The sequence below is a fragment of the Rhodococcus sp. OK302 genome (genome assembly GCF_002245895.1).
Classification (GTDB): domain Bacteria; phylum Actinomycetota; class Actinomycetes; order Mycobacteriales; family Mycobacteriaceae; genus Rhodococcus_F.
The window spans coordinates 5607844-5664529 of the sequence record NZ_NPJZ01000001.1 but is presented as its reverse complement, the minus strand read 5'-3'; the positions used below and the strand labels follow the sequence as shown (position 1 = coordinate 5664529).

Here is a 56686-nt window from a genome sequence, read left to right as displayed (position 1 = left end):
TTCACGGTGTTGTCCTGCAGACGCTTCTGGTCGTCCGGTGATGCGTTGAAGAGCCAGTTGTCGCCGAAGTTGTACGGCATCAGGTCGGGCGGGACAACTCCGGTGAGGCGGTTCATGAGGAAGAACGGCGTTCCGAGCACCGAACCCGACGGCTCCATGAAACTCACTTGCGGTACGGGGACCTCGCTGCGCTCACCGATGATTCGCATGGTGTCGTACTGGTCCTGGAGGGAGTAGTTCTCGAAGACCGGGACATCCTGCGCGCTCGGTGCTGCTCGGGCAACGTAGGAGGCGCTGTGCGGCCGGCCGTCTTCCTGCCAGGTTGCGTCGAATGTGATTGTCTCCGAAGACATCCCATTGGCATCGATTCGGGGGTGCAAGGTGACGGAAGGGTTTGCGCCATCCGGGAGCTTGGTGGCAAGCCATCCTTCGAGAGCGGCAGGCATGCCGGTGGTGTCCAGGGTGGTGCGCTGCAACTTCATGTCATCGGGTGGCTGATTGTCCGTCACGTTTCCTCCAGATCGCCCTTTGCAGTACCGGGTTCGTCCACAATCGGGGCTGAACCGGCAATTGTCAATGAACCCTCTCGAAGAATCTGATTCGGCCCGCGGACCGATCCGCCGTGGTAAAAGACGTGCCGATGGACGAGGCCAGTGCTACGGCATCACTCCGGGCGGATCCGCGCGATTGCCTTGACCTCCACGAGGATTCCGGGTTTTCCGAGTGCAGCGACTCCAACAGCAGTCCACGCCGGACGCGCACCATCCTGGAAACGGGCTTTCGACTCCATGAACTCCTGCATGTGCTGCGGGTAATCGATGTGAAAGCTGACCAGTTCCACAAGATCCTGCGGCGACGCATTGTGCTCGGCGAGCAATCCACCGATTGCCGCGAACGTGAGGTCGTACTGGCGGTTCGGATCTGTCGGCACCGAACCGTCGGCTTCGAGGCCGGTCTGTCCGGATATGAAGAGCAGGTCACCGCTGAGAAAGGCGTCGGAGTACCCGTACTCTTCTTCCCACTTCTTGCCCACTGACATTCGTCCTCCTCGATTCGACTTCCGGTCAGCGTCGACTGCCGCCGGCTCGCCCAGAACCTACAGGAATTAAACGGGACGATCGCCCGCATTAAGAGGTTCGACTTAAAGGGGCCGTAGCGTACCGGCTCCACGTGCAATATTCCGCTGACTGGGCATCAGGACCCCGCTGGGCGGCACTTGGCCTAGCGTCCTATGTCGATAAACCACGTGAAGGGATTTTGCTCAATGGCTAAGAATTTGGCACCCGCCGCGACACGCGCACACGACATCGCGGTCGATCTGCTGGTAATCGGGTCCGGTACCGGCATGTCTGCCGCCCTGGCCGCGAACGAGCTTGGCTTGTCCACGCTGATTGTGGAGAAGACGCAGTATGTGGGCGGTTCGACGGCACGATCCGGTGGGGCGTTCTGGATGCCCGCCAACCCTGTTCTGGCAGATGCCGGAGCGGGCGACACCATCGAGCGCGCAAAGACGTATGTGCGTGCGGTGGTTGGTGATTCGGCACCGGCCGAGCGTGGCGAGGCGTTTGTCGACCACGGCGCAGCCACCGTCGACATGCTTTACCGCACGACGCCCATGAAGTTCTTCTGGGCCGAGGGTTACTCCGACTACCACCCCGAACTGCCGGGCGGTAGCGCTGCCGGTCGCACCTGCGAGTGCCGGCCGTTCGACGCGTCCGTGCTGGGAGCTGAACGCGGTCGCCTGCGCCCCGGTTTGATGGAAGCCAGTCTGCCGATGCCGGTAACCGGTGCGGACTACAAGTGGATGAACCTGATGGCGAAGAAGCCGTTCAAGGCTTTTCCTCGCATCTTCCGTCGTTTGTCACAGGGCGTTTTCGGTAAGTACGTCCTCAAGCGCGAATACATTGCCGGTGGTCAGGCGCTCGCAGCTGGCCTCTTTGCCGGCGTGGTGCAGGCAAATATCCCGGTGTGGACGGAAACGTCGTTGGTTCGGCTCGTTACCGAGGGTGACCGTGTCACCGGTGCCGTTGTGATCCAAGACGGACGCGAGGTCACGGTGACGGCTCGGCGCGGCGTCGTGCTGGCTGCCGGCGGCTTCGACCACAACATGGAGTGGCGCCACAAGTACCAGTCGGAGAGTCTCGGTGAGCACGAGAGCCTGGGCGCCGAGGGCAACACCGGCGAGGCGATCGAGGCCGCGCAGGAGTTGGGCGCCGGCATCGGCTTGATGGACCAGTCGTGGTGGTTCCCCGCAGTAGCGAGCATCAAGGGTCGGCCGCCGATGGTGATGCTCGCCGAGCGCGCTCTGCCCGGTTCGTTCATCGTCGACCAGACCGGTCGACGTTTCGTGAACGAGGCCACCGACTACATGTCGTTCGGTCAGGTTGTGCTCGACCGGGAGAAGGCCGGCGACCCGGCCGAGGCGATGTGGTTTGTTTTCGACCAGGAGTACCGCAACAGTTACGTGTTTGCCGGCGGCATCTTCCCACGTCAGCCCCTTCCTCAGGCATTCTTCGACTCCGGCATCGCGCACCAGGCGAGCAGTCCGGCCGAGCTTGCCCGAAAGGTTGGCCTGCCCGAGGACGCGTTTGTCGAAGCCTTCGGCAAGTTCAATGACGCGGCTGCGGCCGGTAGCGACGGCGAGTTCGGTCGAGGCGCAAGCGCGTACGACCGGTACTACGGCGACCCGACCGTATCCCCGAACCCGAACCTGCGGAAGCTCGACAACAAGGCCCTCTACGCGGTGAAGATGACGTTGAGTGACCTCGGCACGTGCGGCGGCGTGCGCGCCGACGAACACGCTCGGGTTCTCCGTGAAGACGGCAGCGCCATCGATGGGCTGTACGCGATCGGCAATACCGCCGCGAATGCGTTCGGCCACTCGTATCCGGGTGCGGGTGCGACGATCGGCCAGGGGCTGGTTTACGGCTACATCGCCGCGCAGCACGCAGCAGAGCGGTAGCTCGATCAAGTAAGCGCTTGACCCAACGGGAGATCAGCGCACGTATTCCGGCGACGGAACGTGCTCTGATCTCCCGTTCTGCATGTCGGCACCGCTCGCCTACACCTTCGGTGTGCTCCCACTGACCGGAATGAGTAATTTGTATTAAGAGTCACATCGTTACCGTGTCGTGAGCGATACAGATATCCACTAGGAGCTTTGAATGCGGACAATGGCGAGACCCACTAGACCTCTAGCGGACCGTGCAGAGAGTCGTTACGAACGGTCTCGACCAGTTTGGCTCATCCTGGCTGTGTTGATCACCGTCGAGGTGATCAGCGCATTCGAGACATCGATGATGTACGCGGCGCTGCCGACATTCGCCGAGATCTTCGACGCCGATACCTCGGCCGTCGGATGGTCCGTGACGGCATTCCTGCTCGTCGCAGCGTCTTCTGCCGCGGTATGCGGGCGACTCGGAGATATGTACGGGCGTGAACGAGTTCTGATGGTGGTTTTGGCCTGTGCCACCGTGGGTTCGATCGTGAGCATGTCCATGGGGACTCTCGAGGGCATCATCATCGGCCGCGCCATTCAGGGTGTTGCGGGCGCGATTCTGCCGCTGTGTATCGGGCTGGCGCGTGAACACCTGCCGGCCAACAAGGTCCCCATGGCAGTCGCCTTGATCGCCGGATCGGCAATTGCAGCGGGCGCGGCGTCGCTGGTCGTCGCCGGTGTGATCATCGACCTGGGCGACTGGCGATACATTTTTGTCGTCACCGCGCTCTACGCCATCCTGTGCATCATCCTGGTCGAAGCGGTACTACCGTGGCGCCGTCGGACCTACACTCGCCAGCCGATTGATTTCGCGGGAGCAGCGGGGCTCGCCGTGTCTGTGGCGTCGATCTTGTTGGGTCTCACGCAAGGAAAATCGTGGGGCTGGGACGATGGTCGCGTACTCGGTCTACTTGTAGTCGGTCTCACGGTCTTTGCCTGGTGGGTGCGGTGGGAGTTGAACTGCTCATCGCCGATCGTCAATCTACGTCTCCTTGCCGAACGCAACATCGCGCTCACCATGCTCAGCACACTCGCTCTCGGGCTCGGTCCTATCGGAGTGGCCTCCATGCTCATTCCGATCATCATGCAATCGCCGACAACCTCGCCGTTCGGACTCGGCCTTTCGCCGACCACCGCCGGCCTTCTGTCGTTTGTCGGTGCCATGGTCGGAATGTTGTTCACACCGCTCGCTGGAAAGCTGGCAGCATCGGTCGGAGCGCGCAGTTCGCTGTTGATCGGAACCGGACTGTTCCTCGTCGCGTGTGCCGGTTTCTTCGTGTTCCATGATTCATTGGTCGGGATGGCAATGCTCGTGGTGGTCGTCTCCATCGCAACAGCCTTCGCGTACACATCGTTGTCGAACCTTCTCGTTGAATTTGTTCCCGAGCACAGCACCAGCGAAACTGTCGGTAGTCAGTCCGTTGTGCGAACTGCCTCCATGGCGGTTGGAACGTCGATCACAACGGTTTTGCTCGCGTCTCTCGTGGTTCCGGGAACGTCGATACCGACAGTTGCCGCGCTCGGTGCCGTCTGCGCGTTGTTGGTGACGACGTGCGTCGTGACGATCATTCTCGCTCTGGGCATCAAGTACGAAAACCGCTGACAAACAGAAGCTTCGACGAACATCGCGATGGGCCGGAGTAGTCTCTCTCGGCCCATCGCGATATCGGTTACTTCTTGACCGCTGGTGCGGGCAGTTCCAGGCCACGCTCGGTCAGAACGGTGCGAAGTCGGTCGGGAAAGTCCGTGATGATTCCGTCGACGCCGAGATCGATCAGTGCGTGCATCGTTGCCGGGTCATCCACGGTCCACGGAATGACCTTGATGTCGCGTGCATGGGCGCTCTCCATCATCGTTGCGGTCGGGTACAGCGTGAAACCGGGATCGGATACCTTGCCGCCCTGCGGAGTTCCTTGAACGGGGGAGTACGCGGACGCACCGAAGGTTGCAACGGCTGCAATGCCGTCACCGCCGAAATCGTCGATATCGATTCCGCCCAGCCAAGGTGAGGCGCCGTCTTTGCCGACCTGCAGGAAATCGCCGTTTGTCAGCGCGACCACGGGAACGCTCGGAGCAAGTTTACGGGTGAGCATGAGTGAACCCCAGTCGAAGCTCTGAATGGTGACGTGCTCCAGCATGCCGGCTGCTCGGATGGTGTCGAGCACGACGGAGACGAATTGCTCGCGTGGAGCAGTTTCGTGTGGTGCTCCGGCTTCAACTTTGGTTTCGATGTTGAGCTTGACACCGGGCGCGTTGTACGACTTCACGAGGTTGAGTACTTCGTTGAGCGTCTGCATCTTGGCGCCCGGAACAGTCTGCTGCTCAGGGTATCCGGCGAGTTGCTGAGTTCCGCAGTCCATCGTCTTGATCTGGTCGAGGTTCAAAGTATTGATGAACTTGCCGACGTAGGGAAACTCCGGGTCGCCGACGGTGGCCGGCGCGGTGTCGAGGCACTTCTTGTTCGAGATCTTGCGGTCGTGTGTGACGACGGCGATGCCGTCTTCAGTGACCTGCGTATCGAGTTCCAGTGTGCTCACACCCATTTCGAGGGCATTGGAGAAGGCTGCCAGGCTGCTTTCGGTGAACAGTCCCAGCCCGCCGCGATGAGCCTGGACATCGAAGGCTGAAACCGGTTGGGGCGCCAGGCTTCCCAGTGGCCCCGACCAGTCCAGGCTACCGGTGGGCGCTGCGGAAGCCGGCGCTGCCAACGCGCTGAAGGGGAGTGCGACAGCGATTGCGGCGCAGGACAGAATTTTGGTCAGTTCCATGGAAGAGAACGTAGAGACGCTCAATGGCCCGATGGGGATAGTTAGGTTTACTAACGGTAAAGATCAGGCAGCCTGGGCGGGTCGCACGACGCCGTTTGCTCGGGCGCTCATCCAGTCTGCCAGTAGCTGGCAACCGGTGAGCCCACTGTTGTCGAGGGGTTCGATCGCGTAGCTGATATGCCGCCCGCCGTGGGGGTTCTGCATCTGAATGCTGCGCCAGTTCAACCGAGTTGGTAGGTATCCGAGCACTTCGAGGAATGCGGTACGGATGCGTCTCAGGTCCGTACGCCACTGCTTCGGACTGAAACGAGTCTTCTGGGCATTCTGGAATGTATTGCTACGGAGCAGTTCCCAGACCTTGCGAAACCAGACCTTGGTTTGAGTGAAGGACATCCAGCGGGTGAGGTCGGCGATGTCACGAATGTAGCTGTCTTCGCTGGCATTACAGATCATGTCCTGAGGATGCCCGATCCACTGAACCGGAATCCACGGCGGAACCCCCGGTCCTACTCCGGCGACTCCGTGTCCTTCGCAACCGGCGAGCACACCGGCCGGTTGTTGCGGATCGGAGATCAATCCCACACCGATGATGTTGCGGCCGTTAAATTTCGGCAGGGCAGCGCGAATGACCGTGCACCCTTGTGAATATCCGATGAGCATGATGGGTCCGCTGATCTTGGCGATCGCAGTCAGCAGCGCTTTCACTCCCAACTCTGTGCTGCGGCGGAAGCTCGAGCCGCCGTCCGCAACCGGACCGTACGACGCGGGGTATCCGACCCACTGGGCCACGAAACGATCGTCGAGCTCATCGGTGACAGCACTCAGCAAACCCACCACACGGGTGCGGTCGTCGCCGGGATGGGATTCGCCGGTGCCACCGACTGCAAGAACAGTTACCTCAGCCATGATTGCCATAGTCCCTGGCGATTCTGAGAGGTCTGCATTGAAAGCCTGAGAGGACGCTGGCAATCCGTACACACTGCGAAATCGTGACATTGCGCGCACGATCAAAGGTATGACGACGGCACATCGCTCTCGGAAGAAGAAGGTCTCCATCGTCGGCGCCGGAAGTGTCGGTACCGCAATCGCGTACGCGTGTCTGATCCGCGGATCGGCGGATGTTCTCGCTCTCTACGACACGAATACCGCCAAGGTGCGGGCCGAAGTTCTCGACCTCAACCACGGCACGCAGTTCACGCCGCCTTGTGTGGTGGACGGCGGCGACGATATCGCGATCACCGCGGGCTCCGACCTGGTGATCGTCACGGCCGGGGCAAAACAGAAACCGGGGCAGTCGCGCCTCGAACTGGCAGCAGTCAACGTGAAGCTCGCGCAAACTCTGACCGAGCAACTGCTCGCAGTGTCTCCCGACGCTGTCATCCTCTTTGTCAGCAACCCGGTCGACGTGGTGACCTTTGCGGCAGTGCACGCCGCGGGTCCGTCGTACGCCGGCCGAATCTTCGGTTCGGGAACAGTGTTGGACACCGCGCGATTGCGTTTTCTGATGGCGTCGAAATTGGGGGTCGCAGTCGAGAATGTGCACGCATTTATCGTCGGGGAGCACGGTGATTCGGAAATTCCGGCGTGGTCCAGCGCAACCATCGGTGGTATTCCGGCCACAGAGTTCGTGGGCCCTTCCGGAAACACTCTCGATTCCGCGGTCCGCGGCGACATAGCGCGGGCCGTCGTGCAGAGCGCGTACGAGATTATCGAGGGCAAGGGCGCGACTAACTTGGCGATCGGGTTGTCGAGTGCGTTCATCGCAGAAGTAGTTCTGCGAGACGAGCAGCGGGTCCTGCCCATTTCGACACTTCAGGATGGAGTACACGGACTGGAAGGAGTATGCCTATCTCTACCGACTCTCGTAGGCGGCACCGGCGCGGGCCGGGTACTCGAGCTGTCTCTGTCCGCGGGGGAGAAGTCGGGACTGCGCGCCTCAGCGGAAACACTACGAGAAGTTCAGAATTCGCTCGGGTTGTAATCTGTCGCGAGTGATTACCGGCATATAGGATCAGTCGATGATTAGCTTTCTGATTCGCGCCGCGATCTTTCTAGGCTCATCGGCCGTCGGTATTCTCGTTGCGTCGTTGATACTTTCAGGCTTCTCTGCGCCCGCATCCGGATTTATCACCGCGGTTGTGATCTTTGCGATTGCGCAGTCCGTGCTGCAACCATTCATCGCGAAAATGGCGAAGCGCCACGCGCCGGCCTTCCTTGGCGGAATCGGTTTGGTGTCGACATTTGTCGCGCTGCTCCTGGCCCAGATTTTCTCTGACCTACAGATCACAGGTACGACAACCTGGATTTCGGCGACAGTCATCGTTTGGCTCGTCACGGCGCTCGCGACCTTGGTTTTGCCGCTGCTGTTCGTTCGCAAGAAAGTGCAAGAGCGGAAGGCATGAGTTCCGATGAGTTTCTTGTCGAACGCAGCGCGGTGGTCAACGCGGATGCGCCCACGATCTTCGGATTGATCAACGATTTCCATCACTGGACGAAGTGGTCACCGTGGGAAGGCCTCGACCCCGACATGAAGCGGACGTACAGCGGTCCGGCCGAGGGTGTCGGCGCGTCATATGCCTGGTCGGGAAACAAGAAGGCAGGTTCCGGATCGATGTCGATCACGGAATCCGTTCCGAACCAGCGTGTGGTGTTGGACCTTTCGTTCCTCAAACCGTTCAAAGCGCAGAACGTCACGACATTCCTGCTGGAACCCCAGGGGGAGAATGTGGCCGTGACGTGGAGAATGACCGGAAAGAAGAACTTCTTCTTCAAGGCCTTCGGGTTCATTTTCAGCATGGACAAAATGGTGGGCAAAGATTTCGAGAAGGGTCTTGCGCAGCTGAAAGCTGTGGCCGAAAAGGGCTGACGCGCCCGGTGGTACCGTCTCCCGGTGTTACGGATGACGCCCACCGATGCCCAAACGTTCTGGATTTCGGAGAAGATCCCCAACGATCAGCTCCTGCTCTATTGCTTCGAGGGGCAATCGGAGTCCATCGAAGACATCAGGCGTTCGCTGCTCGAACGTGCGTCGACCATGCCCGATCTGTGCGTGCGCATTCGTGAAGTTCCCTGGCATCTGGACTACCCCCTGTGGGAACCGATGCCGGTAACGCAAGCGTTGGTGGTGACGCACAAGCTTGCTGAGCCGTCGTGGGATCAGTGCATCAACTCGATCGAGGTGCTGCTCGAGAATCACGTCAATCCGCGGGCGACACCGTGGCTGCTGCATTTGTTCGAAGGTGTGCGCGGCGCACCGCGTTGCGACGGACCGGCATTGATTGCCGTTCTGCAGGTGGCTCATTCATTGGCCGACGGTAAACGGGCCACGGCAATTGCTCGCACACTCTTTTCGCAAGACGGACCGCCACCCGAAATGATCGACACCCGCTCGAGCAGTTCCGCTGAAATACTGACGCGCGCAGCACTGCGGCTTCCCGGGCAGATCTTCAGACTCTTTCGTGACGGCCGCGCCGGACATCAGGCGCAACTGCAATTGGAAGCCGACACACTGGCTGAAGTTGTTGCGCCCCAAGCTCCCAACCGGACCAAGGTTCGATCGAACATCGCTCCGGATCCACACCGACTGGTGCGGATGGTGGTGCGCGACGCGGCAGATTTCCGGGCTGACGGAGTCTCCGTCACGGTAGGAGCCATGACGGCAATCTCCATTGCCATGACCAACTATCTGGCCGCAGCGGACGGTTCTGTTCCACCGGAGTTGGGCGCTGAGGTGACCATAGCGAAGGACGGAAAGCCGAAATCCCGCAACCACTTCCGCAACGCCGGAGTAGGCCTCTTCCCGGAGGTTCCAGACTTGCGTGAGCGCGCCGAACGCATCAAAGAATCGATGGCGGAGCGTCGAGCGCGAGCGGCTCACCCGTCCAGTGCGGCATCAGATCTGGCGATGGAAGCCGTTCCGGGACCGCTCATCCGTTGGGGCGTGCAGCAGTACGATTTCACGGCGATACCCGAAGCGGTAACAGGAAATACCGTCGTTTCGAGCGTGGCACGCGGCGCTGCGGACTTGATGCTCGGCGGCGGCGTTGTGCGATTCACCGCTGGATTCCCGAGTTTGTCGCCGGTCATGTCACTGACCCATGGAGTGCACGGAATCGGAGACACGGTGACGATCAGCATCACCACCAGTCCGTCGTCGATCCCCGATATCGATCTCTACGAAAAGCTGATGCACGACGCGATCGACGAGGTCCGCAGCGCCTTCTCCTGACGGTCTGATCTACTGGCGCCATGGGATTCACGCGTGCGGAGTTGGAGTCGTATCGCGACGCCGAGATCGACGATCTGATCGGTCCTGGCTGCCGATTGTTGTTTGTCGGGATCAATCCAGGGTTGTGGACTGCGGCGACAGGCGCGCATTTTGCGCGGCCGGGTAATCGGTTTTACCCAGCGTTGCTGCGGGCGGGCATTATCGAGCGGGAGATCAATCCCGCCAACGGGATGTCCGACGAAGACAAGCAACATCTGATCGATCGGGGTGTGGGTATCACCAACCTGGCGGTGCGGGCGACGGCGCGGGCGGATGAACTCACTGCCGAAGAATTAGCGGTGGGTGGAGTTCGGGTGCATCAGGTCGTGAAGGAAACCAAGCCGGTAGTGGTTGCTTTTGCCGGGATAACGGCCTATCGAACGGCTTTCGGTGACAAGAAGGCCAAGGCTGGTCGGCAGGACCAGGATTTTGAAGGGGCGGCCTTGTGGATCGTGCCAAATCCCAGTGGACTCAACGCACACGAGACAGTGGATACTCTGGCCGCCAAGTATCGCGCTGCAGCACTCGACGCGGGAATTCTGAAGTGAGATTTACTCGGTTCAGTAAGTGCTTCGCAAACTAGACGCTACAGTGCATCTATGTCATTTCTTTACAACATCTTTGTGTTGATTCATCTACTCGGTATGGCTGCCTTGGTCGGTAGCTATTTCATGGTTCTCAAGGCTCCGTCGATCACCGAGGTCATGGTCTGGGGAGCGCGTCTCCAATTCATCTCCGGCCTGATCATCGTCGGACTGGGTGAAGGCGCGCTGGATAAGAACTACATCCATGCGAAGATCGCAGTGAAGCTTGTCCTTTCACTGATCATCGTTGCCTTGGCCGAGATCACGAGGGCCAAGCAGAAGAAGGGGCAGCCCAACCCGAATCTTGTGCACGCAGTCGGCGGACTGTCCATCGCGACGGTATTCGTGGCAGTTCTCTGGACCTGATAGACGCTGCAATACAAAAGTGCCCCGGCGAATCGGAATTCGCCGGGGCACTTTCATGTTCGATGTCAGAGACCGGGACGCTTACCGATCGTCAGGGTCACTTCACCGGTGTGGGCAAAGAAGTCGTTGCCCTTGTCGTCGACGACGATGAATGCCGGGAAGTCTTCCACGTCGATTTTCCAGACAGCTTCCATGCCCAGTTCGGCGTACTCGAGGACGTCGACCTTCTTGATGCAGTCGAGGGCCAGGCGAGCGGCCGGTCCGCCGATTGATCCGAGGTAGAAACCGCCGTGCGTGTTGCACGCGTCGGTGACCTGCTTGGAGCGGTTTCCCTTGGCCAGCATGATCATCGAGCCACCAGCTGCCTGGAACTGCTCGACGTACGAGTCCATGCGGCCGGCCGTGGTGGGACCGAACGATCCGGAAGCCATACCGTCGGGAGTCTTGGCGGGGCCGGCGTAGTAGACCGGGTGATCCTTGAGGTACTGCGGCATTTCCTCGCCGGCGTCGAGGCGTTCCTTGATCTTGGCGTGCGCGATATCGCGGGCCACGACCAGCGGTCCCGTCAATGCCAGGCGCGTCTTTACCGGGTGCTTGGACAGTTCAGCAAGGATCTCGGCCATCGGCTTGGTCAGATCGATCTTGACCGCAGCGCCCTTGCCGGTCCCGGAGATTCCCTCGGTCTCGGCGTCGAGCTGAGCGTCCGTGACCTCGGGAAGGAAGCGTCCCGGATTGAATTCGAGCTGCTCGAGGAATATGCCTTCGGGCGTGATCTTTGCCTTGGCCTGACGGTCTGCCGAGCAGGACACGGCAATGGCGACGGGCAGCGAAGCTCCGTGGCGGGGGAGACGCACGACGCGGACGTCGTGGCAGAAGTACTTGCCGCCGAACTGTGCGCCGATGCCGATCTTCTGCGTGAGCTCGAAGACCTTCTTCTCGAGTTCGTGATCCCGGAAGCCGCGGCCGGTGATCGCGCCTTCGGTGGGAAGTTCGTCGAGGTAGTGCGCCGACGCGTACTTAGCCGTCTTCATCGCGAATTCAGCCGAGGTTCCGCCGACGACGATTGCCAGGTGGTACGGCGGGCAGGCCGCGGTTCCGAGCGAGCGGATCTTGGCCTCGAGGAACTGCATCATCGAGTCGGGGTTCAGGATCGCTTTGGTTTCCTGATACAGGTAGGACTTGTTGGCGCTGCCGCCACCCTTGGCCATGAACAGGAACTTGTACGAATTCTCATGTCCGGCAGCAGTATCGGCGTAAAGCTCGATCTGCGCGGGCAGGTTGTTGCCGGTGTTCTTCTCGTCCCACATCGTGATGGGGGCGTTCTGCGAGTAACGCAGGTTGAGACGCGTATAGGCGTCGTACACACCGCGGGCGATGGACTGCTCGTCGTCACCGGGAGTGAGGACGTGCTGTCCGCGCTTGCCCATGACGATGGCGGTGCCGGTGTCCTGGCACATCGGAAGCACGCCGGCAGCGGCGATGTTTGCATTCTTCAGAAGATCGAGGGCAACGAACTTGTCGTTGTTGGATGCCTCGGGATCGTCGAGGATGCTCGCCAACTGCGTCAGGTGGTCGGTACGCAGGTAGTGATTGATGTCGTGCAGTGCCGTTTCCGTCAGCAGACGCATCGCTTCGGGCTCAACCTGGAGGAAGGTCCGGCCGTCCGGGCCTTCGACCGTCGACACCCCTTCGGTGGTGAGTAGTCGGTACTCGGTGGTGTCTTCACCGATCGGCAACAGGTCCTCATAGAGGAAGTCGGCCATCATTTCTCCTGAACAAGGGGGCGTGCGAAGGACCCGTTCAGGTTATCGTTGGGGGTTTTCTGTGCCCACGCCGGGCAGGTGCGAACCGGCCCCATGGGGCTCAGATCCCGGGGGTGCCGGTGTGAGTCGGCTGATTTTGGTGATGATCCGGAAGCTACACGATCTTTTGACCGGAACCATTCCGTCAGATTGGCATTTTTGTCGGAATGGTTCCGTTAGAAAGGCTAATTAGCAAAAATTACAATTAACATGTCTAATTTCATTGCCTACCGAACGCCCGTGTGGTTACTGTTATCCACGTTACATGTTCACCGTAAGTGTGACGCAGTCATCAATGCTTCCTGGTGTTTTCCAGGTTGTTTCGGTGGCTGTTCATTGATCTTTCAGAGGAGATTCACATGGGTTCACTGGCATCGATCATGAATTTGGCTATCAAGGGTCTCGGCTCGGTTGGAGCCGGCGATCAGCTTTTCGCCACCTTCCTCGGCTCGGTAGAGACCAACACAGGCAGCTTCAAGATCGCCTGATCTTGCTGACCTGATTCTGGTCCAGCGCCACAATTCTTGATCTCGTCTGACTCAGACGACACAAACTAGGAGTACATATGGGATCCGTCGATATCCTCGGGACAGTCATCGAAGGCGTCAACAAGGCCGGTACCGCAATGTTCGACATGCTGACCAAGCTCAGCGGTGGAACCCCCGACGCCAAGTAAGCCTCAGAGAAACAGAGGGCCCACGCACTATCTGTGCGTGGGCCCTTTGTGATGTCCACGTTTCGGGCCTATGTCCACATTCTGTGTCTTATGATCGCCACGTCCCTCGGTCGCCGGTCCGGCGGGTCCACATCGTCTGCTCTATAAGGAATCCCTTATGCGTGTAACCCGAATTGCCCTAGCCTGCGCCGTTTCGCTGGCGTCGGCGTTATCTCTGCCGGTGATGGCAACAGCCGACGTGGTGGAACCGCCGGCAAAAACGGTGTCCGCCGATGCATCTCCTCGAATCGCTGAGGTCACCCGGATTTCGGATCGTGAGGTTCTTCTCGACGTCGACAGCCCGGCGATGCAGCGAACGATGCAGGTGAAGGTGCTTTTGCCGGCGGACCCCTCGGAACCCCGCGGCACGTTGTATCTGCTCGACGGAAACTCCGGTCAGATCGAGGACAGCAACTGGCTTGATCCGAATAACGGAAATGCTCGGGAGTTTTTCGCGGACAAGAACGTCTTTGTGGTTCTTCCGATCGGTGGAACCGGAACCATGTACACGGACTGGCAGGAAGATCACCCGAAGTTCGGCCGGCTCAAGTGGGAAACCTTCTTGACCAAGGAATTGCCGCCGTTGATCGACGCGAAGTTCAATACCAATGGACGCAACGCAATCGGCGGTATCTCGATGGGTGCCGAGGCAGCTCTCATGCTTGCTCAGCGCGCTCCCGGTCTCTATAGCGCCGTGGCCGGTTACAGCGGGTGCTATACGACGGTCGGCGGTTTCGGCAAGGCTTTGACCGACCTCGTGGTGATCAATGGGATGGCCACGTCGGAGCAGATGTGGGGACCGGTCGACAGCCCGGCGTGGCGTGAACACGACATCTTCGCCAACGCCGACAAGTTGCGTGGGACGAAGGTGTATTTGTCTTCCGGTACCGGTCTTCCCGGGCCGCACGAGACGCTCGAGACCCCTGCGCTCGCTCGAGTAGTCGTCGTCGGCGGTGCCATGGAATTCGGTTCGACACTGTGCACCGACCAAATTTCGCAGGTACTGCGTGACAACGGCGTCGACGTCACCCGAAGCGCGCAACCGGTCGGCATACATGGATGGCCGTACTGGCGTGACGAGCTGGTCCGTTCATGGCCACTGCTCGAGTCGGCTTTGGCAGGCTGAGACCCCGGCGGATCGTCCGATGATTTTCGGCCGCCCGGGCGGTCTATCCCTACGAACACAAACGTAAGGAGTAGCCATGCCCACAATTACGCCGTGCCTGTGGTTCGACACCCAGGCGGAAGAGGCGGCAGAGTTCTACATCTCCGTTTTCGGGAAGGGAAAGATCCTCGGAATCGAGAGATACGGGGAGGGCTCGCCGTCCGGTCTCCCGGCAGGATCCGTGATGACGGTGAGTTTCGAGCTGGACGGGCAGCGGTTCACCGGATTGAACGGTGGACCGATGTTCACCTTCTCGGAGGCCGTCTCGTTCGAGATTCCGTGTGTTGACCAGGCGGAAGTCGACCACTACTGGTTCGCTCTGAGCGAGGGCGGTGAGGAAGGCCCGTGCGGTTGGCTCAAGGACAAATTCGGTTTGTCGTGGCAAGTTGTTCCGAACCGGCTGTTGGAACTGATGCACGATCCCGACCGCGAAAAAGCTCAACGAGCGGTCGACGCGATGATGAAAATGAAGAAGATAGATGTTGCTGAACTCGAGCGAGCGGCCGCTGCCGGCGCCCCCTGATCTTCTCGGATGTCGTGGTCCCGCCGCTGTGAGTGTCGACGCAAAGGGTGGCGGGCACCACTGCAGCGTCGGTACACTGGGCTGAGTGAACTTTCAGCTAACGGGCGCACAGTCGGTGTTTGCCCGGGCTGCCGGATCAGCAGTGGCTACTTACGAGTGGGCTGCGGAAACAGGTGTCGTCCGCGTATGAGTGTTTCAACCGTGCCGAATGTTGCTGCTGTAGGTCTCGATCTTCCTTCTCCGCGCTTTCCGCGTCTGCATGCGTATATCGACATTGCCGTGGTCATTGCTGTGCTGGTGGGAACCAACCTGATCGCGCACTTCACGACGGTGTGGGCGAGTATCGCGACGGTGCCGATCTCGGCTCTTGTGCTCCTGGCGATGAGCAAGCGTCGAGGGTTGGGCTGGGCCGAGTTGGGGCTCTCGCGCAAGCACCTCAGAAGCGGGTCGAAGTACGCGCTCATTGCAGTCGGCTTGGTGCTGACCGTAGTTGCAGTGGGTGCTTTGCTTCCGTTGACCAGGCCTTTCTTTATGGCAGATCGGTATGCGACAGTCTCCGGTGCCATCATCGCGTCGATGATCGTGATTCCGCTCCAGACTGTGATCCCCGAAGAACTCGCTTTCCGTGGCGTTCTCCACGGGACATTGAATCGAGTGAGTGGATTCCGCGGTGTCGCGGCGGCAGGCTCCTTGACGTTCGGTCTGTGGCATATCGCGTCGTCGATGGGGTTGACCAGTGGTAACGCCGGATTGTCGGGCTTTCTGGGGAATGGTGTGGCGGGTCAGATTGCCGGCATTCTGGGCGCCGTTCTGGCGACCGCGGCAGCGGGACTGGTATTCACCTGGTTGCGTCATCGCAGCGGCAGTTTGATTGCACCGATCGCGTTGCACTGGGCACTGAATGGTGCGGGCGCTCTGGCCGCAGCTTTTGTGTGGCACGCAACCATGAACTGATCGAGACAAATCCACCAAGCGCTCGCGGTGCGACTGTGATTTGCTGAATGAGTGACACAGTTGCATCGGGGCCATGTCTTTCATATTTCCGGTAGCCCGACCGTCGACAAGGCGGCCGACGCACTCGTCTCCGTTCCGGACGGGGTACTGGCGTTCGACAACAATGGCGTCGTTGTCTTCTGTGGTGATTACGAGAATTTGCCCGCGCAGTTCCGGCACGGTGAAATGCACGATCACCGGCCGGGGTTCCTGCTCCCCGGATTCGTCGACACTCACATTCATTTTCCGCAGGTATACGCCGGAGACGCGTACGGCGGCGGGCAGTTACTCGAGTGGCTCGACCTCTGTGTTTTCCCGTCCGAATCGCGTTTTGCCGATCCGGAATTTGCCGCTCATGCGGCCGCATCCTTTTGTGAGCGACGGATAGCCACCGGTACCACCGCGGCGATGGTTTTCGGCTCGGCATTTCCTCACGCGCAGGACTCCTTGTTCGCAGAAACTTTGCGACGCGGCCTTCGCGTAGTCAGTGGCCGCGGTATCCAGACGGTGGGGCCGGATTCGGCCGCAGCACTCATCACGTCGGAGGAAGACGCGATCAGCCTGACCCGCACCGAGATCGAACGTTGGCACGGCGCAGACACGGGTGACATCGACACTGCACTCCTGCACGTGGCCGTCGTACCGCGATTTTCCTTGGCGGTCACGACGGAGACCCTGAAGAACCTGGGGGAGTTGTACGACGAGGTTCGGGAACGTGGCGTCTATTTCCACAGTCATCTCAACGAGAACAACAGGCCGGGAACCGGTGAGGTAGCGACCACCCTCGCGCAGTACCGGGTGAACACCTACCTCGACACGTACGACGGCAAGTTCCTGCCGGGCTCACAGCGCGGCGGAAAGTCGTTCCTCGGACCGCGCGCAATTCTGGCGCATTCTGTTCACTGCCAGGACGCCGAGCTGGCCCGAATGGCGGAGACCGGGACGTCGATCGCGCATTGCCCGACGTCGCAGCAGTTTCTCGGCTCGGGCACGATGCCGTGGAAGCGAACCGTCGAAGCCGGCGTCAATATCGCGATAGGTTCTGACTTCGGCGGCGGTGACGAGTGCCTGATCTCGCAGGTTCTCGGCGACGCCTTCAAAGTGCACATTTCCGAGGTCGGTGACGCCGGAATCTCGATGCATCCGGCGGAGTTGCTGTTCACCGGAACGCTAGCCGGGGCTCGCGCGCTGGACATGGAGAGCCGTTTCGGCAATTTCGACGTCGGTAAGGAAGCAGATTTTCTGGTTGTCGATCCGAGTCGCTGGGCACCGCTCGAAGACTTGATCAACCACGGAACTCGCTCGCCGGATCCGGTCCTGGCGCGTGATCAGACCTTGTTCGGCCTGCTGATGGCGATGCGCGAGCCGGCGATCTCCCAGGTCTACGTCCAGGGTCGCAGGATCTCGGACTGACGTGTCGGGTTCCGCGACTGTCGTCACGGCGTATCACCGCCTCGCGAGCGGCAGCGGCGATACGTTCCAGGAGTGGATTACCCGCACTGTCGACGCGGCCAAGGTCGAGGAAGGCTACGTCGGCAGCTCGGTCAGTGACGGTTCCGGACCTGCGGATTGCGGAGTCTCCCATACCTTTACCGGGATCGAGAATCTACATCGGTGGCTTGATTCACCGGAGTATGCACAGGTCGCGGAAGACGGCGCGGCGCGCGGAGTGCTGGCAAAGAGTTCGGATCTTGTTCTGGTGGAAGGAATTCCGCCGCCGCCTGGCATTGGGGTGTATGACCATACGGTTGTCGCCGGGAGGCAAACCGAATTTCTTCGGACTCAGCACCTCTTGATCAACGCGAGTTCCCACTTCTCCGGATACGAGGGCGCGTTGCTGCTGCGGTCGATTCAGGACGCGACTCGGTGGAAATCGGTTCTGCGTTTCCGAACGGAACAGCAACTTGCCGTGTGGATGAGGTCGCCGCAGCGGGCCGAGGTGTTGCCGGAACTACGGGCGGAGTTGGCCGAGGATTTCACCGAGACTGTGCGGTCGACACCGTTCGGCACGATCTTCCGTACCGAGAACGGGCACACTCGCGTGACACCGAACTGGAAGACCGCGATGATCGTTCTTCTGGTTCTCTACCCGACCGTCATGACGTTGTCGCGGTTTCTCGGCCCGGTGCTTGACGACTTCGGCGCACCACCCTGGTTGTCGATGTGGTTGAGTCAGATCGTCAGCGTCGGTGCGATGACGTGGTTCCTGATGCCGGCGGCCACACGATGGTTCGGTCGGTGGTTGGACCCGATCGACGGCGCGAAACGTCGCACCAACATCCGGGGCACCGTTGTTGTTCTGGGTGTCTACGCGGCGACGCTCGCGCTGTTCGCTTCCGTCCGATGGCTGCAGTTCTGGGATTACTTCGACTGAATGCGTCCGCGCCGGAAGTAGGCGATGGGTCCGACGAAGTTGATGGCGATGATCGCAGCCCATTTGGTTTTGCTGCCGTTCACCGACGCTCGATCGCGTCGAGCGAGATCCGCCCAGGCCGAGACGGCGAGGATCGATTGGACGGAGAACATTGCGATGATGACGCGTCGTTGGCGGGATGAAAGCTCACTCCAGGACTTCTTTTTACGGTTCATGACTTCACTTTGCCGCTCACCTTGGCCGGTGGTTGTCGTAACGCGAATCGAAACCATGTGAAATGAGTGTGAATAGCGTCACGGCCGTACCGGTCTGGTTGGTTCCGAGTGGGGTTCTGTGGCCTGGACTGGAGCGTAAAGAACTCGTGAATGCGTGTCGTGGCTGACTGATTGCGCGCAATTCACGGATGTCGACGCCTTCCGTGATCGGTGGCCCGCACGGGCAGGCAAGTTACGTGGTCAGAAAGTAAATTAAGTAAGGCTTGCCAATCTTCCGATGCACCTAATTTGATTGCTGGAAATTCGCCATTGTTGGGAACCGTGTTCGAGTATCGTAAAGAAATGGGCATATTGTCGCAGTTTGGTTACATTGACGGGTTGCTACCTGTGCATATTACGTAGTTCTGGCGAGAGGGAAATGTAACGTACCGGACACATTTGGTGTCGCAGAAGTAACGGAAGGGCTCTACTGTTATCCCCAGCAGCCAGACAGTGGCTCGCCATCACGGACAGTTCATCACTGACAGGAGCAATAACAATGCCTAGTTCTTCGGATATCTCGGACTTCCTCGGTGCCTTCTCTGCTCTGTTCAGCTTCCTCGACTTCATCAGCGGAAGCGTCGAAGGCGTAATGCCCCAGTAGGTCCAGAAGACTTACAGAAAATCCGAAGCAGTGCCCCCGAGTCTCGGACTCGGGGCACTGCTTTGTGTCGGCCAAGGCGGTGGGCCGAGCGGTGCCGCGAAATTTGGGGCTGATGTTAAGCAAGTGTCAGACGGGGCGGTGGGACTGTGATGGAATCGAGTCGAAAAGGTTATTTCGACATTTCGCCCAGATAGGGCGAGCCATGCCGCTGATCGGAGCACTGTGCACATTTCACGAAGGAATCTGTTCAAGTACGCGGCCGCGGGGTCTGCTGCCGTTGGCCTGGCCGCGCTGAGTGGAACCACGTCGGTAGCAAACGCCGGCTCGCTGGGCACGCTTCTCGACTACTCGGCCGGAGTCCCGTCCGCTCACGCGATCCGCGCGGGAGGCTATGCGGGTGCGATCCGCTATGTATCCGACCGTCGTTCGGATGCGAACTGGATGATCGGCAAGCCTGTCCGAGCGGATGAAGTCAATGCGTTGACTGCGGCGGGACTGCAGGTTGTGTCCTGCTACCAGTTAGGAAAGGGCGCTACGGCGGACTGGCGGGAGAAGTACGACGGCGGCCGACGCCATGCCGCGCGTGGGCTCCAGCTGCATCGGGAAGCCGGTGGGCCCGAGGGCGTGCCGATCTACGCGTCCATCGACGACAATCCGAGTCCGTGGGAGACGGCCAACCTGGTGCGGCCGTACCTCGAAGGCTGGGCGTCGGTCATCGGCAATCAGAATCTCGGAATCTACGGCAATACAAAAGTTATCGACGCCATGATCGGCGCCGGCATCGGAACCTGGTTCTGGCAACACAATTGGGGATCGACGGGGGTGCACCCCCGAGCGCATCTACATCAGTTCGAGATCGACAAGCGGCAAGTCGACGGCGTGGGCGTTGATCTGAATGCGATCCTCGCCGTCAACTACGGGCAGTGGTCGATGGCAGGGTCGCCCATTCCCGGAGTGTCGTTCGGATCCGTCCTACCCGCCCTACCTCCGCTACCTCCTCTGCCTCTCGGCTCTATCGGGCTATAGCGCCGAATTTCGCCAACCAGACGCGGGCATCCTCGGGAGGTTGCCCGCGGCTTCGGCGGCCAGGCACCAGGCTTTGGTCATCGAAAGAAAGTTCATCGGGTTGTAAGCGTCTTCTTCACGGGACCACAAGCCGTCGCCCGCGTAGTGCAGGATCGTGATGTTTGCAGCGCCGTGCGTTGAACCGTCGCCCGGATCTTCCATCGGATTATCGATTTCGGCGATGATCCATCCGCGCTCTTCGTCGATCACGTGCCAGTTGGCGGGAAACTCGGTCATGCGCTTTCCCGGAAACTCGGTCATCGTGCGCGTGACCCACTTGCGTACGGCTTCACGGCCGTTGAGGGTTCCGTAGGCATGTTCGACGTAGACGACGTCTTCGGTGAACATGTCGGCAAACGCATTCCAATCACCACTGCGGGTGCATTCGACGACGGTGTTCTGGAACCCCGCGAATGCGCGATCAAGTTCTGAGCGTGTCCAAGCCATGTGTGACTCCTTGGTGGGTCGTTCAAGGGGCAGGCGATCGAATCAAATTAGAACATGTTCTTATTGGTTTGCGTCGGCGATTCGCCCGACTCCGACTGTGCGGTACCGTCGTTGCCGGGTCGGGAACCCCTTACACAGAAGGAATCTATTCATGGATCTGGTCATCAACTTCATTTACACCATGCTGTCCGCGATGCAGACCGGCAGCATCGAAGGTTCCTCGTCGAGCTAGCGCCACCGCGAGGCTGATTCCCTTATGCGGCTTTCCGTTTGGGAATCAGCCACGCGAACAACATGGTGGCGCCCGCGGCGATGATGGAGATCAGGAACGTAGCTTTGAACATGTCGAGTGTCGGGAAAACGCGGTCGTGGACAACAATCGTGGCGCCGGCCAATACAACGCTCACGACAGCGGCGGAACTCGACGTTCCGATCGATCGCATCAGTGAGTTCAACCCGTTGGCAGCAGCTGATTCGGTGATCGGAACCGCTCCCATGATCAGGGCGGGCATGGACGAAAATGTCAGCCCGACGCCGGCACCGATGATCATTCCGGCCAGTACGATCTGCCAGACCGTCGACGTCGCGAAATATGCGACGGCATAACCGAGTCCGACGATGAAGCCCCCCACCGTCAAGGTGATCCGGGGCCCTTTCCACATCGAGAGTCGAGCCGAGACCGGTGAGAGCGCCATCATGACAAGGCCACCCGGTGCGAGCGCCAACCCGGCGGCGACCATGGAAAGACCCATTCCATAGCCAGTTTCCTTGGGAGCCATCAGAAGTTGCGGGAATGACAACGAGTTTCCGTACATCGCAAACCCGACCGATATCGATGCAAGGTTTGTAAACAGGATCTGTTTTCGGGCGGCGATGCGCAGGTTGACCAGTGGCGCATCCAGTCGCAATTCCCAGAGTCCCCAGATAACAAAAATTACTACCGACGCCGCGAGCAGTCCTAGTGTCTTCGGATCACTCCATCCCCAGGTTCCGCCCTTGGTGATGGGGAGAAGTAATGCAATCAGGCCGGCCGCCAGTCCCAGTGCACCGATGAAGTCGAAGCGGCCCGGACGGCGCACCGTGGACTCCGGAATCACGAAGTACACGGACAATATGCAAATGATTCCGAGTATTGCGGATACGACGAACAGGTAGTGCCAATCGGCGCTCTGGGCAATGATTGCGGCGACAGGCAGGCCGATCGCGCCACCGACGCCCAATGTGGCACTCATGACGGCCATGGCGCCGCCCACCTTCTTGGGTGGCAGAACGTCGCGCAGGATGGCAATGCCCAGCGGGATTGCGCCCACGGATGCGCCCTGGAGTACTCGGCCGATCACCAGCACGATGAGGGAGGGCGCCAAAGCGCAGATGACGGAACCGATGACAACCAAGCCGAGGCTGGCCAGGATCATTCGTTTCTTGCCGAACATGTCGCCGAGGCGACCACTGATGGGCGTGATCACGGCGGCGGCGAGGAGCGTCGCGGTGATTGCCCACGAGGTGTCAGATGGGGAGGCATCGAGCAAGGTCGGTAGTTGCGGAATGATCGGGACGACCAACGTTTGCATCAATGCAACGACGATCCCGCAGAGTCCCAGGACGGTCAGGATCAGTCGCGGTTTCACGGTTGGGGCCGGGTCGGCGTGAGTGCCCGCATTCAGTGGATCTGCGTGGACGGACATGTAACTCCCGATGAAATTGCGCGGTGCCTGGCTGTGCGGCAGAAACCGCTCTAGGTGTGCACGCTACACATTATGTGTATCCTGCACAATATGACCGCCGTGCAAGAACCGACGCCTGATCGAAACAGTGAATTGGTCGATATCGAGTACGAACTGACTTTGCTGTCGCGATATCACGCACTGGCTCAACGCGCGGAGCTTCATCTGGACCGTTCCGCTTACCTCTTGCTCGGGCGTCTCGAACTGGACCATCCCAAGAGCCTCAAGGAATTGTCTTGCGCATTCTCCTTGGATATCTCGACCATCAATCGACAGATCGGTGCACTGCGACGCCAAGGGCTGGTTGAGCGCGTCGAAGATCCCGAAGGCGGTCTGGCTCGAAAAGTTCAGCCGACAGCTGCAGGTTTGTCGAAACTCCGTGCGGACCGCGAGCATTCGATTGTCGGCGTCGAAAGGGTGCTGGGGGATTGGTCGCCGGACTCGCGACGCGCGCTCAGCGAGCTTCTGCGGAAATTGAATCAATCGGTCGAAAAACTCGAGGGCCGGGAGTGGCCGCGGCCGAATCCGGCGGATCAGGTCTGAGCGCCCGACAAACTCGAATCAGGTTCGGGCGCAATGACAACGAGCTTCGGATGATCCTCCGGAGATGAATGGTTTCCGCGCCACGACATCAGTGACCACCGCGAAAGTCCGGACAACGCCGAGCCCAAGCTGGCGAATGATCCGGAACTGAGGAATGACGCGGTCGAGCCGATACTTCCGACGGACAGAACCGAGAAGGCACTTCCGATCGAGAGGATCGAGTACGCGCTACCGATCGAGAGAATCGATCCTTCGGAGCGGATCGACAAAATTGATCTACTTCGTGAATGTCCCATGCTGTTCAAATGTGAATGTCCCATTCCTTGGTCTATCACGGCACGGAAGCACACAAAAGAGGCCCGCCGAAATTCGGCGGGCCTCTTCTTGCGTTGCGTGTGTCAGATCAAGCGACCGCGAACATGCCTACGGTCGGCAGGAAACTGCAGGTGATGCGCTCTGCGCCCTCGGGCTGTGTGGTCAGCGAACCGCTGATCACGGACAGTACGCGTCCCGGGCCGGTGTCGGCGATTACCGACAACGTGGCGGGGCCGTCCGGGTTGATACGGGCAGCGTTGGTGAGGTTCTGGGTAGCGCCGCGCTGGTTGTCGATGTTGATCCAGGTGACCGTCATCGGTACCGGCTGGTCGTCGGTAGCCGGAGCGGTTCCGAGGGCCGTGAAGACAAATCCGGCCTGACCGGCGGCAGGTCCCGGAGGCGGCAGGTGTGCCGGGCCGGGAACAGCGAGGGCGGTGCCGACGGAATCGGCGGTCGCGCCGATGCAGCCTTTACCCAATGTCGGGTAGAGGAACTGGGCGATGACGGGTGCGTTCTCGTTCGGGATTTCCGGTCCGCCGCCGCCGCTGCCGTCGAGGAAGGTGATGACCTTCTCGAGGGTGGCCTTGAGTTCAGGCGGAAGTCCTGCGGAATTGAGAATCGCACGGGCCTGGTCGAGCAGTGCGGCCTGCGGGTTGCCGGCGACCTGCATGTTGCCTGCGGCATCCACGGGACCAGCTGCTGCGCCGATGATGGCGGGGGCAAATGATGCCAGGAACTCGATCGGCACACTTCCTGGTGCCGGCGGTGCGGCCGGATCGGCCATCGCCTGTGCCGGCAATGCCAGTCCTGCTACTGCGGCAATTGCGACGGCGGTGAACGCCTTACGCATACCTCGGGTTCGAAGCACTGTTTCCCCATCCATTGGTCATACTGCGCAGATGCCGGGGCACCCACGTTTGACGGCTCGAGGGGTCACTCTATGTACAGAGCCCCCGGGTTGTACAGCTGTTCAGTTTCTGATCAGCTACGGATCCCGCAGGAGTCTATTACATGACTGGCCCCGATATGATTTCTCGGCGACCATACCTGTGGCAGAAGTGATCTATGTGAATGTTGATGCAACCGTTATGTCGGCTTATTCAGTTTCGGGGCTTACAGGCTCACGAAATTCTGAATGAGAGCATCAATTTTCCGAGCAAACCTTACGTCGAGTTCGGTGATACCCCCGGCCGAATGGGTCGACAGTGTGTAGGTGACTTTTCGCCAGCGGACGTCGATATCGGGGTGATGATCGGCGGCCTCGGCGGCGGCGGCGACCTCTTGCAGGAGCGCGATTGCGTCCGGGAAGGTCGAGGATTCGACGGTGCGCGAGATGGCATCTCCGGTGCGGTGCCATTCGGGTAGGTCGTCGAGGGCTGCGAGAATTTCGGAATCGGACATCACGGTGGCCATACTCCATCATGGTGTCATGAGCGACGAGCCTGCAAGGGAGTACGTAGTGGTGGCCGGCGCGATCTTCCGCGACGGCCGACTGCTGCTGGCGCAGCGCGTCCGGCCACCGGAGTTGGCCGGCAAATGGGAACTGCCGGGTGGGAAGGTCGAGGAGTTCGAGTCGCCGCAGGAAGCGCTGGAGCGAGAATTAGCGGAAGAACTGGGCGTCGAGGTTCGGTGTGGATCCCGGATCGGCGTCGATGTTGCACTCGGCCAGGGGCGAGTGTTGCGGGCGTATCGCGTCGACATGCCGGAAGGCGAGCCCGAGGCACTTGATCACGCGCAACTCGCGTGGGTCGACGCGGACAGCTTGGAAACGTTTGATCTGGTAGCGAATGACGAGGCCTGGGTCCCGGATCTGCTCGCCGAATTGCGATCGCTCAGGCAGCCCGAGCCTTCTTGAGGCCCGCTTTGAGTTCCTTCTTGGATGCTCCGGCGCTTTCGAGCTTCTTCATGCGCATGATGACGACGGGGCATTTGATGCACCGGGTCTTCTTGCGGCAGCACTTCTTTTTAGGCTTGAGCTGTGAGACTTTGCTTGCCTTGACTTTACCCATGTGGCGCTGCGGCTTTCCTGTGTCGAGATGGCGGAGAAACCGCACTTCAAACAAGGTTAGCGTACCCTTAAGTGCGAGGTTTGACCAGGCGTAACCCTGGATGAATTCAGGGTGTTGTAAATCACTATCTGCAGGTCGGGGCCGTGATAGACACCGCACTATGCGCGAGTCTGTGCTCAGAGCGAGTAGGATTTACTAGGCCGCGGTGCCTTCTCAAGGCGATTCGTGCACCTACTCGGATCACACATTCGTACAGCGGCCACCAGAGAGAGCCGTGCGTGCGAGTTTCGCGTGGCCGAATCTACTCAGCCGAATTACTCAGCCAGGAGAGCCATCGCGTGACCACCACCAGCTTCCGTAACGTTGCCATCGTCGCACACGTCGACCACGGCAAGACCACCCTCGTTGACGCCATGCTTCGTCAGTCCGGCGCCTTCGAGGAGCGCGCCGAGCTGGTCGATCGCGTCATGGACTCAGGAGACCTCGAGCGCGAGAAGGGAATTACGATTCTCGCGAAGAACACCTCCGTACACAAGCGCAACGAGGACGGCTCGATCACCGTCATCAACGTGATCGACACCCCCGGCCACGCCGACTTCGGTGGAGAGGTCGAGCGCGGCCTGTCCATGGTCGACGGCGTTGTCCTGCTCGTCGACGCTTCCGAGGGCCCGCTTCCTCAGACCCGCTTCGTGCTCCGCAAGGCACTTGCTGCCTCGCTGCCCGTCATCCTGGTCGTCAACAAGACTGACCGTCCCGACGCGCGTATCGAAGAGGTTGTCGCCGAGGCTCAGGATCTGCTCCTCGACCTCGCGTCCGACCTCTCGGACGAAGCGGCTGAAGCCGCTGAGCTCGCACTCGGACTCCCCGTCCTTTACGCCTCCGGCCGTGAAGGCAAGGCTTCGACCGTGCAGCCCGCGAACGGCCATGCGCCTGACGCCGAAGACCTCGAAGCACTTTTCCAGGTTCTGATGGAGTACGTCCCGGCTCCCAAGGGCAAGGCCGACGCGCCTCTGCAGGCTCACGTCACCAACCTTGACGCCTCCGCATTCCTCGGTCGCCTCGCACTGGTTCGTATCCACAACGGCGAACTGCGCAAGGGCCAGACCGTGTCCTGGTGCCGCGAGGTCGACGGCGAGCCCGTCATCACCAAGACCAAGATCACCGAACTTCTCACCACGATCGGTGTCGAGCGCGTTCCCTCCGAGCTCGCTGTTGCCGGCGACATCTGCGCTGTTGCAGGCTTCCCGGACATCATGATCGGCGACACCCTCGCTGATCTCGACAACCCGGTGCCGCTTCCCCGCATCACCGTCGATCAGCCGGCCATCTCGGTCACGATCGGCACCAACACGTCGCCGCTCGTCGGCCGCGTCAAGGGTCACAAGCTGACCTCGCGCATGGTCAAGGCTCGCCTCGACCAGGAGCTCGTCGGTAACGTCTCGCTCAAGGTCCTCGACATCGGTCGCCCCGATGCGTGGGAGGTCCAGGGTCGTGGAGAGCTCGCTCTCGCCATCCTCGTCGAGCAGATGCGTCGCGAAGGCTTCGAACTGACCGTCGGCAAGCCGCAGGTGGTCACGCAGACCGTCGACGGCAAGATCCACGAGCCTTTCGAAGAGCTGACCATCGACAGCCCCGAGGAATACCTCGGCGCCATCACGCAGCTCCTCGCAAACCGCAAGGGCAAGATGGTCCAGATGGCGAACCACGGCGCAGGCTGGGTTCGTATGGAGTTCATCGTTCCTTCGCGTGGCCTCATCGGCTTCCGTACGGAATTCCTCACGGACACCCGCGGAACCGGTATCGCCAACGCTGTTTTCCACGGTTACGCACCGTGGGCCGGCGAGATCCGTGCGCGCCACACCGGCTCGCTCGTTTCGGACCGCTCCGGCACGGTTACCCCGTTCGCCATGATCCAGTTGGCTGACCGCGGAACCTTCTTCGTCGACCCCGGCGCCGACACCTACGAGGGCATGGTCGTGGGCATCAACCCGCGTCAGGAAGACCTCGACATCAACGTCACCCGAGAGAAGAAGCTGACCAATATGCGTCAGTCCTCCGCAGACGTGATGGAGACCCTCGCAAAGCCGATCAAGCTCGAACTCGAAGCAGCCATGGAATTCTGCTCCGGCGACGAGTGCGTCGAGGTCACCCCGGAGGACGTCCGCGTCCGCAAGGTGCACCTCAACGCAACCGAGCGCGCTCGTGAGCGCTCGCGCAGCAAGTCCCGCGACAAGGCTTCTCTCTAGTCTTTCGCTGGTAACAACCTGACAGGCGAATGTGCCTTTTGCTCGGAGTTCTTCCGGCGAAAGGTACATTCGCCTTCATGGTTTCCAGGAACCTTGCACACCTGGGAATCGTGGACTGAGGGGCCTCGGGCGCCTCGTACGGAAGGAATTTGTCTGTGGTTGGTGGACGTCGTTACCTGGCGTTGGTAGTGGCTGTGACGGCATTGTCGTTGGCTGCTTGTACGGCAGATCCGCCTCCGCCGGTCGAGAGCACCGAGACGGTCAAGCCGACGCCCGCACCGGCGACGCCGGCGATGAAGGTGGTGTCGGTCGGCATCGACGAGGTTGGCGACGGATTCAATCCGCACCTCCTCGCGGACCTGTCACCGGTTAACTCGGCTGTGGGTAACCTGGTGCTGCCCAGCGTTTTTCGTCCGATCAGTTCGGCCGTCCATCCGGGAGTGACCGAGTGGATGCTCGACGACTCGTTCGCGCTGTCGGCGGAGGTGGTCTCCGAGGCGCCGTTCACGATTCGCTACCAACTCCGAAACGAGGCACAGTGGTCGGACGGTGCGCCAATCGCGGCCGAGGATTTCCGCTACCTGTGGCAGCAGATGATTTCGGTTCCCGGCGTCGTCAATCCTGCCGGGTATCAACTGATTCAAGACGTGACATCTTCCGGCGGCGGAAAGACCGTCAACGTCGTGATGCGTGCGGCTTATCCGGCGTGGCGTGAACTGTTCACCGATCTACTTCCGTCCCATCTGATCAAAGACACCCTCGGCGGTTTCAGTACCGGCCTCAGTGAGGGAATCCCGGTGTCGGGGGCTCATTTCCACGTCCGTTCGGTCGACCGTGGCCGCGACGAGATCGTCCTCGAGCGCAATGACCGGTTCTGGGGAAAACCCTCGGATCCGGACCAGATCGTGATGCGCCGCGCCGGTACCGCGGCACAAGTGGCCGACGCGATGCGTACCGATGACTCGCAGGTCGCGCAGATCCATGCCGGTAGCGCTACCGAGATCCAACTGTCCGCAGTTCCGGGAGTACAGACCGCCTTCACGTACGTGCCGCGCACTCTCGATGTGACCGTGAACGGGCGCAGTGCCACGTTTGCCGACGTTCGTGTCCGGAAATCCGTACTGGGACTTCTGGATTCAGATCTCCTGGCCGTGGTGGCTGCGGGCAGTGAGTCTGCTTCGGCGCCTGCCAAGGCTCAAATTCTCTCGCCGTCCGACCCGGGGTACGCACCCACTGCGCCGCCCAAACAGAGTCGCGAGCAGTCGGTCGAACAACTTGTCGCGGCGGGATACGTCGTGGAGCCGCCGAGCGGCCCCGTGCCGGTCGGAGGAACCGTCGGACGCATCGTCCGCGACGGCAAGCCGCTTACTTTGGTTGTCGGGGCTCCGGAAAACGACGATATCGCGATCGCGGTAGCGAACACCGCTGCCGACGAGCTACGGGAGGCCGGAATTGCGGTAACTGTGAAATCTGTTCCAGCAGAAGAGTTGTACGGCAAGGAGCTGACGACGGGACGCGTCGATATGGTGGTGGGCTGGGTTCGCGCCGGCGCAGACCCGGCGACGTCCTTGGCCTCTCGATTCAGTTGCCCGCTGGTTCCGATCGCGGTGGCATCGGCAACTCCGGCGCCCACCCCGGTGGCACCGACGCCGACCACTGCACGTGAGTTCAATTCCGAAGCGCCGAGCAATATCTCGGGCCTGTGCGATCCGTCGTTGCAGCCACGGATCGACGAAGCACTGAGCGGTATCGGAGACTTCGGTGCCTTGATCGCGGACGCAGAACCGAAACTGTGGGATCTGGCGGCGGTATTGCCGATCGTGCAGGACCGCACGCTGGTTGCCGCAGGAACCGGGGTGGAAGGCGTCACCCTGGTCGGTCCGGTGCAGGTCGGAATTTTCGGTAATGCCACCAACTGGGTGAGGGTGAAGAAGTGACCGCCACGACCAAGCGACTCCTCCTGGTGCACGCACACCCCGACGACGAGACGATTACCACCGGCGGAACCATCGCCCGGTACGTCGACGAAGGCGTCGAGGTTACTGTCCTTACCTGCACGCTGGGTGAAGAGGGTGAGGTGATCGGTGATCGTTGGGCCGGTCTCGTTGCCGGTGAGTCGGATCAGCTCGGTGGATACCGGATCGCGGAATTGACGTCTGCGCTCTCTGCGCTCGGCGTAGATGCTCCTCGATTCTTGTTGGGAGCCGGTCATTTTCGTGATTCCGGAATGATCGACACCCCGTCGGCCTCCAATCCCCGGGCATTTGTCAACGCTGATACCGAAGATGCTGTTCGCGGTGTGGTTGAGGTGATCCGTGAACTGCGTCCGCACGTCGTGATCACGTACGACACCAACGGTGGGTACGGGCATCCCGACCACATTGCGGCCAACGCGATCACCACCGCTGCGGTCGACGCTGCCGGCACAACCGTTTATCCGGAAGCCGGGCCGCCGTGGACGCCGCAGAAGTTGTATTGGACGGTGACCGAACGCAGTTCGCTGGAACGAGGGATCGCGTCAATCTGCGAGTTCCCTGAGCAGTGGCGATTGCCGGAACCGGGTGAACTGCCGAGCGTCGACGATGCCGAGGTCACCACCGCGATCGATATCGGTGAGGTACTCGAGTCCAAGGCCGAAGCTCTCTCCGAGCACGCGACCCAGGTGACAGTGGCTCCGAGTGGCACCGAATTTGCGCTCTCCAACAACGTGGTGCAACCGATCCTGGCGGTGGAGCACTTTGTTCTCGTCCGGGGTGCGCTCGGTGAGGTCGGCGGCGACGGTCGCGAGAGCGATCTGTTCAGCGGTACACACGACTGACCTGGTAGTTACGGGTCAGGCATTGCGGCTCACACCGGAATGCGGTGTGATGCATGTCACCGAACGGGTGGTCCTTCGGGTGGCAGCAGGGATGGTGGCGCACACATGTTCAACTGGGACGTACAGAATCAGATCGTCGCGTTCGTCGATTCTCTGCGACCGATGGCGGGTTTTTACCACGATCAGTACTACGGATCGTTGTACGCGTTCGCGGATCAGCAAAGTCACCTTCTGACGTTGCTCGGGTTCCCGCCGGTTCCGTGATCGTGCATCCGTGCCGGGAAGGGACCCGCGCTCACCGGTGTTCCTCGGATAGACCAAAATTGAGTCCATGACCACGGCCCCTCCGACCTCGAACGCAAACATCGTGAAGTCAGAAGGAATGTCGTTTCTCGATCCAGTCATCCTCGGTGTTCTGATTTTCGACGGATTTCTGTGCGCGGTGCTGGCGGTGATCTTTCTTCCGAGCTACCTCGGCACCACACCTTTCCCGGTCAGCATTCTGGTTGCCGCTGTCGTCAACCTCATTTTGGTCATCGCCGCGCGGACGGTGACGACGGCCGGCAAAGCGGCACTGCCGCTCGCTGGTTGGATCGCCGGATTCCTGTTGTGCATGGTCGGCGGGCCGGGCGGCGACGTTCTGGTGCTGTCGTCGCCGTTGACTCTCCTCCTACTTGTCGGTGCACTGGCGCCGGCAGTTGTGTATTTGTTCAAGGTCGCGAGCAACGCACTCACGTCGCCCAAGGATTTCGGCCGCGCATAGGGGACACTGACATCTGTGGCTGAACTAGACCTTGCGGGTACAACTATCGCTTTGACGGCGGAGCGGCGGACCGAAGAATTTGCGGCCCTCCTCGAGCGGCGGGGCGCCGAGACCGTCCGTACGCCGGTAATCCACGTACTGCCCTTGATCGACGACGCCGATCTGCGCGTGCAGACGGCGGCGTTGATCGCTGATCCGCCGGAACTGGTGGTCATCAGTACGGGCATCGGGTTTCGGGGTTGGCTCGAGGCCGTGGCGTCGTGGGATCTGACCGAGCAGTTTCTGGGCGCACTGAACCGGACCCGCATCATTGCCCGCGGACCCAAAGCGGTGGGCGCGATCCGTGGAGCAGGTTTGCGTGAGGCGTGGTCGCCGGCGGGGGAATCCTCCGAGGAAGTCCTCGACCACCTTCGCAGTGAGGGCGTCGAGGGAGTGCGCGTGGCAGTTCAACTGCACGGCATCATCACCGAGTGGGAACCGCTGACCGACCTGAGTGCGTCGTTGGCAGACCTCGGAGCCGTCGTGACCGCGATATCGGTCTACCGGTGGATCCGGCCGCCCGATCAGGGGCCGGTGCGGGCACTGGTGTCAGCGGTGCGGTCCGGCAATATCGATGCACTCACCTTCACCAGTGCCCCGGCAGTCTCTTCGATGCTCAGTACGGCCAAGGAGATGGGCGAACTCGAACGATTTGTTGCTGCGATGCGAGGGTCGGTGCCCACTTATTGCGTCGGCCCTGTGACAGCGGCACCGTTGGAACTGCTCGGAGTGCCCACGATTCAGCCGGAACGATCGAGGCTCGGATCATTGGCGCGGCTGATTATCGACGATCTGCCCAGACGTCGCCGGCTCCAGGCGTGACAGCTTCGATCAGACTCCAGGAATCCTGAGCAGGCAGGTCGATCACGGCGTAGCCGCCGGTGCCGGCCGGTGTCGCGGCGATAACGGTGGCAACTCCGGCGCGCCGCTGGAAGAACGTTTCACGAACCGTCCAGCCGATCACGCCGTCCGCTTCCAGGCTGTGCCGTTTGCGGTCGAGCGAGCCACTGCGGGTGATCAGCCATCCTGGTAGCACTGCGTGACCGAGGCCCTTGGCTCGGTCGTAAGCGAGGGCTGTACCGCCCACTGCCAGCACTGCAACGCCGACCCACGCGTACACCGGAATCTGAACTCCGAATGCGAGGCTGACGAGCAGCGCCACAAGCGCGGTCCCCGCGGCGAACAGACCGCGGGTGTAACGGCGCCGACGCGCGGCGCTGCCGTGGCCGCCGAGGGGGATCGATGCCTGCCGGGTATCGCCGATGACGGTGGCCATCACCCGTTCCGCTTCGGCCCGCGGCCCCTGCGGCAACAGAAGTGAGGATTCCTTCTTTTCTGCACTCACACCGGTCATGATGGCGTCGAGGCGAGCACCGCCGGCGAGACGAAGCAGGAGTGGTTCTTTCAGCGTCGTACCGCGTAGGCGCGCTCGATCCAAGGTGGTTTGGCGGGTCTTGAGCAGTCCGTGGCTGACATGGAGGATGCGGCCATTGTCGGTCAGGGTCATGTTGCCGAATGCGATCAGATACTGAACGCACGCGAAGATGCTGGAAAGGACGAGTAGCGCGACGAGGGCAACGACGACCAAAACGGTGACGCCGAGGCTTTCGAGCGAGTCGACGCTAGTGGAGACGGCCGACGATCTCGCGATTGCGCTTCCGACTCCGTATTGGAAGGCGATGCCGACTATCGCAGCGATGATGAAGATTCCGGTAAACGAAAAGGGTGCGTACCGTACCCAACTCGGCTGCCAGTGCCCGATCTCGGTTTCCGAAGGTTCTTGCGGCAGCGGTGTTTCGGAAGTGGACTGTCCCGGTTTTTCAGGCTTGCTTCGAGCTCCTGCGAGGAGCGCGGCGCGAAGGTCGGGGACCAGCGCGCTCGAGAGTGCGTTGAGCTCGAACTTGTTGGACTCGTGCCCTTTACCGGCACGCTGGCCGGTGCCGATCCGGACGATGGAAAGCCCGAGCAGTCGGTGCATGACACCGGCTTCGACGTCGACGGATCGAATTCGACTCCGCGGCACCGAGAGCAGTTTCTTCTGGAAAACGCCGGTACGAAGCTGAACATGTACCGGGCCGATGCGGTAGGTGGTGGTGAACCATCGCAGCAGACCGAAGATCACCAGCAGTGTGACGACGGCGACGCCCCACAGATGATTTCCGCTCTGGCTGCCGAGAATGAACGAGACCACGAGGACGGGAAGCAGTTTGACGACTTCGTTGACCGGGTGGACCAGCAGCATTCGTCGGTCGAGGCGAAGCCACGGCTGTTCTTGCTCCGCGGCTTCGGCGGCCGCAGATTCGGATTCGGCGGGAATGTCGACCATGGGTTCGATTTCCTGGTATTCGGTCATGTTGCGTCACCGACGTTGCTGCCGGCGATCTCGGTCAGCTGGGCCACGGTGCGGTCTGCGACCTCCTGATCGAGAGCCGAGATCTTCACGGCTCCGGCGGACGACGCAGTCGTCACAGTCACGGTGGCGAGTCCCAGCATTCGGTCGATGGGGCCGCGCTCGGTGTCGACGGTTTGGATCCTCGAGATGGGGGCGATGCGTCGTTCGTGGGTGAACCAGCCGGTCCGGGTGTACACGGCGGTGTCGCTGATTTCCCAGCGGTGCACGCGATATCTCCAGGTCGGAACCATCAGGATGTGCACGGCGGCGCCCAGAACTGTGACCGCAGCGATTGCTCCTACCAGCCAGGTCGGCAATCCGGGGATCAAGATCGCGGCGACGATCTCGGCCACGATGATCGGCGCCCAGGTGAGGGCGGCGGTGATTGCCCACAGTTTGGGGGCGTTGGTGCTCGGGCGCCATAACGGGTCGGCCATGGTCACAGTGGTTGGCGCGGTCATAGTGCCTACTTTGGTCGAGTTGGGGCGATCTGTCGACAACCGCCCTATGGTGGAGTGTGGCGACCGATGAAGGGAGCACGTGATGACTGAACAAGATTCGGCATTCGATTCGGAGGCACCGGAGCCGGATGCTCTGGAACAGGCAGCACTGGTAGATCCCAACACACCGGGCGAACCTGATTTCACTGATATTCCGCCTGATGCACCGGCAGCCGACGTTGTCGATCAGCGCCGCGAAGTTGCGCTCGACGAGGAGTATCCGCCCACCTGACGGGCGCTGGTGTTCTGGGAGTTCTGGCACCGAGTGGCAGTAGGCGTCCGGCATGGCGCATGATCGCTAAGTGAACCGAACTGGTGATGACTCCGGCAAACCCACCATGCTTCCGATGCCCGGCATATCCGCGTCGGCCGGCTCGAGCGCATCGGCGAGCTCGGCGGGCCCGTCTGCTTCCGCGATGCGTCGTGTGCTGCGTCGCGCGCGAGACGGCGCGACTCTGAATGTCGACGAGGCGTCGACGCTGTTGCAGGCACGTGGCGCCGATCTGGCGGACCTGTGCGCGTCAGCGGCAAAGGTTCGTGACGCCGGACTGTTGGCTGCGGGACGCCCGAACACCGTGACGTACTCGCGCAAGGTTTTCATTCCGCTGACCCGACTGTGTCAGGACAAGTGCCACTACTGCACCTTCGTGACGGTGCCGGGCAAGCTGCGCGCCGAGGGACACGGAATGTACCTCGAACCTGACGAGGTGCTTGAAATTGCCCGGGCCGGCGCCGAATTGGGCTGCAAGGAGGCGCTGTTCACCTTGGGTGACCGCCCGGAGGCGCGCTGGCCCGAGGCCAAGCAGTGGCTCGACGAGCGCGGTTACGACTCCACCCTCGACTACCTGCGGGCAATGTCGATCCGAGTGCTCGAAGAAACGGGACTGCTCCCGCATCTGAACCCCGGTGTGATGAGTTGGCAGGAACTTTCGCGTCTCAAGCCGGTAGCGCCGTCGATGGGCATGATGCTCGAGACCACTGCTACCAGGCTGTTCACCGACAAGGGTGAATGCCACTACGGCAGCCCCGACAAAGATCCGGCCGTTCGGTTGCGAACCCTGACCGATGCGGGCCGTTTGAACGTTCCGTTCACGACCGGCATTCTGGTGGGTATCGGGGAGAACTTCCTCGAACGGGCCGAGTCGATCATGGCGATTCGTAAGTCGCACAAGGCCTTCGGTCATATTCAGGAAGTCATCATCCAGAACTTCCTGGCCAAGCCCGACACCGCGATGCGCGATACTCCCGATGCGGGTCTCGACGAGTTCCTGGCTGCCATCGCCGTTGCTCGTTTGCTGCTGGGCCCGGCGATGCGGATCCAGAGCCCGCCCAATCTTGTCTCCAACAGCGAATGCCTGGCCCTCCTCGGCGCCGGCGTCGACGACTGGGGCGGGGTTTCGCCGTTGACTCCCGATCATGTCAACCCGGAGCGCCCGTGGCCGAACCTCGAGACCTTGGCCGCGATCAGTGCGGAGGCAGGCTTCGCGCTCACCGAGCGCACTGCCGCGCAGCCTGCCTATGTTCTGGCCGGAGCGCCCTGGATCGACCCGCGCATCGCCGGTCATGTTCAGGCACTTGCCGATCCGAAGACGGGCCTGGCCAAGCTCGACACCAAGCCCGTGGGTCTGCCGTGGCAGGAGCCGGACGAATCCTGGGAATCCAGCGGACGCGTCGACCTCAATACCGAGATCGACACGGACGGCCGCAACACCGAAACGCGCAGTGACCTGGGCAGTGCCTTCGGTGACTGGGAGACCGTACGCGAGCAGGTTCTCGAACTGAGCGCTCCCGTTCGCGTCGACACCGATCTTCTTGCTGCACTGCGCAGTGCCGAGCGTGATCCGGCCGGCTGCTCGGACGACGAGTACCGCGCTCTCGCCATTGCCGAAGATGCGGGCTTGGAAGCTGTTGTGGCCCTGGCAGATGCGCTCCGCAAGGAAGCCGTCGGCGAGGATGTCACCTACGTGGTGAACCGCAACATCAACTTCACCAACATCTGCTACACCGGTTGCCGGTTCTGCGCCTTCGCGCAGCGCAAGGGCGACGACGACGCCTTCACCCTCTCGGCTGAGCAAGTTGCCGATCGGGCGTGGGAAGCGCACGTCGCCGGGGCCACCGAGGTGTGCATGCAGGGCGGCATCGATCCAGAACTCCCCGTCACGGGCTACGCCGATCTGGTGCGCGCGGTCAAGAAGCGTGTGCCGTCCATGCACGTCCACGCGTTTTCGCCCATGGAAATTGTGAACGGTGCTTCGCGCAGTGGTGAGAGCATCCGCGATTGGCTCACGGCGTTGCGTGAAGCCGGACTCGATACGATTCCCGGCACGGCGGCCGAAATTCTCGACGACGAGGTGCGCTGGATCCTCACCAAGGGCAAGTTGCCGACGGCAGAGTGGATCGAAGTAGTCACCACGGCGCACGAAGTGGGCCTGCGATCGAGTTCGACCATGATGTACGGACACGTCGATCAGCCGCATCACTGGGTTGGTCACCTCAACGTGTTGCGCGGAATTCAGGACCGCACAGGCGGATTCACGGAGTTCGTTCTCCTGCCGTTTGTGCATCAGAGTGCTCCGCTGTACCTGGCCGGCGCGTCGCGGCCGGGCCCGACCATCCGAGACAACCGCGCCGCGCATGCTTTGGCACGCATCATGCTGCACGGCCGGATCCCGAACATCCAGACCAGCTGGGTCAAGCTGGGTACCACCGGAACGCAGATGATGCTCAACGGCGGCGCCAACGACCTTGGTGGAACGTTGATGGAAGAGACCATCTCGCGGATGGCCGGATCCCAGCACGGCAGCGAGAAGACCGTTGCCGAACTGCGCGCTATTGCCGAAGGCATCGGTCGACCCGCAGTCGAGCGCACAACTACGCATGCCCGACGCGAAGGAGTGATCGCCTGATGGCGGATGTCCTGGGTGACGGCAGGGTCGTCGACGTACTCGATCGAGCGGTCTGGGGCATCAACCCCGTCCTCGACCTTGCCTACAGCGATCCGCTCGGGATCAAGCGTCGTACGTTCGAACCCACAGATCCGGAGCGAGGTGCCGCCGAGGCTGTTCTCGACGCCGTCGCCTGGGTTCTGGACGTGATCAAATTCCCCGGCACCGCTGCCTGGTCGGTCATGTCCGACGATCAAAGATCCCAGTGGTGGACCACCAGACTCGGCGCACTCAACACGGTAGTTGTCGCATTTCCCGGGATCTTCGGAGTTTTGCTCAGCCGATTACCGATCCAGGATTTGCTCGCTTTTGCCAATCAAGCCGTCGTCCTCGTGGCCGTTGCGCGTGAGCACGGAGTGACCGAGCGCGACCAACAAGTTGATCTTCTCGCGTCAGTTCTGTGCCGCCGCGAGGTGGAATCACGATCGGTACTTTCCGGTGAAAATCTTGCCGAACAGCCCGTGACCAGCGTCGACGAGACCTGGCGACCGTTCGCACTGATCGGAACGCTCTGGCGAACTGCCAAGACTTTTCGGGCAATCAGCGACGAACTGCACAAGCGTCCCCAGCGAGCGAAGCCGTACGAGATGGCCGGAAAGATCCCCGTGATCGGCGTCGTAGCCGACTATCTCGGTGAGCGCGGTGCGCTGATCCGTGCTTCGGCTGCCGGTGAGAAGTGGATAGCGATTCGGACGAAGAACGCCACCACAGTAGGCTGAAATGTGTTAAGTCGCTTGCGCGGAGCAGGTGCACCTCTGGAAGGTAGGGAGAGAAGGCAGTGACCTACACGATTGCTGAACCGTGTGTAGATGTGTTGGACAAGGCTTGTATCGAGGAATGCCCTGTCGACTGCATCTACGAGGGTGGGCGCATGCTCTACATCCACCCCGACGAATGTGTCGACTGCGGCGCGTGTGAACCTGTCTGTCCCGTCGAAGCGATCTTCTACGAAGACGACGTTCCCGAGCAGTGGAGCCCATACATCAGCGCCAATGTCGATTTCTTCGACAACCTCGGCTCGCCTGGTGGAGCAGCCAAGCTCGGCAAGGTCGACTACGACACGCCGTTCATCAAGGCCCTGCCTCCCATGGGTGAGGAATAGAAATCTTGTCTCGTACTCCGGTTGCTGCCGGGCTTCCCGATTTTCCGTGGGATTCGCTGGCAGATGTCACGGCCAAGGCACACGCGCATCCCGACGGCATCGTGAATTTGTCGGTGGGTACACCGGTCGACCCGGTTGATCCGGTGATCCGGGAAGCTCTGGCATCCGTTGCAGAGGTCCCGGGTTACCCGACTACGCACGGAACTCTCGCTCTGCGTGAGGCTGTTGCCGAGTCACTCGATCGCCGCTACAACATTCCGGATATCGATCCGGCAGCCGTGCTGCCGGCCATCGGTACCAAGGAAATGATCGCGTGGCTGCCGACGCTCTTGGGCCTCGGTGCCGACGACCTCGTTGTCATTCCGGAGTTGGCGTACCCCACGTACGAGGTCGCTGCGAAGTTGGCCGGCGCACGGATCATTCGCGCCGACGGACTGAACAAACTCGGTCCCGAATCTGCATCGCTGATCTTCGTGAATTCGCCGTCCAACCCCACCGGCAAGGTGCTCGGCCTCGAACACCTGCAGAAGGTTGTGGCGTGGGCACGCGAGCGAGGCGCCATCGTCGTCTCCGACGAGTGCTACCTCGGCCTGACCTGGGAATCGGATGCACTGTCCATTCTCGATCCACGCGTCAACGACGGTGACCTGACCGGCCTTCTGGCCGTGCATTCACTGTCCAAGACCTCGAACCTGGCGAGCTACCGCGCAGGTTTTGTCACCGGAGATCCGGCTTTGGTCGCGGAACTTCTCGAAGTCCGCAAGCACGCCGGAATGATTCTGCCGCTGCCCATTCAGGCTGCGATGGAAGCTGCACTCGGCGACGATCTGCACGAGAACGTGCAACGTGAGCGTTACCGCGAACGTCGAAGCGTGTTGCTCGACGCCGTTCGCGGTGCCGGATTCACCGTCGATAATTCCGAGGCCGGCCTCTACCTGTGGGCTACTCGCGGTGAGGCCTGCCGAGACACGGTTGCGTGGTTCGCTGATCGCGGCATCCTGGTCGCTCCCGGTGAGTTCTACGGACCGAGCGGAAGCAAGCATGTACGAATCGCATTGACGGCTACCGATGAGCGGATTGCCGCTGCGGCAAAGCGACTCACGGCGTAGCCAATTCTCGAAAACGATTGTCCGGCACCTGAACTTTCAGGTGCCGGACAATTCTTTTTTGCCGTGGCACTGTGGACCGGAGTCAGTGGCCGGTAGATTCCTTTGCCGGCGAAGTGGGAACCGGAGCACCATATTCGCTGGCAGCCCATGAGGCGAGCAGTCGCAGCGCTTGTTCGGATCCGGAGCCCGGCTCTGCGGTGTAGATGGTCAGTGTCAGGCCGGGTTCGGCCGCCATCTCGAGCCCCTCGTACGCGAGGGTGAGTTCACCGACGACGGGGTGGTGGAATGTCTTGGAACCGGTGCCGTGGTGACGGACATTGTGTGCGCTCCACCGACGACGAAAGTCTTCGCAACGGGTGCTGAGCTCACCGATAAGGTCGTGAAGTTCCTTGTTGTGTGGGTCGCGGGCGGCTTCGGTGCGCAAGATGGCGACCGTCACCTCGGCAAAGAGTTCCCAGTCCGGGTAGAAGTCGCGTGCCCGCTCGTCGAGGAAGGTGAATCGAGCGATGTTCGGCGGCTGGCCCGGCATGTCGTAGACGTCCCCGTAGAACGCACGGGCCAGCATGTTGACAGCAAGGATGTCCATGCGTCCGTTGCGGACGAATGCGGGGCCGGCGGTGATCGCGTCGAGGGACCACTGCAAACTCTGGTGCGGGACCCACGTTTTCGAATTGCGGCGCCGCGGCGGCCTGGCCACGGGACTTGCTGCATGGGCAAGATCGAACAGATGCGCACGCTCGGCGTCGTCGAGGCGCAACGCCTTGGCGAGACTGTCGAGGACCTCGGGTGAGGCGCCGCTGATCGCGCCGCGTTCTATGCGTGTGTAGTACTCGATGCTCACGCCGGCCAGCGTCGCAACCTCGCTGCGGCGAAGCCCCTCGACCCGCCGATTGGTTCCCGCTGGGAGTCCGACCTGTTCCGGAGTGACCAGGGCACGACGCGAGGTCAGGAATTCTCGGACTTCCGCTCGATTGTCCATAGGTCGACGGTAGTCGAGGCCCCGGTGTCGAGGGAGTCCCTTGCAGTACCTCCACCAACCGGGACTCCCTCGCGTGCGCATTGAGTGGTGTGCTGGTGAAGAGGGAAATTGCCAAGGCTCCCGCCTGCGACCCGTCGACGAAGTAGAAACGAAACTACCTTGAAGTCAGAGACCAAACCGATCGAAACCATAAGCGTGCTAGCGCAATCCGCTTCCGTCGACCCGCACACGCCGATGCCGGCCAAGCTTGTGGACTCGTCGTATCCCAGCGGCCGCCTACCGTTGCAGGCGCTGCTCGTCATGGCGCTCATGGGGTTCATCCTCATCACCACCGAAACCATGCCCGCCGGGCTGTTGCCGCACATTGCGGGCGGCCTGAACGTCTCCGAAGGAGCCGCAGGACAGCTGGTCAGTGCCTACGCTCTGGGTACCGTGGTCCTCACCATCCCGGCGATAGCGTTCACCCGCGGCATGCGACGCAAACCGGTGTTCCTCGTCGGCATCCTGGGATTCCTGATCGCCAACACCATCACCGTGTTCTCCCCGGATATCGCGGCGACGTTGATCGCGAGGTTCGCAGCCGGCGCTTTCTCCGGTCTGGTGTGGGGAATGCTCGCAGGATACGCACGCCGCATCACCGCCCCCGAACTTGCCGGGCGAGCTCTCACCATTGCTTCGATCGGCACACCCCTCGGCTTGGCCATCGGAACGCCTTTCGGATCGTGGCTGGGTACGACATTCGACTGGCGCTGGTCTTTCGGAGTTCTCTCCGTATTGACGATTGTCACCGCCGTCCTCGCCCTGACGATCGTTCCCGATGCCCCGGGACAACGTGCAGAATCACGCGTCCCTCTCGGGCAGGTGTTTGCCATTCCCGGCGTCACCGTCATCCTCGTCGTCATTTTTGCGTGGATGCTGGCGCACAACACGGTCTACACCTACATCGCGTCCTATCTACGGACCGCGAATGTGTCGATCTCGGTAGACGTGGCTCTGATGGTGTTCGGGGTTTCAGCGCTGATCGGCATCGCGATCACCGGCGTCCTCATCGACCGCGTCCCTCGGCCACTGATTTTGGGTAGCCTCTCCCTCTTCCTCACTGCGGGTGCGGTTTTCGCTGTCGGAAGCCAGTCGCCCGCTGCGGTGCTCGTCGCCGTTGTTCTCTGGGGAGTCGCCTTCGGCGGCGCGGCGCCACAGCTGCAAACAGCCATCAGCGCAGCAAGCGGAGAAAACGCAGACATCGCCAACTCTCTGCTCGGGGTCGCGTTCAACGTCGCCATCTTCTCGGCCGGAGTCCTGGGAGCGGTACTCGTGAGCACCTTCGACGGAATGGCCTTGCCTTTCCTCATGATCGGGCTCGCCGCAATCGCCGTCTCCATCGTCTTCACTGCCCGCCGCGCAGCATTTCCCGCCCGATAGATCACCGTCACACCCATCCGACCAACCACACACCGGAGATAGATACATGCACACCGTCACCGCTTACGCCGCCCCGTCCGCAACCGAACCCCTTGTCCGAACACACATCGAACGCCGCGACGTCGGCCCGAGTGACGTGCTCATCGAAATCAAGTACGCCGGAATCTGCCACTCGGACATCCACACCGTCCGCGGCGACTGGGGTCCCCAGAACTACCCCCTCGCTCCCGGCCACGAAATCGCCGGCATCGTCACCGAAGTGGGTTCGGCCGTCACCAAGCATGCCGTCGGTGATCGAGTGGGTGTCGGCTGCATGGTCAACTCGTGCCGCGAATGCGTCCACTGCCGTGGCGGCGAAGAGCAGTACTGCCGCGAAGGCAATATCGGGACCTACGGCAGCGTGGACCGCGACGGCACCATCACCCAGGGCGGATACTCCACCCACGTCGTTGTGGACGAAAACTTCGTCCTCCGCGTTCCGGTGAGCATCGACTTCGCCGCGGCCGCCCCACTGCTGTGCGCCGGCATCACCACCTACTCACCACTCAAACACTGGGGCGCCGGCCCCGGCAAGAAAGTTGCGATCGTGGGGATGGGCGGACTCGGCCACATGGCCGTCCAGATCGCACACGCGCTCGGTGCCGACGTCACCGTCCTGTCCCAGACCCTGAGCAAGAAGGACGACGGTGTGCGTCTCGGCGCAGATCACTACTACGCCACCAGTGACCCGACAACGTTCACCGATCTCGCAGACACCTTCGATCTGATCGTGAACACCGTCAGCGCACACATCGATATCAGCGCCTACCTCCGGTTGCTCACTCTCGACGGCACTCTGGTGAACGTCGGCGCACCGTCGGAACCGCTTCCGGTGGACGTGTTTTCGCTGATCCTGGGGCGCCGCTCCTTCGCCGGGTCAGCGATCGGCGGTATTCGAGAGACCCAGGAAATGCTCGACTTCTGCGCCGAGCACGGCATCGCCCCCGAAACCGAACTCATCGCCGCCGATCAGATCAACGATGCCTACGAACGCGTCCTTACCTCCGATGTTCGGTACCGGTTCGTCATCGACACCGTGACCATCCGGTAGACCCCGTGCGAACTGCGATCGAGATAGAAGGAACCCATGCGACAGAAGTTTGTCATCGCCGGAACAGTGGCAATCGTGTTGGCCGTCACCGGATGCACGACATCGGTTGAACACTCCACCCCGAATTCGACGATTCCGGCTGCCGCATCGCTTTCTTCGTCCGCGAGCAGTTCTGCCGACCCGGCAATCGAGGTGGGCAGGGCCGAAGGGACCGTCGTGCGCTTCACCTCGGGTGATACTGCAATCGACGTCACGATCGAATCCGATAATCCCACTGCCCGTGACTTCCTCACGATACTTCCACTGACCTTGTCGGTCGAAGAATTCGCAGGCCGGGAGAAGGTCAGCCGTCTGCCCCGGAAACTGGAGACAGACCGCTCGTCTGAATCCGACCCCGAGAACGGAGATCTCATCTATTACGCACCGTGGGGGAGCCTCGGCTTCTACTATGACGCTGACGGCATCGGCTACTCGGATCAGACCATTCACCTGGGCACTTATGGCGCAGCCGCAGCGCAACTGAGCCGCCTCGAGAGTGGAGATGTCACCGCCGAGGTGATCCACCAAGCCCCGCTTTTCAATGGCCCTTGAACGCCTCCGCCAACCACCAGGATCCACCGTCGCTGCTGACCTTCGCATCAATGACGAGGGGTCGATCACGTGAGCCGTCTACCCAGTTGCGTACCGCATCAAGATCTTCCGAGGTGCGGACGGTGACACCTTCGGCGCCGTAACCGCGGGCGATTGCCGCGAGGTCGGTTTCCGGGAAGGTCACTATCGAACGGTCCATCTCGGGAGCCGTGAAGTGATGGACCTCGGCACCGTAGGCGCTGTCGTTGTAGATCACGATCACCAGGGGAAGTTTCAGGCGGACAACGGTTTCGAGTTCCGAAATGCCCATCAGGAAACCGCCGTCGCCGAGGGCTGCGACGGGTAGACGATCAGGTTGCGCCAACGCAGTCCCGATCGCGGAGGCCAGGCCGAGACCGATGGATTGGAAGGCCTGCGTGAAGCAGAACCCGAAGTGATCGGGCACCGTCAGATAAGCGCTCGGGTAGCCCATGAAGTTTCCGGAATCCACGGATACGGTGCGCTCGGCCGGGAGAATTGTGTCGAGCTGGATTGACAGTGCGCGGGGGTCGATCGTGGTCTCGGTGGAGAGGTCGTCAAAGGGTACGGTTCTCCACTTCGACTGCGATGCAATCGAATCACTCACACTCTCGGTGCGGTAGCCGATTCGGGTCGGGACTTTGTCCAGGGCCTCCAACACATCGGTAGCAGTGGCGGCACTGTCGCCGATGATGCCCAGATCGATCGGCCGGTGGGCGCCCAGCGCCGAGACATCCACATCGATTTGCACAACTACAGCGTCGGCGCCGATCAGGGTGCCCTGCCGCATAGTCCACATGTTCAAGGCACAACCCCACCCGACCACGAGGTCGGCGCCCGCGATCAACTTCGCACTGTGCGGCGAGGAGAACCCTCCGGAGATGCCGAGCGAGAACGGATCCGATTCGAACAATCCGTTGGCCACAGCAGAAGTTGCGACCAATGCCCCCGTACGACGGGCGAGTTCTGAAATCTCCGGCCCGGCGTCGCGGGCACCACGGCCGGCAACGAATACGGGGCGCTGCGCAGCGGCCAGCAGGGTGAGAAACTGCTCCAAGGTATCGGAATCGGGCCGAATATTTTGGGGTGCCGGTATTTTCGGCAAGGTTGCCGAGGCGGCAGCGCTCTGATCTTGAACATCGAGCGGAAGATTCAATACAACCGTGCGTCGTTCGGACACTGCAGTGCGATACGCGCGGACGGTATCGGCGACAGCGGACTCCGCGCTGTGCACTCGCTCGGCAACCGCGCCGACGCTACGCGCGAGGGCGTCCTGGTCGATCTTGAAATTGGATTGTACTGCGGCGCCGGCGGTATCGGCAGTCAGCACGATCAACGGTGTCCGACTCTTCGCAGCTTCGGTGATGCCGGTCAACGCATTGGTCAGACCGCAACCTTGATGCGTGGTGACTACGGCGACGGTTCCAGACATCCGCGAGTAGGCGTCGGCCATCGTGGCAGCCCCGCCTTCGTGGCGGGCTGCAGCAAATTGAACTCCGTGCCGCCGTAGCGCATTGGTGACGGTGAAGTTACCGCTGCCGACTACGCCGAATGCGTACCCGACACCGAGTTCTGCGAGGGTGCGTCCGACGACGTCGGCAACCGAGTTGTTCATGAGTGCTCCACGAAGGCGAATACGCGTGCCGGACTGCCGGTTCCGCCGACGATCGGCAGCGGTGAGACCACCAGCACGGCGCCGAGGGTCGGCAGTTTGTCGACGTTCTGCAACTGTGTGAGTCCGTATTTGTCGTTGCCGAGCAGGTAGTAATGCGCCGGGAACATCGGCTCGAAACCGCCGGCGCCACCCGCGTCGATTCCGACCGTCTCCACGCCGAAGCCGGTGATGGGACTCGATTCGGCCAGCAATTTGGCTGCAGCCGACGAAATTCCCGGGGTGTGCGGACCGTTGTCGTCGGCGTTGGCAAAGCTTTCCGGATTCCCGGCCCGCGAGCCCCACCCGGTGCGCAGAATCAGCCACGCGCCCTCGGGCAGCGGGCCGTTCTCCGCTTCCCACGCCTCGATGTGCTCGGGTTCGAGCAAGAAGTCCGGGTCTTGCTCCACCTGGGCGGTGACGTCGATGACGGCTACCGGGCCGATCAACCGATTGGGCGGAATCTGATCGACGCTGAGACCGTCGCGGCCGCTCACCCAATGCGTCGGCGCGTCCAGGTGGGTGCCGGTGTGCTCGCCGGTGTGCAGGTTATTCCAACTCCACATCGGGCCGTCGTCGTCGAAATTGCTCACAGGTTCGAGTGTTGCGGCGATCGTGTTCGCGAACGGCTCCGGCAATGACAGCACCGGGGTCGTGGAACTCAACGGGGCCGTGAGGTCGATGATCTCGATGGACTGGGTGCCGATTTTCGCGAGCAGTTCGTTGAGTGTCGTCATGTGCCATCCTTCGATTCGAGCGAAGCGGGTGTATCCGCACACTAGCGAGCGCTGCGTTCTCTCACGCGTCGGGTTAGCCTGAATGGAGGTCCTCACGGGTCAAGGAGTCAACATGGACGGCGTTACCGCAGTTCCGATTCCGGTCAATGAACCGGTTCATTCCTACGTGCCGGGCAGTCCGGAGCGTGCTCGGCTTCGATCGGCCTTGAGCAGTGTGTCCAGTGAACGCATCGAGATCCCGCACGTGATCGGCGGCTCCGAAGTGCGTGGAGCAGGCGTATCTGTGGATGTCGTCGAGCCTCACCGGCACGCGCATGTACTGGGCACGTTCCGCAACGGCACCGGTGAGGATGCTGCTGTTGCCATCGACGCGGCGACAGTCGCTGCACCGGGTTGGCGTGAACTTTCGTTTGACGACAGAGCTGCGGTGATTCTGCGGGCCGCAGACCTACTCTCGGGTCCGTGGCGTGAACGAATCGCGGCAGCAACCATGCTGGGCCAGTCGAAGTCGGTGCAACAGGCCGAGATTGACGCGCCCTGCGAGCTGGTGGACTTCTGGCGATTCAACGTGCACTTTGCTCGCCAGATCCTGGCTGAGCAGCCGCAGTCGTCGCCCGGAGTCTGGAACCGGATGGACTATCGGCCGTTGGAAGGGTTTGTGTACGCGATTACGCCGTTCAATTTCACCGCCATTGCGGGCAACCTCCCGACTGCTCCGGCGCTGATGGGAAACACTGTTCTGTGGAAGCCGTCGCCCACGCAGACGGTCGCGGCGTACTGGACGATGAAACTGCTCGAAGAAGCCGGACTGCCGCCCGGGGTGATCAATCTGGTGACCGGGGACGGGCCGGATATTTCTGCAGTGGCACTGCGGGATCGGCGTCTGGCCGGCATTCACTTCACCGGTTCCACCCGAACTTTCCAGTCCTTGTGGTCGCAGGTAGGTGCGAACATCGGGGATTACGCGGGCTATCCACGACTGGTGGGGGAGACCGGCGGAAAGGACTTTGTGGTTGCTCATCCGTCGGCGGATCCTGCGATTCTGAAAACGGCTCTGATCCGGGGAGCGTACGAATATCAAGGTCAGAAGTGTTCGGCCGCTTCCCGTGCCTACATTCCGCGAAGTCTGTGGGCGGTGATGCGTGAGGAATTCCTCGAAGAAGTGGACGGAATCACCTACGGCGACGTGACGGATCTCGAGAACTTCGGGGGCGCAGTCATTGATCGTCGGGCATTCGACAAGAGCGTGGCGGCAATCGGGCGGGCTCACGCAACGCCGGGCATCGACGTTGTTGTCGGCGGAAAATCCGACGACAGTGTCGGCTATTTTGTTCGCCCCACGGTATTGCTGGTGGACGATCCACGCGACGAGGCGATGACGACGGAGTACTTCGGGCCGATCCTCTCGATTCATGTCTACGACGACAACGCACCGGACGCATTTGCGCGGATCCTGTCGGAAGCAGATTCCGCGGCCCCGTATGCACTGACCGGATCGATATTTGCCACAGTTCGCGGTGCCGTAGCGCAGGCAACAGATGCTTTGCGATTTACGGCCGGAAATTTCTACGTCAACGACAAGCCCAGCGGGGCAGTGGTGGGGCAGCAACCGTTCGGTGGTGCCCGTGCGTCCGGCACCAACGACAAAGCGGGCTCCCCGCTCAACTTGATGCGGTGGGTGTCGGCTCGAACGGTGAAAGAAACGTTTGTTGCGCCCGTGGATTACCGGTATCCGCACATGGAGCCGGAACCGTGAAACTGCCTGTTGTACTGACCAATCCGCTGCGACCGGTAATCTTGGCGGCCGCACGATCCTCTCGGTTCGAACGCGCCATCACCTCGACGTCTGTGAGTCGGCAGTTGGTGAACCGGTTTGTTGCCGGCGGCGAGCGCAGCGACGTGATCGCCGTGGTCAGGCGATTGCTCGACGAGGGGCGGTACGTCTCGGTCGACTTTCTGGGGGAGCACGTCACCGATACCACTGCGGCGCAGGCAACCGTGGACGAATACCTGGCCCTGATCGAGGAATTGGGAAAACTCACCGACTCGACTACCGCGGTGCCGCCCGTGGAGGTGTCAATGAAACTCTCGGCCTTGGGCGCGGGGTTCTGCGCCGAGGATGCCGTCAAGAATGCTCGAATCCTCTGCGAGGCGGCACAGTCTTCCGGAGTCTGGGTCACCGTCGATGCCGAAGACCGCACAACAACCGATTCGACCCTCGCCGCTGTCCGCTTGTTACGCAACGATTTCCCGTGGCTGGGTACCGCGCTGCAGGCCTATCTGAAACGTACCGAGTCGGACTGTCATGAGTTGGCCGGTGCCCGGATCAGGTTATGCAAAGGCGCCTACAACGAACCGTCGTCAGTGGCGTACCGGCGTCGGGACGAGGTGACAGCGTCGTATCTGCGGTGTCTTGACATTCTGTGCGAGGGAACGGGATACCCGATGGTCGCGTCACACGATCCTGCCGTGATCGAGGCGGCGGCACGCCGGGTTCGGCGACAGTTCGAATACCAGATGTTGTACGGCATTCGAGAGGATGAACAGGCGCGGTTGGTGGCTGCCGGAAACCGCGTCCGGACGTACGTTCCCTACGGGAGCGCGTGGTACCCGTACTTCATGCGCCGGCTTGCGGAGCGCCCGGCGAATCTCCGATTCTTCCTGAGATCCCTTGTCTCTCGCAGTTGACGCCAGTGCGTTGTGAGATGCTGTCGGTATGCTGCTCCGATCACTGAATTCCCTTGCCATTGCCCGCGGCGACGATGTCGAGGACGCGATCAGGATCGGGGACACAACGCTCTCCCGAAGCCAGATTCTCGGTGCGGCCACCTCCGTTGCCGAGCGCGTCGCGCAAGCTCAGCGGGTTGCCGTGCTGGCGACACCGACGGCAAAAACGATCCTCGCGGTAGTCGGCGCTCTCATTGCGGGCGTCACCGTCGTTCCGGTTCCGCCGGACGCCGGGATTGCAGAACGCGAACACATCCTTAACGACTCCGGAGCCCAGGCCTGGCTGGGGGAGACCGACGAGTTGTGCGTTGGGCTACCCGTCGTTCCGGTTCGGTTGCATGCCCGTTCGTGGCACAGCTACCAGGAGCCTGCCCCGGAATCCACGGCATTTGTTCTCTACACGTCCGGCACGACCGGGCCGCCGAAGGGCGTACTGCTCAGCCGCCGCGCTATCGCGGCCGGCATCGATGCTCTGGCCGAGGCGTGGGAGTGGACGGGGAAGGACACCGTCGTACACGGACTTCCGCTCTTCCACGTACACGGTCTGATCCTGGGCGTGCTGGGGCCGCTTCGGGTGGGAAGCCGATTGGTCCACACCGTCAAGCCGACTCCGCAGGCCTATGCGCAAGCCGGTGGCTCCCTCTACTTCGGGGTGCCGACGGTCTGGTCTCGGGTCGTCGAGGACGAGGCGTCGGCGCGCGCATTGTCGTCGGCGCGGTTGCTGGTCTCCGGCAGCGCACCCTTGCCGGTTCCGGTGTTCGAGAAACTGCGCGATCTCACGGGCCTGACGCCAATCGAACGCTACGGAATGAGCGAGACGATGCTGACGCTCAGTACACGCGTCGACGGCGAGCGCCGGCCCGGTTGGGTGGGCGTACCCGTGCGCGGCGTGGAAACTCGGTTGCGCGACGAGGCGGGCAACGACGTGCCTCACGACGGCGAGAGCATCGGAGGCCTCCAGGTGCGTGGTCCGATGTTGTTCGACGGTTATCTGAACCGTCCCGACGTGACTGCAGAATCCTGGACGGACGACGGGTTCTTCAAGACCGGTGATGTTGCGGTGATCGACGAGGGCGGATTCCACCGAATTGTCGGCCGTGAATCCATCGATCTGATCAAGACCGGAGGCTTCCGCGTCGGCGCCGGTGAGATCGAGACCGCGCTTCTCGGTCATCCTTCGGTGTCTGAAGTTGCGGTTGTCGGTGTCCCCGATTCGGACCTCGGCCAGCGAATTGTGGCATTTGTCGTTCGGTGTCATTCCGAGCCTGAGGTGCCCGAGACGGAGCTGATCGATCTGGTTGGTGCGCAACTGTCGGCGCATAAGCGTCCACGCGAAATTCGGTTTGTCGAGGCGCTCCCGCGGAACGCGATGGGCAAGGTACAGAAGCGACTTTTGATGCCTGAATAATCTTGTTTGGTTGGTTTATCCGTGTTCTTCGCTACACTTCCCGCCGGTACGGATTTCTCCAGTCGCACCTGCGACTGGCTTCGGAGGGCAGATTTCATGGCGGGCGGACGGCACTCGAGCGCTGACAGCGGGCGTTCATTCGGGTTTTACGCGTTGAGCGGGTTGGTTCTGGTTGCAGTAGCTGCCACCGGAATTGTCGTTTTCAAGGCAGTCCAACCCGAGACCTGTCCGAGCGTCGACGAGTTCACTCTGGCAGCGGATCCGTCTATCGCACCCGCAGTATCCGAGGTGCTGGGCGACGTGACGCCGGAGGAGACGGGCTGCGCGCGGATCGTCGTCGAAGCAGCACTCCCGGGCGAAGTCGTGGGGCGTCTCGGTAAGGGGGTCGATGCACCCGATCTGTGGATTCCCGACTCTGCAGCGTGGGTCGGCAAAGCCGCGCTTACGGCGGCGGGGCCAGTTGCCACCGCCGGCGGGTCGATCGCGACCACTCCGGTCGTGCTGGCTTCGGGCGGCGGCGAGCAGTTCGCGAACTGGCTGTCGGTGTTGGAAGTGCCGGACCTTGCAATGGGCAATCCGCTGTCCACCGGTACGGCTTCGGCCCCGATCCTGGCCGCGCTCGCCGAGCACAGTGGTGGGGCGGAATCGGTCCGTGCGGCATTGGTACCGCACGCTCAGGCCGAGAGTGTGCGAACCGAGGATCAGCCGGTCGGAGCGAAGATGCTGACCGAGTTGGTCAGCACCGGCAAAATCGGAGTATCGACAGAGCAGCAGGTCGTGCAGTTCGGTAATCCGTCGATCAACGCGAGCGTGCCGACCACCGGCACCGTGATGATGGATTACCCGCTGGTCGTGAGTGCCTCGGACCCCGAGCGTCACTATCTGTCAGCCAAGAAAGCTGACGCCCTCGAAGCGATATTCAAAAGCGAAGCATCGCAGGAAATATTGAACCGCAACGGTTTCCGTGACTTCTCCGGAGCAACGCCGGTGAATGGCGGAATCGGAAACGTCACGGCGCTGCCGGCACCGGACCAGTCCGCGGCAGATCGGACGCTCGGTGCCTGGACACTGATGGCCAAGCCGATTCGCACTCTGGTCGCGATCGACGTGTCGTCTTCGATGGACTTCCCGGCAACGGGTGGAAAAAATCGGATGCAGCTCACGACAGCCGCAGCGCTGGCCGGTAATCAGGTTTTCCCGGACAGTGTGGCCGCTGGATTGTGGGCTTTTTCCCAGGGTATGAAGGGAACTCAGGACTACCAGGAATTGGTTCCGATTCGACGCTACGACACCATTGTCGACGGAGTGTCTCAGCGAACGCTGATGGCAGAGCAGGCAAATCGGTTGACCCAACTCAAGCGCGGCGCGACAGGCCTCTACGACACCACTTTGGCTGCATTTCGCAAGGTTCAGGAATCGTACGATCCGCGAGCAGTCAACAGTGTGATCGTGCTGACCGACGGCGCCAATGAGGATGCGGACAGCATTACCCGGGAGCAGCTGCTCGATGTTCTTGCACGCGAGCAGGATCCGGCCCGCCCGGTGATTATCGTGACCATCGGTATCACCGACGATGCCGATGCAGCTGCTCTGGCGGATATTTCGAGAGTTACCGGTGGCTCGACGTATATCGCGCGTGACCCGTCGGAGATTTCCGAAGTGTTCGTGAATGCGTTGGCCCACCGCGGCGCCTAGAGGTCACTTCGGCGGGAAGCGCTTCTCCAACTCGTCGAGAAATGCGCCGGCCAGCTTCTTGTACTCCGCGACACTCAGGTCGAGCGGTTCGCCGATCTCGAGGCCGAGTACGGAGTTCTCCGGCTTGTACTTGATGGTGGAATTCGGAGCCAGGACCGGGATGATCGGGCCGTGGCCGTCGTTGCCCTGCAGCGAATCGGTGATCATTCGGACTTCGTTGAGCGGGTTGCCGTCCTTGCCTTCCATCCCACGGCCTCGGTGGGTGAAGTAGGAGTCCAGCGCGAGCAGCAGTTGATGGACGTAGCCACGCTCGAAGTCGTTTCCTGCCGGCAGACCCAGCGCGGTGTACGACGCCACGTTGTTCTTTACCATCGCTCGGACACCGTTGACATACTTCGTCGGATAGTCACTTCTCATCAGCATGGCTCTGATTATGAAGGATTTCGCTCGCTCAGCGAACGAAATCCTTCACGATCAAGGCTGCTTCGCCTTCCGCAGTCGGGTGTTCAGGTACCCGAGTGCCGCGATGACAGCGAAGAGGACCGATGTCGAGATCAGCTGGGCGCGGGCGTCGTCGTCGAAAAGCATGAGGATGACAAACGCTCCGAGCATCGCCAGGGTGGCGTAGCTGAGGTATGGGAACAGCCACATGCGGATCGACAGCTTGCCTTCGGCTTCGAGTTGCCGGCGCAACCGCAGGTGTGAGACGACGATGAAGATCCAGATGACGAGCAGCGCCGCGCCGACTGCGTTGAGGAGGATGCCGAGCAGATCGTCGGGAAGAAGCCAGTTCAGGAGCACGCTGACGAAGCCGAAGAATACCGAGAGCAAGACCGCGTTGGTGGGGACACCGGTTTTCGAGAGTTTGGCCATGAAGGCCGGACCGTCGCCGCGCCGTGCCAACGAGAAGGCCATGCGGGAGGTGCCGTAGATGTTGGCGTTGAACGCAGACAGCAAGGCGACGACCACAACAAGTTCCATGAATCCCGCGACGCCGGGGATGTTGGCCTTGTTGAGTACGGCGACAAACGGACCGCTCTCGAGTCCCGGATCGTTCCACGGCAGCACCAAGACCATGATCGAGATGGCGCCGATGTAGAAGACGCTGATACGCCACACCACGCTGCGGACAGCGATGGCGATGGAGCGTTCCGGATTCTCGGATTCGGCGGCGGCAATGGTGACGATCTCGATACCACCGAAGGCGAAGGCCACCACCAGAAGTCCGGCAGCGACGCCCGAGAATCCGGTGGGCATGAAGCCGCCCTGACCGAACAGGTTGGAGGTTCCCACCGGATCGGTGCCGGGCAGGAGTCCGAAGACGAGCAGCACACCGACGATGAGGAAGCCGATGATGACGGTGACTTTGATTGCGGCGAACCAGAATTCGAACTCGCCGAAGTTGCTGACCTTGGCCAGGTTCACGGCGGCGAAGAACACCACGAAGACGAGGGCCACCACCCACTGCGGTACACCGGGGAGCCAGTTGTCGACGATGTCGGAGGCTCCGGTGATCTCGGCGCCTAGAACCATGATCAGCATGAACCAGTAGAGCCAGCCCATCACGAATCCGGCCCACTCGCCGATCCCCAGACGCGCGTAGTGCGAGAAGGAACCGCTGGCCGGAATCGCAGCGCCCATCTCGCCGAGCATCCGCATCACGAAGACGACTACGGCGCCCGCGACGATGTAGGAGATCAATACCGCGGGACCGGCCGTCGCGATACCGACGCCCGTTCCGAGGAACAGGCCGGCGCCGATGGCTGAGCCCAGGCCCATCATCGTGAGATGTCGGACCTTGAGGCCGTGACCGAGAGCGGTGGGTGTTTCCTCGGGGGCGTCGGTGTTACTCATCAGTCGTTGGCGTGAAGTGCAGCATTCAGTTCGACGCCGGTGCCCTTCCACGGCACGACCTCGACAGCACCCGATACGGAGTTACGACGGAACAGAAGGTTGGACTTGCCGCTGAGGTCCTTGGCCTTGACGACGGTGCCGTCGGGGCCGGTGACCTTGGTGCCGGCGGTGACGTACAGGCCGGCTTCGAGGACGCAGTCGTCGCCGAGGGAAATGCCGAGGCCCGAGTTGGCGCCGAGGAGGCAGCGCTTGCCGAGGGAGATCGTTTCCTTGCCGCCGCCGGACAGGGTGCCCATGATGGACGCGCCGCCGCCCACGTCGGATCCGTCGTCGACAACGACACCGGCGGAGATGCGGCCTTCGACCATGGAGTTGCCGAGGGTGCCGGCGTTGAAGTTCACGAAGCCTTCGTGCATGACGGTGGTGCCGGCTGCGAGGTGTGCTCCCAGGCGGACACGATCGGCATCGGCGATGCGTACACCGGCGGGGACAACGTAGTCGACCATGCGGGGGAACTTGTCGACGCTGAAGACGGTGACGACGCCGCGGATACGCAGACGCGAACGGACCTGCTCGAAGCCTTCGACGGCGCACGGGCCGAAGTTGGTCCAGACGACGTTGGCGAGCAGACCGAACTGGCCGTCGAGGTTGACACCGTGAGGCGCAACGAGGCGGTGGGAAAGTAGGTGAAGGCGCAGGTAGACGTCGTAGGCGTCAACGGGAGCCTTGCTGAGGTCGGCGATGGTGGTGCGGACGATGACCTGCGAGACCTCGCGAGCTTCGTCGTTGCCGGCCAGCAGGGCGAGATCGGAAGGAATGTCTGTTCCCTCGACGTTCTCGGTACCGGTCTTGTCGAATGTTCCCAGCTCCGGTGCGGGGAACCAGGTGTCGAGGACGGTTCCGTCCGCGGTCACGTTGGCGATACCTACTGCTGTTGCTCCCTGTGCGCTCACAGAACTAGAGATTACTGGGTGACGTGGCCAGCGGCCTATTCTGGTGCGTGTGAGCATCCTCGATCTTGCCTCGGACCCCATTGACCTGACGGCTGCACTGGTCGACATCCCCAGCGTTTCCCACGACGAATCTGCCATCGCGCAGGCTGTCGAGGATGCGCTGCGTGAGCAGACCAGCGGCTTCGAGATCATTCGCAACGGCAATGCGGTGCTGGCTCGGACCTCACGTGGACTTCCCAGTCGGGTCATGTTGGCGGGGCACCTCGATACCGTTCCGATCGCCGACAACGTTCCGTCGCGCCGTGAGGGCGACATCCTGCACGGCTGCGGCACCGTGGACATGAAGTCCGGCGACGCGGTGTTCCTGCACCTCGCTGCCACCATCGAGAACTTGGCCCACGATTTGACGTTGGTCTTCTACGACTGCGAGGAAATTGCTGCCACCTTCAACGGACTGGGCCGGATCGAACGTGAGATCCCCGAGTGGCTCGCTGCGGACGTCGCGATCCTGGGCGAGCCGACGGCCGGGTTCATCGAAGCCGGGTGCCAGGGAACTATGCGAGTGCGCTTGAGTGCTTCCGGCACCCGTGCGCATTCGGCGAGGTCTTGGCTGGGGGACAACGCCATCCACAAGTTCGGTGCTGCTCTCGAACGCTTGTCCGCGTACCAGTCGCGCTCGATCGACATCGACGGTTGCGGTTACCGCGAAGGCTTGTCGGCTGTGCGGATCTCCGGTGGCGTCGCCGGAAATGTCGTGCCCGACGAGGCCGAGATGGATGTCAATTTCCGTTTTGCGCCCGACCGTAGTCAGGAGCAGGCCGAGGCCCACGTAAGGGAAGTATTCGACGGATTGGGTCTTGGTTTCGAGGTCACGGATTCCTCGCCCGGCGCTCTGCCGGGGTTGGCGAACCCGTCGGCTGCCGCGCTGATCGAAGCTGCCGGTGGCCAGTTCCGGGCCAAGTACGGCTGGACGGATGTCTCCAGATTCTCGGCACTCGGTATTCCGGCCGTCAACTACGGTCCGGGTGATCCGAACCTCGCGCACAAGCGTGACGAGCACGTCCCGGTCCAGCAGATCACCGACGTCGCGGCCGTATTGAGGAAGTACTTGTCGGCCTAGCCGTTAGCCTTGCGTGCATGGCACCTGAAAAGAGTTCAGCCTCGAAGAAGCAGACCTCGTCGATCAAGCATCGTGGTCCGATTCAGTTGCGTCGTAAACGCAAAGACGAAAAAACCACCACCGACCAGCGGTTGCTGGATTCGCGCGGGCCGACCGACTGGGTGCATACCGATCCGTGGCGGGTTCTGCGCATCCAGAGCGAATTCGTCGAAGGATTCGGTGCGCTCGCTGAGGTGCCGCGTGCGGTAACCGTCTTCGGTTCGGCCCGCACCCCGGTTGACCATCCCGAGTACCTCGCCGGCCGTGAACTCGGAACTGCCCTCGCGAAGGAGGGCTTCGCGGTCATCACCGGCGGTGGCCCCGGCGTCATGGAAGCTGCCAACCGTGGTTGCAGCGAGGCCGGCGGTTACTCGATCGGACTCGGCATCGAGTTGCCGTTCGAGCAGGGGCTCAACGAGTGGGTCGATCTCGGTATCAACTTCCGGTATTTCTTCGCGCGCAAGACGATGTTCGTGAAGTACTCGCAGGCCTTCATCTGCCTACCGGGCGGATTCGGAACGCTCGACGAGTTGTTCGAGGCACTCACTCTGGTTCAGACGCACAAGGTCACGCGTTTTCCGATCATTCTGTTCGGTACCGAGTACTGGTCCGGGCTGGTGGAGTGGATCCAGGGCACCCTCGAGCGTGAAGGAAAGATCTCCGCGGGCGATGCAAACTTGCTGCACGTCACCGACAGTGTCGAAGAAGCAGTCCGAATTGTCGTCGACGCGAACAAGGGCGTCGACGAGGCAGCAGATCTGGGGAAAGAAGAAGAATGGTGACTGATAGTCGCGAGGGCAAGAAATTTTCGGTGTGCGTCTACTGCGCGTCGGGTCCGGTGGATGAATCGTTCCTGGCTTTGGCTACCGAGGTGGGGACCGCGATCGGTCGACGCGGATGGCAGTTGGTTTCGGGCGGCGGCAATGTCTCGATGATGGGCGCTGTGGCCGAGTCGGCACGGGCGGCGGGGGCGTG

At 61.5% G+C, this 56686-nt stretch carries 57 protein-coding genes and 1 pseudogene (2 of these 58 running past the window's edge); 38 read left to right on the top strand and 20 right to left on the bottom strand.

Translation table 11 applies throughout. From position 1 onward, the window contains the following. Together BDB13_RS25835 and BDB13_RS25830 are read right to left on the bottom strand one after the other, a co-directional pair. Nucleotides 1-482, bottom strand: the start of a protein-coding gene (locus tag BDB13_RS25835; protein WP_094274302.1) for a phosphotransferase family protein. It extends 628 nt beyond the left edge of the window; only the first 482 of its 1110 coding nucleotides appear in the window; its start codon is at nt 480-482; its stop codon lies off the left edge, out of view. Between the two features lie 182 nt (nt 483-664). Further along, entirely contained in the window at nt 665-1039 is a 375-nt protein-coding gene (locus BDB13_RS25830; protein WP_206041047.1) for a RidA family protein, read from the bottom strand. Nucleotides 1040-1264: 225 nt separating this feature from the next. On the opposite strand from BDB13_RS25830, the gene BDB13_RS25825 reads away from it, so the two are divergent. Together BDB13_RS25825 and BDB13_RS25820 are read left to right on the top strand one after the other, a co-directional pair. Then, nucleotides 1265-2962 carry a 3-ketosteroid-delta-1-dehydrogenase gene (locus BDB13_RS25825; RefSeq protein ID WP_094274301.1) on the top strand — a complete coding sequence of 566 codons (1698 nt, stop codon included), beginning with the start codon at nt 1265-1267 and terminating at the stop codon, nt 2960-2962. A 211-nt stretch (nt 2963-3173) separates the two neighbouring features. Continuing rightward, on the top strand, nt 3174-4601 hold the full coding sequence (locus BDB13_RS25820; RefSeq protein ID WP_094274300.1) for an MFS transporter: 1428 nt from the start codon (nt 3174-3176) through the stop codon (nt 4599-4601). Nucleotides 4602-4668: 67 nt separating this feature from the next. On the opposite strand, the gene BDB13_RS25815 is transcribed toward BDB13_RS25820, so the two are convergent. Together BDB13_RS25815 and BDB13_RS25810 are read right to left on the bottom strand one after the other, a co-directional pair. Beyond that, a complete protein-coding gene (locus BDB13_RS25815) occupies nt 4669-5766 on the bottom strand; it encodes a glycerophosphodiester phosphodiesterase family protein (protein WP_176459668.1) in 1098 nt (365 codons plus the stop codon). 63 nt (nt 5767-5829) lie between these two features. Then, entirely contained in the window at nt 5830-6672 is an 843-nt protein-coding gene (locus tag BDB13_RS25810; RefSeq protein WP_094275208.1) for a PE-PPE domain-containing protein, read from the bottom strand. A 109-nt stretch (nt 6673-6781) separates the two neighbouring features. Between BDB13_RS25810 and BDB13_RS25805 the strand changes: the two genes are divergently transcribed. From BDB13_RS25805 to BDB13_RS25780, 6 genes are read left to right on the top strand one after another with little or no spacing between them, the layout of a single operon-like run. Then, entirely contained in the window at nt 6782-7747 is a 966-nt protein-coding gene (locus tag BDB13_RS25805) for an L-lactate dehydrogenase (RefSeq protein ID WP_094274299.1), read from the top strand. Between the two features lie 37 nt (nt 7748-7784). Next, entirely contained in the window at nt 7785-8168 is a 384-nt protein-coding gene (locus tag BDB13_RS25800) for a phage holin family protein (RefSeq protein WP_094274298.1), read from the top strand. After that, entirely contained in the window at nt 8165-8632 is a 468-nt protein-coding gene (locus BDB13_RS25795; protein ID WP_094274297.1) for an SRPBCC family protein, read from the top strand. Before BDB13_RS25800 ends, BDB13_RS25795 begins: the two co-directional genes overlap by 4 nt. A 33-nt stretch (nt 8633-8665) precedes the next feature. Then, nucleotides 8666-9994 carry a WS/DGAT domain-containing protein gene (locus tag BDB13_RS25790; protein ID WP_094274296.1) on the top strand — a complete coding sequence of 443 codons (1329 nt, stop codon included), beginning with the start codon at nt 8666-8668 and terminating at the stop codon, nt 9992-9994. A gap of 20 nt (nt 9995-10014) precedes the next feature. Continuing rightward, nucleotides 10015-10581, top strand: coding sequence for a mismatch-specific DNA-glycosylase (locus tag BDB13_RS25785; RefSeq protein WP_094274295.1), 567 nt, complete (start codon nt 10015-10017; stop codon nt 10579-10581). A gap of 51 nt (nt 10582-10632) precedes the next feature. After that, nucleotides 10633-10983, top strand: a complete 351-nt coding sequence (locus BDB13_RS25780; protein ID WP_094274294.1) for a hypothetical protein — start codon at nt 10633-10635, stop codon at nt 10981-10983. Between the two features lie 65 nt (nt 10984-11048). Here BDB13_RS25780 and BDB13_RS25775 read toward each other — a convergent pair whose 3' ends face one another. After that, nucleotides 11049-12746, bottom strand: a complete 1698-nt coding sequence (locus BDB13_RS25775; RefSeq protein WP_094275207.1) for a fumarate hydratase — start codon at nt 12744-12746, stop codon at nt 11049-11051. Nucleotides 12747-13144: 398 nt separating this feature from the next. On the opposite strand from BDB13_RS25775, the gene BDB13_RS33145 reads away from it, so the two are divergent. From BDB13_RS33145 to BDB13_RS25750, 6 genes are all read left to right on the top strand, one after another. Then, nucleotides 13145-13273 carry a hypothetical protein gene (locus BDB13_RS33145; protein WP_254922954.1) on the top strand — a complete coding sequence of 43 codons (129 nt, stop codon included), beginning with the start codon at nt 13145-13147 and terminating at the stop codon, nt 13271-13273. 345 nt (nt 13274-13618) lie between these two features. Further along, the gene (locus BDB13_RS25770) at nt 13619-14626 is read left to right on the top strand and encodes an alpha/beta hydrolase (protein WP_094274293.1); all 1008 of its coding nucleotides are present in this window, start codon (nt 13619-13621) and stop codon (nt 14624-14626) included. A 76-nt stretch (nt 14627-14702) separates the two neighbouring features. After that, nucleotides 14703-15188: a VOC family protein gene (locus BDB13_RS25765; protein ID WP_094274292.1), complete on the top strand. Its 486-nt coding sequence runs from the start codon at nt 14703-14705 to the stop codon at nt 15186-15188. Nucleotides 15189-15374: 186 nt separating this feature from the next. Continuing rightward, on the top strand, nt 15375-16142 hold the full coding sequence (locus tag BDB13_RS25760) for a CPBP family intramembrane glutamic endopeptidase (protein ID WP_243620453.1): 768 nt from the start codon (nt 15375-15377) through the stop codon (nt 16140-16142). Nucleotides 16143-16193: 51 nt separating this feature from the next. Further along, a complete protein-coding gene (locus BDB13_RS25755) occupies nt 16194-17594 on the top strand; it encodes an amidohydrolase family protein (protein WP_094274291.1) in 1401 nt (466 codons plus the stop codon). 1 nt (nt 17595) lies between these two features. Continuing rightward, complete coding sequence (locus tag BDB13_RS25750; RefSeq protein WP_094274290.1) at nt 17596-18555, top strand: antibiotic biosynthesis monooxygenase; 960 nt, start codon at nt 17596-17598, stop codon at nt 18553-18555. Here the strand turns inward: BDB13_RS25750 and BDB13_RS25745 are convergent. Continuing rightward, nucleotides 18543-18770: a PLD nuclease N-terminal domain-containing protein gene (locus BDB13_RS25745; RefSeq protein WP_094275205.1), complete on the bottom strand. Its 228-nt coding sequence runs from the start codon at nt 18768-18770 to the stop codon at nt 18543-18545. The two genes, BDB13_RS25750 and BDB13_RS25745, sit on opposite strands and share 13 nt — an antisense overlap. 865 nt (nt 18771-19635) lie before the next feature. On the opposite strand from BDB13_RS25745, the gene BDB13_RS25740 reads away from it, so the two are divergent. Beyond that, the gene (locus BDB13_RS25740) at nt 19636-20439 is read left to right on the top strand and encodes a DUF1906 domain-containing protein (RefSeq protein WP_094274289.1); all 804 of its coding nucleotides are present in this window, start codon (nt 19636-19638) and stop codon (nt 20437-20439) included. Here BDB13_RS25740 and BDB13_RS25735 read toward each other — a convergent pair. Both BDB13_RS25735 and BDB13_RS25730 read right to left on the bottom strand, forming a co-directional pair. Next, a pseudogene (locus BDB13_RS25735) lies at nt 20426-20925 on the bottom strand (nuclear transport factor 2 family protein). The gene BDB13_RS25740 and the pseudogene BDB13_RS25735 sit on opposite strands and share 14 nt — an antisense overlap. Nucleotides 20926-21179: 254 nt before the next feature. Further along, the gene (locus BDB13_RS25730) at nt 21180-22610 is read right to left on the bottom strand and encodes an MFS transporter (RefSeq protein ID WP_094274288.1); all 1431 of its coding nucleotides are present in this window, start codon (nt 22608-22610) and stop codon (nt 21180-21182) included. Between the two features lie 90 nt (nt 22611-22700). Between BDB13_RS25730 and BDB13_RS25725 the strand changes: the two genes are divergently transcribed. Then, nucleotides 22701-23192, top strand: coding sequence for a MarR family winged helix-turn-helix transcriptional regulator (locus BDB13_RS25725; RefSeq protein WP_094275204.1), 492 nt, complete (start codon nt 22701-22703; stop codon nt 23190-23192). Here the strand turns inward: BDB13_RS25725 and BDB13_RS25720 are convergent. The 3 genes from BDB13_RS25720 to BDB13_RS25710 all read right to left on the bottom strand — a co-directional run bounded on the left by BDB13_RS25720 (nt 23183) and on the right by BDB13_RS25710 (nt 24920). Continuing rightward, nucleotides 23183-23488 (bottom strand): hypothetical protein, encoded by a 306-nt coding sequence (locus BDB13_RS25720; protein ID WP_441347216.1) that lies wholly within the window; start codon nt 23486-23488, stop codon nt 23183-23185. The two genes, BDB13_RS25725 and BDB13_RS25720, sit on opposite strands and share 10 nt — an antisense overlap. Nucleotides 23489-23595: 107 nt before the next feature. Beyond that, nucleotides 23596-24357 carry an Rv1157c family protein gene (locus BDB13_RS25715; protein WP_094274286.1) on the bottom strand — a complete coding sequence of 254 codons (762 nt, stop codon included), beginning with the start codon at nt 24355-24357 and terminating at the stop codon, nt 23596-23598. Between the two features lie 263 nt (nt 24358-24620). Further along, nucleotides 24621-24920: a 4a-hydroxytetrahydrobiopterin dehydratase gene (locus tag BDB13_RS25710; RefSeq protein WP_094274285.1), complete on the bottom strand. Its 300-nt coding sequence runs from the start codon at nt 24918-24920 to the stop codon at nt 24621-24623. A gap of 16 nt (nt 24921-24936) precedes the next feature. Here BDB13_RS25710 and BDB13_RS25705 point away from each other — a divergent pair, with 16 nt between their 5' ends. Then, nucleotides 24937-25362, top strand: a complete 426-nt coding sequence (locus BDB13_RS25705) for an NUDIX domain-containing protein (RefSeq protein ID WP_094275202.1) — start codon at nt 24937-24939, stop codon at nt 25360-25362. On the opposite strand, the gene BDB13_RS25700 is transcribed toward BDB13_RS25705, so the two are convergent. Next, a complete protein-coding gene (locus tag BDB13_RS25700; protein ID WP_141210693.1) occupies nt 25340-25561 on the bottom strand; it encodes a hypothetical protein in 222 nt (73 codons plus the stop codon). The genes BDB13_RS25705 and BDB13_RS25700 overlap by 23 nt on opposite strands. A 293-nt stretch (nt 25562-25854) precedes the next feature. Between BDB13_RS25700 and typA the strand changes: the two genes are divergently transcribed. From typA to BDB13_RS25675, 6 genes are all read left to right on the top strand, one after another. Further along, nucleotides 25855-27762: a translational GTPase TypA gene (typA, locus tag BDB13_RS25695; RefSeq protein ID WP_094274284.1), complete on the top strand. Its 1908-nt coding sequence runs from the start codon at nt 25855-25857 to the stop codon at nt 27760-27762. 155 nt (nt 27763-27917) lie between these two features. Continuing rightward, nucleotides 27918-29699, top strand: coding sequence for an ABC transporter family substrate-binding protein (locus BDB13_RS25690; protein WP_094274283.1), 1782 nt, complete (start codon nt 27918-27920; stop codon nt 29697-29699). Continuing rightward, nucleotides 29696-30580, top strand: a complete 885-nt coding sequence (gene mshB / locus BDB13_RS25685) for an N-acetyl-1-D-myo-inositol-2-amino-2-deoxy-alpha-D-glucopyranoside deacetylase (protein ID WP_094274282.1) — start codon at nt 29696-29698, stop codon at nt 30578-30580. Before BDB13_RS25690 ends, mshB begins: the two co-directional genes overlap by 4 nt. A gap of 105 nt (nt 30581-30685) precedes the next feature. Beyond that, a complete protein-coding gene (locus BDB13_RS32270) occupies nt 30686-30844 on the top strand; it encodes a hypothetical protein (RefSeq protein WP_169632341.1) in 159 nt (52 codons plus the stop codon). Between the two features lie 67 nt (nt 30845-30911). Then, nucleotides 30912-31343, top strand: a complete 432-nt coding sequence (locus BDB13_RS25680) for a hypothetical protein (RefSeq protein ID WP_441347215.1) — start codon at nt 30912-30914, stop codon at nt 31341-31343. A 15-nt stretch (nt 31344-31358) separates the two neighbouring features. After that, nucleotides 31359-32204 (top strand): uroporphyrinogen-III synthase, encoded by an 846-nt coding sequence (locus BDB13_RS25675; RefSeq protein WP_094274281.1) that lies wholly within the window; start codon nt 31359-31361, stop codon nt 32202-32204. Here BDB13_RS25675 and BDB13_RS25670 read toward each other — a convergent pair. Beyond that, nucleotides 32164-33735 carry a PH domain-containing protein gene (locus BDB13_RS25670; RefSeq protein WP_441347214.1) on the bottom strand — a complete coding sequence of 524 codons (1572 nt, stop codon included), beginning with the start codon at nt 33733-33735 and terminating at the stop codon, nt 32164-32166. The two genes, BDB13_RS25675 and BDB13_RS25670, sit on opposite strands and share 41 nt — an antisense overlap. Beyond that, the gene (locus BDB13_RS25665; protein ID WP_094274280.1) at nt 33732-34235 is read right to left on the bottom strand and encodes a PH domain-containing protein; all 504 of its coding nucleotides are present in this window, start codon (nt 34233-34235) and stop codon (nt 33732-33734) included. Before BDB13_RS25665 ends, BDB13_RS25670 begins: the two co-directional genes overlap by 4 nt. A gap of 82 nt (nt 34236-34317) precedes the next feature. Between BDB13_RS25665 and BDB13_RS25660 the strand changes: the two genes are divergently transcribed. The 5 genes from BDB13_RS25660 to dapC all read left to right on the top strand — a co-directional run bounded on the left by BDB13_RS25660 (nt 34318) and on the right by dapC (nt 39430). Further along, nucleotides 34318-34506, top strand: coding sequence for a hypothetical protein (locus BDB13_RS25660; RefSeq protein WP_094274279.1), 189 nt, complete (start codon nt 34318-34320; stop codon nt 34504-34506). Between the two features lie 106 nt (nt 34507-34612). Beyond that, nucleotides 34613-37180 carry a bifunctional FO biosynthesis protein CofGH gene (locus tag BDB13_RS25655; protein WP_094274278.1) on the top strand — a complete coding sequence of 856 codons (2568 nt, stop codon included), beginning with the start codon at nt 34613-34615 and terminating at the stop codon, nt 37178-37180. Further along, nucleotides 37180-37938, top strand: a complete 759-nt coding sequence (locus BDB13_RS25650; protein WP_094274277.1) for a hypothetical protein — start codon at nt 37180-37182, stop codon at nt 37936-37938. The genes BDB13_RS25655 and BDB13_RS25650 overlap by 1 nt, the downstream gene beginning before the upstream one ends. Nucleotides 37939-37997: 59 nt before the next feature. After that, the gene (fdxA, locus tag BDB13_RS25645) at nt 37998-38321 is read left to right on the top strand and encodes a ferredoxin (RefSeq protein ID WP_094274276.1); all 324 of its coding nucleotides are present in this window, start codon (nt 37998-38000) and stop codon (nt 38319-38321) included. Nucleotides 38322-38326: 5 nt separating this feature from the next. Next, the gene (gene dapC, locus BDB13_RS25640) at nt 38327-39430 is read left to right on the top strand and encodes a succinyldiaminopimelate transaminase (RefSeq protein ID WP_094274275.1); all 1104 of its coding nucleotides are present in this window, start codon (nt 38327-38329) and stop codon (nt 39428-39430) included. Nucleotides 39431-39512: 82 nt separating this feature from the next. Here dapC and BDB13_RS25635 read toward each other — a convergent pair whose 3' ends face one another. Then, nucleotides 39513-40409 carry a helix-turn-helix transcriptional regulator gene (locus BDB13_RS25635; RefSeq protein ID WP_094274274.1) on the bottom strand — a complete coding sequence of 299 codons (897 nt, stop codon included), beginning with the start codon at nt 40407-40409 and terminating at the stop codon, nt 39513-39515. Between the two features lie 195 nt (nt 40410-40604). On the opposite strand from BDB13_RS25635, the gene BDB13_RS25630 reads away from it, so the two are divergent. The 3 genes from BDB13_RS25630 to BDB13_RS25620 are packed head-to-tail and all read left to right on the top strand — an operon-like array spanning nt 40605 to nt 43509. After that, nucleotides 40605-41828 carry an MFS transporter gene (locus tag BDB13_RS25630; protein WP_217902152.1) on the top strand — a complete coding sequence of 408 codons (1224 nt, stop codon included), beginning with the start codon at nt 40605-40607 and terminating at the stop codon, nt 41826-41828. A gap of 46 nt (nt 41829-41874) precedes the next feature. Further along, nucleotides 41875-42918 (top strand): NAD(P)-dependent alcohol dehydrogenase, encoded by a 1044-nt coding sequence (locus tag BDB13_RS25625; protein ID WP_094274273.1) that lies wholly within the window; start codon nt 41875-41877, stop codon nt 42916-42918. A gap of 36 nt (nt 42919-42954) precedes the next feature. Beyond that, nucleotides 42955-43509 carry a cyclophilin-like fold protein gene (locus BDB13_RS25620; protein WP_094274272.1) on the top strand — a complete coding sequence of 185 codons (555 nt, stop codon included), beginning with the start codon at nt 42955-42957 and terminating at the stop codon, nt 43507-43509. Here the strand turns inward: BDB13_RS25620 and BDB13_RS25615 are convergent. After that, a complete protein-coding gene (locus BDB13_RS25615; protein ID WP_094274271.1) occupies nt 43496-45142 on the bottom strand; it encodes a thiamine pyrophosphate-binding protein in 1647 nt (548 codons plus the stop codon). The two genes, BDB13_RS25620 and BDB13_RS25615, sit on opposite strands and share 14 nt — an antisense overlap. Further along, on the bottom strand, nt 45139-45915 hold the full coding sequence (locus BDB13_RS25610; RefSeq protein ID WP_094274270.1) for a cyclase family protein: 777 nt from the start codon (nt 45913-45915) through the stop codon (nt 45139-45141). The genes BDB13_RS25615 and BDB13_RS25610 overlap by 4 nt, the downstream gene beginning before the upstream one ends. A 112-nt stretch (nt 45916-46027) precedes the next feature. Between BDB13_RS25610 and pruA the strand changes: the two genes are divergently transcribed. The 4 genes from pruA to BDB13_RS25590 all read left to right on the top strand — a co-directional run bounded on the left by pruA (nt 46028) and on the right by BDB13_RS25590 (nt 51745). Beyond that, nucleotides 46028-47671 carry an L-glutamate gamma-semialdehyde dehydrogenase gene (pruA, locus tag BDB13_RS25605; protein WP_094275198.1) on the top strand — a complete coding sequence of 548 codons (1644 nt, stop codon included), beginning with the start codon at nt 46028-46030 and terminating at the stop codon, nt 47669-47671. After that, nucleotides 47668-48603 carry a proline dehydrogenase family protein gene (locus BDB13_RS25600; RefSeq protein WP_094274269.1) on the top strand — a complete coding sequence of 312 codons (936 nt, stop codon included), beginning with the start codon at nt 47668-47670 and terminating at the stop codon, nt 48601-48603. The genes pruA and BDB13_RS25600 overlap by 4 nt, the downstream gene beginning before the upstream one ends. 28 nt (nt 48604-48631) lie before the next feature. Further along, the gene (locus tag BDB13_RS25595; protein WP_094274268.1) at nt 48632-50050 is read left to right on the top strand and encodes an acyl-CoA synthetase; all 1419 of its coding nucleotides are present in this window, start codon (nt 48632-48634) and stop codon (nt 50048-50050) included. Between the two features lie 96 nt (nt 50051-50146). Beyond that, a complete protein-coding gene (locus tag BDB13_RS25590) occupies nt 50147-51745 on the top strand; it encodes a substrate-binding domain-containing protein (RefSeq protein WP_094274267.1) in 1599 nt (532 codons plus the stop codon). A gap of 3 nt (nt 51746-51748) precedes the next feature. Here BDB13_RS25590 and BDB13_RS25585 read toward each other — a convergent pair whose 3' ends face one another. The 3 genes from BDB13_RS25585 to dapD are packed head-to-tail and all read right to left on the bottom strand — an operon-like array spanning nt 51749 to nt 54552. Then, on the bottom strand, nt 51749-52168 hold the full coding sequence (locus tag BDB13_RS25585; protein ID WP_094274266.1) for a hypothetical protein: 420 nt from the start codon (nt 52166-52168) through the stop codon (nt 51749-51751). A gap of 51 nt (nt 52169-52219) precedes the next feature. Beyond that, nucleotides 52220-53599, bottom strand: a complete 1380-nt coding sequence (locus tag BDB13_RS25580) for an amino acid permease (RefSeq protein WP_094274265.1) — start codon at nt 53597-53599, stop codon at nt 52220-52222. Beyond that, the gene (gene dapD / locus BDB13_RS25575) at nt 53599-54552 is read right to left on the bottom strand and encodes a 2,3,4,5-tetrahydropyridine-2,6-dicarboxylate N-succinyltransferase (RefSeq protein WP_094274264.1); all 954 of its coding nucleotides are present in this window, start codon (nt 54550-54552) and stop codon (nt 53599-53601) included. The genes BDB13_RS25580 and dapD overlap by 1 nt, the downstream gene beginning before the upstream one ends. Before the next feature lie 49 nt (nt 54553-54601). Here dapD and dapE point away from each other — a divergent pair, with 49 nt between their 5' ends. The 3 genes in view from dapE to BDB13_RS25560 are tightly spaced (at most 17 nt apart) and all read left to right on the top strand, a layout consistent with a single transcriptional unit that may run on beyond the window. Then, nucleotides 54602-55672, top strand: coding sequence for a succinyl-diaminopimelate desuccinylase (gene dapE / locus BDB13_RS25570; protein WP_176459667.1), 1071 nt, complete (start codon nt 54602-54604; stop codon nt 55670-55672). A 17-nt stretch (nt 55673-55689) separates the two neighbouring features. Further along, nucleotides 55690-56493 (top strand): TIGR00730 family Rossman fold protein, encoded by an 804-nt coding sequence (locus BDB13_RS25565; RefSeq protein ID WP_094274262.1) that lies wholly within the window; start codon nt 55690-55692, stop codon nt 56491-56493. Then, nucleotides 56487-56686, top strand: the beginning of a protein-coding gene (locus BDB13_RS25560; RefSeq protein WP_094274261.1) for a TIGR00730 family Rossman fold protein. It continues 364 nt past the right edge of the window; only the first 200 of its 564 coding nucleotides appear in the window; its start codon is at nt 56487-56489; its stop codon lies off the right edge, out of view. Before BDB13_RS25565 ends, BDB13_RS25560 begins: the two co-directional genes overlap by 7 nt.

Bases quoted from the DNA above. Each gene is read 5' to 3' on its own strand.
- BDB13_RS25830 (WP_206041047.1), bottom strand. From the start codon at position 1,039: ATGTCAGTGGGCAAGAAGTGGGAAGAAGAGTACGGGTACTCCGACGCC.
- BDB13_RS25825 (WP_094274301.1), top strand. From the start codon at position 1,265: ATGGCTAAGAATTTGGCACCCGCCGCGACACGCGCACACGACATCGCG.
- BDB13_RS25820 (WP_094274300.1), top strand. From the start codon at position 3,174: ATGGCGAGACCCACTAGACCTCTAGCGGACCGTGCAGAGAGTCGTTAC.
- BDB13_RS25815 (WP_176459668.1), bottom strand. From the start codon at position 5,766: ATGGAACTGACCAAAATTCTGTCCTGCGCCGCAATCGCTGTCGCACTC.
- BDB13_RS25810 (WP_094275208.1), bottom strand. From the start codon at position 6,672: ATGGCTGAGGTAACTGTTCTTGCAGTCGGTGGCACCGGCGAATCCCAT.
- BDB13_RS25805 (WP_094274299.1), top strand. From the start codon at position 6,782: ATGACGACGGCACATCGCTCTCGGAAGAAGAAGGTCTCCATCGTCGGC.
- BDB13_RS25800 (WP_094274298.1), top strand. From the start codon at position 7,785: ATGATTAGCTTTCTGATTCGCGCCGCGATCTTTCTAGGCTCATCGGCC.
- BDB13_RS25795 (WP_094274297.1), top strand. From the start codon at position 8,165: ATGAGTTCCGATGAGTTTCTTGTCGAACGCAGCGCGGTGGTCAACGCG.
- BDB13_RS25790 (WP_094274296.1), top strand. From the start codon at position 8,666: ATGACGCCCACCGATGCCCAAACGTTCTGGATTTCGGAGAAGATCCCC.
- BDB13_RS25785 (WP_094274295.1), top strand. From the start codon at position 10,015: ATGGGATTCACGCGTGCGGAGTTGGAGTCGTATCGCGACGCCGAGATC.
- BDB13_RS25780 (WP_094274294.1), top strand. From the start codon at position 10,633: ATGTCATTTCTTTACAACATCTTTGTGTTGATTCATCTACTCGGTATG.
- BDB13_RS25775 (WP_094275207.1), bottom strand. From the start codon at position 12,746: ATGGCCGACTTCCTCTATGAGGACCTGTTGCCGATCGGTGAAGACACC.
- BDB13_RS33145 (WP_254922954.1), top strand. From the start codon at position 13,145: ATGGGTTCACTGGCATCGATCATGAATTTGGCTATCAAGGGTCTCGGC.
- BDB13_RS25770 (WP_094274293.1), top strand. From the start codon at position 13,619: ATGCGTGTAACCCGAATTGCCCTAGCCTGCGCCGTTTCGCTGGCGTCG.
- BDB13_RS25765 (WP_094274292.1), top strand. From the start codon at position 14,703: ATGCCCACAATTACGCCGTGCCTGTGGTTCGACACCCAGGCGGAAGAG.
- BDB13_RS25760 (WP_243620453.1), top strand. From the start codon at position 15,375: ATGAGTGTTTCAACCGTGCCGAATGTTGCTGCTGTAGGTCTCGATCTT.
- BDB13_RS25745 (WP_094275205.1), bottom strand. From the start codon at position 18,770: ATGAACCGTAAAAAGAAGTCCTGGAGTGAGCTTTCATCCCGCCAACGA.
- BDB13_RS25730 (WP_094274288.1), bottom strand. From the start codon at position 22,610: ATGTCCGTCCACGCAGATCCACTGAATGCGGGCACTCACGCCGACCCG.
- BDB13_RS25725 (WP_094275204.1), top strand. From the start codon at position 22,701: ATGACCGCCGTGCAAGAACCGACGCCTGATCGAAACAGTGAATTGGTC.
- BDB13_RS25720 (WP_441347216.1), bottom strand. From the start codon at position 23,488: ATGGGACATTCACGAAGTAGATCAATTTTGTCGATCCGCTCCGAAGGA.
- BDB13_RS25715 (WP_094274286.1), bottom strand. From the start codon at position 24,357: ATGCGTAAGGCGTTCACCGCCGTCGCAATTGCCGCAGTAGCAGGACTG.
- BDB13_RS25710 (WP_094274285.1), bottom strand. From the start codon at position 24,920: ATGGCCACCGTGATGTCCGATTCCGAAATTCTCGCAGCCCTCGACGAC.
- BDB13_RS25705 (WP_094275202.1), top strand. From the start codon at position 24,937: ATGAGCGACGAGCCTGCAAGGGAGTACGTAGTGGTGGCCGGCGCGATC.
- BDB13_RS32270 (WP_169632341.1), top strand. From the start codon at position 30,686: ATGTTCAACTGGGACGTACAGAATCAGATCGTCGCGTTCGTCGATTCT.
- BDB13_RS25680 (WP_441347215.1), top strand. From the start codon at position 30,912: ATGACCACGGCCCCTCCGACCTCGAACGCAAACATCGTGAAGTCAGAA.
- BDB13_RS25670 (WP_441347214.1), bottom strand. From the start codon at position 33,735: ATGACCGAATACCAGGAAATCGAACCCATGGTCGACATTCCCGCCGAA.
- BDB13_RS25665 (WP_094274280.1), bottom strand. From the start codon at position 34,235: ATGACCGCGCCAACCACTGTGACCATGGCCGACCCGTTATGGCGCCCG.
- BDB13_RS25660 (WP_094274279.1), top strand. From the start codon at position 34,318: ATGACTGAACAAGATTCGGCATTCGATTCGGAGGCACCGGAGCCGGAT.
- BDB13_RS25655 (WP_094274278.1), top strand. From the start codon at position 34,613: ATGCTTCCGATGCCCGGCATATCCGCGTCGGCCGGCTCGAGCGCATCG.
- BDB13_RS25650 (WP_094274277.1), top strand. From the start codon at position 37,180: ATGGCGGATGTCCTGGGTGACGGCAGGGTCGTCGACGTACTCGATCGA.
- BDB13_RS25635 (WP_094274274.1), bottom strand. From the start codon at position 40,409: ATGGACAATCGAGCGGAAGTCCGAGAATTCCTGACCTCGCGTCGTGCC.
- BDB13_RS25625 (WP_094274273.1), top strand. From the start codon at position 41,875: ATGCACACCGTCACCGCTTACGCCGCCCCGTCCGCAACCGAACCCCTT.
- BDB13_RS25620 (WP_094274272.1), top strand. From the start codon at position 42,955: ATGCGACAGAAGTTTGTCATCGCCGGAACAGTGGCAATCGTGTTGGCC.
- BDB13_RS25615 (WP_094274271.1), bottom strand. From the start codon at position 45,142: ATGAACAACTCGGTTGCCGACGTCGTCGGACGCACCCTCGCAGAACTC.
- BDB13_RS25610 (WP_094274270.1), bottom strand. From the start codon at position 45,915: ATGACGACACTCAACGAACTGCTCGCGAAAATCGGCACCCAGTCCATC.
- pruA (WP_094275198.1), top strand. From the start codon at position 46,028: ATGGACGGCGTTACCGCAGTTCCGATTCCGGTCAATGAACCGGTTCAT.
- BDB13_RS25595 (WP_094274268.1), top strand. From the start codon at position 48,632: ATGCTGCTCCGATCACTGAATTCCCTTGCCATTGCCCGCGGCGACGAT.
- BDB13_RS25590 (WP_094274267.1), top strand. From the start codon at position 50,147: ATGGCGGGCGGACGGCACTCGAGCGCTGACAGCGGGCGTTCATTCGGG.
- BDB13_RS25585 (WP_094274266.1), bottom strand. From the start codon at position 52,168: ATGCTGATGAGAAGTGACTATCCGACGAAGTATGTCAACGGTGTCCGA.
- BDB13_RS25580 (WP_094274265.1), bottom strand. From the start codon at position 53,599: ATGAGTAACACCGACGCCCCCGAGGAAACACCCACCGCTCTCGGTCAC.
- BDB13_RS25565 (WP_094274262.1), top strand. From the start codon at position 55,690: ATGGCACCTGAAAAGAGTTCAGCCTCGAAGAAGCAGACCTCGTCGATC.